Origin of the sequence: Chryseobacterium herbae, from assembly GCF_025154075.1 — a bacterium.
Taxonomy (GTDB): Bacteria; Bacteroidota; Bacteroidia; order Flavobacteriales; family Weeksellaceae; genus Chryseobacterium; species Chryseobacterium herbae.
In genome coordinates this window covers 230,685-273,612 of sequence record NZ_JAOAMU010000003.1, presented here as the reverse complement: position 1 = coordinate 273,612, position 42,928 = coordinate 230,685, and the positions used below count along the sequence as shown (strand labels likewise).

Annotated in this window: 37 protein-coding genes and 8 tRNA genes (1 of these 45 running past the window's edge); 2 read left to right on the top strand and 43 right to left on the bottom strand. The window is 38.8% G+C overall.

What is annotated here, in order from left to right:
* Positions 1-116: 116 nt before the first annotated feature.
* Entirely contained in the window at positions 117-479 is a 363-nt protein-coding gene (locus N0B48_RS11235; RefSeq protein ID WP_259838885.1) for a winged helix-turn-helix transcriptional regulator, read from the bottom strand.
* 82 nt (positions 480-561) lie between these two features.
* On the opposite strand from N0B48_RS11235, the gene N0B48_RS11230 reads away from it, so the two are divergent.
* Positions 562-1,446 carry an NAD(P)H-binding protein gene (locus N0B48_RS11230; RefSeq protein ID WP_259838884.1) on the top strand — a complete coding sequence of 295 codons (885 nt, stop codon included), beginning with the start codon at positions 562-564 and terminating at the stop codon, positions 1,444-1,446.
* Positions 1,447-1,784: 338 nt separating this feature from the next.
* On the opposite strand, the gene N0B48_RS11225 is transcribed toward N0B48_RS11230, so the two are convergent.
* From N0B48_RS11225 to tuf, 26 genes are all read right to left on the bottom strand, one after another.
* A complete protein-coding gene (locus N0B48_RS11225; protein WP_259838883.1) occupies positions 1,785-3,068 on the bottom strand; it encodes an alkaline phosphatase family protein in 1,284 nt (427 codons plus the stop codon).
* A gap of 141 nt (positions 3,069-3,209) precedes the next feature.
* Positions 3,210-4,058: a GNAT family N-acetyltransferase gene (locus tag N0B48_RS11220; protein WP_259838882.1), complete on the bottom strand. Its 849-nt coding sequence runs from the start codon at positions 4,056-4,058 to the stop codon at positions 3,210-3,212.
* A 39-nt stretch (positions 4,059-4,097) separates the two neighbouring features.
* Positions 4,098-4,493 carry a cytidine deaminase family protein gene (locus tag N0B48_RS11215; RefSeq protein ID WP_259838881.1) on the bottom strand — a complete coding sequence of 132 codons (396 nt, stop codon included), beginning with the start codon at positions 4,491-4,493 and terminating at the stop codon, positions 4,098-4,100.
* A 123-nt stretch (positions 4,494-4,616) separates the two neighbouring features.
* On the bottom strand, positions 4,617-5,402 hold the full coding sequence (locus N0B48_RS11210) for a T9SS type A sorting domain-containing protein (RefSeq protein ID WP_259838880.1): 786 nt from the start codon (positions 5,400-5,402) through the stop codon (positions 4,617-4,619).
* A 3-nt stretch (positions 5,403-5,405) separates the two neighbouring features.
* A complete protein-coding gene (locus N0B48_RS11205; RefSeq protein ID WP_259838879.1) occupies positions 5,406-5,933 on the bottom strand; it encodes an ankyrin repeat domain-containing protein in 528 nt (175 codons plus the stop codon).
* On the bottom strand, positions 5,930-6,475 hold the full coding sequence (locus N0B48_RS11200) for a YceI family protein (RefSeq protein ID WP_259838878.1): 546 nt from the start codon (positions 6,473-6,475) through the stop codon (positions 5,930-5,932). The genes N0B48_RS11205 and N0B48_RS11200 overlap by 4 nt, the downstream gene beginning before the upstream one ends.
* Positions 6,476-6,487: 12 nt before the next feature.
* Complete coding sequence (locus tag N0B48_RS11195) at positions 6,488-6,829, bottom strand: c-type cytochrome (RefSeq protein WP_259838877.1); 342 nt, start codon at positions 6,827-6,829, stop codon at positions 6,488-6,490.
* 1 nt (position 6,830) lies between these two features.
* On the bottom strand, positions 6,831-7,673 hold the full coding sequence (locus N0B48_RS11190) for a DUF5777 family beta-barrel protein (protein ID WP_259838876.1): 843 nt from the start codon (positions 7,671-7,673) through the stop codon (positions 6,831-6,833).
* Positions 7,674-7,799: 126 nt separating this feature from the next.
* On the bottom strand, positions 7,800-8,450 hold the full coding sequence (locus tag N0B48_RS11185; RefSeq protein ID WP_259838875.1) for a Crp/Fnr family transcriptional regulator: 651 nt from the start codon (positions 8,448-8,450) through the stop codon (positions 7,800-7,802).
* A gap of 265 nt (positions 8,451-8,715) precedes the next feature.
* The gene (locus N0B48_RS11180) at positions 8,716-9,021 is read right to left on the bottom strand and encodes a DUF3467 domain-containing protein (RefSeq protein ID WP_034723398.1); all 306 of its coding nucleotides are present in this window, start codon (positions 9,019-9,021) and stop codon (positions 8,716-8,718) included.
* A gap of 87 nt (positions 9,022-9,108) precedes the next feature.
* On the bottom strand, positions 9,109-13,374 hold the full coding sequence (rpoC, locus tag N0B48_RS11175; RefSeq protein WP_259838874.1) for a DNA-directed RNA polymerase subunit beta': 4,266 nt from the start codon (positions 13,372-13,374) through the stop codon (positions 9,109-9,111).
* 88 nt (positions 13,375-13,462) lie between these two features.
* On the bottom strand, positions 13,463-17,284 hold the full coding sequence (gene rpoB, locus N0B48_RS11170; protein ID WP_259838873.1) for a DNA-directed RNA polymerase subunit beta: 3,822 nt from the start codon (positions 17,282-17,284) through the stop codon (positions 13,463-13,465).
* 450 nt (positions 17,285-17,734) lie between these two features.
* Positions 17,735-20,332: a T9SS type A sorting domain-containing protein gene (locus tag N0B48_RS11165; protein ID WP_259838872.1), complete on the bottom strand. Its 2,598-nt coding sequence runs from the start codon at positions 20,330-20,332 to the stop codon at positions 17,735-17,737.
* Between the two features lie 40 nt (positions 20,333-20,372).
* Positions 20,373-21,545, bottom strand: a complete 1,173-nt coding sequence (locus N0B48_RS11160; RefSeq protein ID WP_259838871.1) for a phage tail-like protein — start codon at positions 21,543-21,545, stop codon at positions 20,373-20,375.
* Between the two features lie 138 nt (positions 21,546-21,683).
* Complete coding sequence (locus N0B48_RS11155; RefSeq protein WP_259838870.1) at positions 21,684-22,217, bottom strand: hypothetical protein; 534 nt, start codon at positions 22,215-22,217, stop codon at positions 21,684-21,686.
* A gap of 275 nt (positions 22,218-22,492) precedes the next feature.
* Positions 22,493-22,861, bottom strand: a complete 369-nt coding sequence (gene rplL / locus N0B48_RS11150) for a 50S ribosomal protein L7/L12 (protein ID WP_034723387.1) — start codon at positions 22,859-22,861, stop codon at positions 22,493-22,495.
* 45 nt (positions 22,862-22,906) lie between these two features.
* Complete coding sequence (rplJ, locus tag N0B48_RS11145; protein WP_047452852.1) at positions 22,907-23,503, bottom strand: 50S ribosomal protein L10; 597 nt, start codon at positions 23,501-23,503, stop codon at positions 22,907-22,909.
* 17 nt (positions 23,504-23,520) lie between these two features.
* Complete coding sequence (rplA, locus tag N0B48_RS11140) at positions 23,521-24,213, bottom strand: 50S ribosomal protein L1 (protein WP_034723382.1); 693 nt, start codon at positions 24,211-24,213, stop codon at positions 23,521-23,523.
* A gap of 11 nt (positions 24,214-24,224) precedes the next feature.
* Positions 24,225-24,671 (bottom strand): 50S ribosomal protein L11, encoded by a 447-nt coding sequence (gene rplK, locus N0B48_RS11135; RefSeq protein WP_034723381.1) that lies wholly within the window; start codon positions 24,669-24,671, stop codon positions 24,225-24,227.
* A 400-nt stretch (positions 24,672-25,071) separates the two neighbouring features.
* Positions 25,072-25,740: a hypothetical protein gene (locus N0B48_RS11130; protein WP_259838868.1), complete on the bottom strand. Its 669-nt coding sequence runs from the start codon at positions 25,738-25,740 to the stop codon at positions 25,072-25,074.
* A gap of 8 nt (positions 25,741-25,748) precedes the next feature.
* A complete protein-coding gene (locus tag N0B48_RS11125) occupies positions 25,749-26,396 on the bottom strand; it encodes a hypothetical protein (RefSeq protein WP_259838867.1) in 648 nt (215 codons plus the stop codon).
* A 13-nt stretch (positions 26,397-26,409) separates the two neighbouring features.
* Entirely contained in the window at positions 26,410-27,027 is a 618-nt protein-coding gene (locus N0B48_RS11120) for a hypothetical protein (RefSeq protein ID WP_259838866.1), read from the bottom strand.
* Positions 27,028-27,620: 593 nt separating this feature from the next.
* Positions 27,621-28,163, bottom strand: coding sequence for a transcription termination/antitermination protein NusG (nusG, locus tag N0B48_RS11115; RefSeq protein ID WP_259838865.1), 543 nt, complete (start codon positions 28,161-28,163; stop codon positions 27,621-27,623).
* Between the two features lie 17 nt (positions 28,164-28,180).
* Complete coding sequence (gene secE, locus N0B48_RS11110; RefSeq protein ID WP_034702507.1) at positions 28,181-28,387, bottom strand: preprotein translocase subunit SecE; 207 nt, start codon at positions 28,385-28,387, stop codon at positions 28,181-28,183.
* Positions 28,388-28,399: 12 nt separating this feature from the next.
* Positions 28,400-28,470: transfer RNA gene (locus N0B48_RS11105), tRNA-Trp, on the bottom strand.
* A 54-nt stretch (positions 28,471-28,524) separates the two neighbouring features.
* Positions 28,525-29,739, bottom strand: coding sequence for an elongation factor Tu (gene tuf / locus N0B48_RS11100; protein ID WP_259838864.1), 1,215 nt, complete (start codon positions 29,737-29,739; stop codon positions 28,525-28,527).
* Positions 29,740-30,071: 332 nt separating this feature from the next.
* On the opposite strand from tuf, the gene N0B48_RS11095 reads away from it, so the two are divergent.
* On the top strand, positions 30,072-31,574 hold the full coding sequence (locus N0B48_RS11095) for a DUF4394 domain-containing protein (RefSeq protein ID WP_259838863.1): 1,503 nt from the start codon (positions 30,072-30,074) through the stop codon (positions 31,572-31,574).
* Between the two features lie 84 nt (positions 31,575-31,658).
* Here N0B48_RS11095 and N0B48_RS11090 read toward each other — a convergent pair whose 3' ends face one another.
* The 16 genes from N0B48_RS11090 to N0B48_RS11015 all read right to left on the bottom strand — a co-directional run.
* Complete coding sequence (locus N0B48_RS11090) at positions 31,659-34,757, bottom strand: efflux RND transporter permease subunit (protein WP_259838862.1); 3,099 nt, start codon at positions 34,755-34,757, stop codon at positions 31,659-31,661.
* A 242-nt stretch (positions 34,758-34,999) separates the two neighbouring features.
* Positions 35,000-36,085 (bottom strand): efflux RND transporter periplasmic adaptor subunit, encoded by a 1,086-nt coding sequence (locus tag N0B48_RS11085; protein WP_259838860.1) that lies wholly within the window; start codon positions 36,083-36,085, stop codon positions 35,000-35,002.
* Between the two features lie 3 nt (positions 36,086-36,088).
* A complete protein-coding gene (locus N0B48_RS11080; RefSeq protein ID WP_259838859.1) occupies positions 36,089-37,330 on the bottom strand; it encodes a TolC family protein in 1,242 nt (413 codons plus the stop codon).
* Between the two features lie 183 nt (positions 37,331-37,513).
* Positions 37,514-38,884, bottom strand: a complete 1,371-nt coding sequence (locus N0B48_RS11075) for an ATP-binding protein (RefSeq protein ID WP_259838858.1) — start codon at positions 38,882-38,884, stop codon at positions 37,514-37,516.
* Positions 38,885-39,565: a response regulator transcription factor gene (locus N0B48_RS11070; RefSeq protein WP_099768828.1), complete on the bottom strand. Its 681-nt coding sequence runs from the start codon at positions 39,563-39,565 to the stop codon at positions 38,885-38,887.
* Positions 39,566-39,674: 109 nt separating this feature from the next.
* Positions 39,675-40,487: a GLPGLI family protein gene (locus N0B48_RS11065; RefSeq protein WP_259838855.1), complete on the bottom strand. Its 813-nt coding sequence runs from the start codon at positions 40,485-40,487 to the stop codon at positions 39,675-39,677.
* Positions 40,488-40,530: 43 nt separating this feature from the next.
* Entirely contained in the window at positions 40,531-40,749 is a 219-nt protein-coding gene (locus N0B48_RS11060) for a bacteriocin-like protein (protein WP_259838854.1), read from the bottom strand.
* A gap of 321 nt (positions 40,750-41,070) precedes the next feature.
* A tRNA-Thr gene (locus N0B48_RS11055) sits at positions 41,071-41,142 on the bottom strand.
* 42 nt (positions 41,143-41,184) lie between these two features.
* Positions 41,185-41,257, bottom strand: a tRNA-Gly gene (locus N0B48_RS11050).
* A gap of 87 nt (positions 41,258-41,344) precedes the next feature.
* Positions 41,345-41,425 (bottom strand) — tRNA-Tyr (locus tag N0B48_RS11045).
* A gap of 20 nt (positions 41,426-41,445) precedes the next feature.
* Positions 41,446-41,519 (bottom strand) — tRNA-Thr (locus N0B48_RS11040).
* A gap of 92 nt (positions 41,520-41,611) precedes the next feature.
* Positions 41,612-41,684: transfer RNA gene (locus N0B48_RS11035), tRNA-Gly, on the bottom strand.
* Between the two features lie 90 nt (positions 41,685-41,774).
* Positions 41,775-41,855 (bottom strand) — tRNA-Tyr (locus N0B48_RS11030).
* 18 nt (positions 41,856-41,873) lie between these two features.
* Positions 41,874-41,947, bottom strand: a tRNA-Thr gene (locus N0B48_RS11025).
* 108 nt (positions 41,948-42,055) lie between these two features.
* Entirely contained in the window at positions 42,056-42,346 is a 291-nt protein-coding gene (locus N0B48_RS11020) for an HPF/RaiA family ribosome-associated protein (RefSeq protein WP_223606560.1), read from the bottom strand.
* Positions 42,343-42,928, bottom strand: partial view of a tyrosine-type recombinase/integrase gene (locus N0B48_RS11015; protein WP_259839235.1) — the 3' portion only. Its footprint extends 302 nt past the window's final position; 586 of the gene's 888 nt are visible here — the last part of the coding sequence; the start codon falls outside the window, past its right edge — the gene reads right to left on this strand; the stop codon is at positions 42,343-42,345. Before N0B48_RS11015 ends, N0B48_RS11020 begins: the two co-directional genes overlap by 4 nt.

Here is a 42,928-nt window from a genome sequence, read left to right as displayed (position 1 = left end):
ATACATTATACATTATACATTATACATTATACATTATACATTATACATTATACATTATACATTATACATTATACATTTTACATTTTACATTTTACATTAATACATTATACAAAAAATCACGTATACTCCCCTTTCATATCAAGAAATGCCCAATCAGCCAAAGCCGCGATCACGGGAATCAGACCGGTTCCTGCTTTGCTTAATTTGTAAGTAACATGAGGCGGAACTACGGGTTTTGCAGTTCTGATGACTAATCCGTCGGCTTCCAGCTGTTTCAGATGCTGAATAAGTACTTTTTCTGTCATGGCGGGAATAGCACGTTTTAATTCGCTGTATCTTTTATCACCGTTGGAGAGCTGGTATAAAATAATCGGTTTCCAGTAGCCTCCGATCTTTTCCATCACGTAGGTGACCGGGCATTTGTCCAGTGCATATCTTTTGTTTTGCTGAATGGTCGAACTTTCTTTAATGGCAGTCATAATATTACATACTTCAGGGTAAGTACTTGTATAAAAGTAAGTACAAATATACCTTTGTTATCAGAATAAAAAAATATTTATTATGAAAATTATCATCACAGGTTCAGTAGGAAATGTAGCCAAACCATTAACACAGCAACTCGTTGCAGAAGGACACGATATTACGGTCATCAGCAGCAATGAATCTAAAATCAGTGAAATTGAATCCATCGGGGCTAAAGCGGCTATCGGTTCTATTGCAAATCTGGATTTTTTAGTAAAAACATTTGAAGGCGCTGATGCTATTTTTGCGATGACACCTCCTAATATGGGTGCTGTCAATATTGTTGAAAACACGGTGAATGCAGGAAAAAACTATGCTGAAGCTGTTAAAAGAAACAATATCAAAAGATTGGTGATGCTGAGCAGTATCGGAGCTGAATCGCCTGTTGAAAACGGTCCTATAAAAAGTCTTTACCACATTGAAAAATTTTATAATGACCTTGAAAATACATCGGTTACTTTGTTAAGAGCAGGATATTTTTATTTCAATTTCTTTAATGACATTCCATTGATTAAAGGTGCCGGAATTATGGGTGGAAATTATTCAGGAGATACCAGTATTCCACTTGTTCACCCGAATGATATTGCCGGAGCTGCAGCTGAAGAATTAGTAAAAAATACAGATGGTAAAAATATAAGGTATATTATAAGTGACGTTCGTAAAGCTTCTGATTTTGCAAGCGTTTTCGGTGCTGCGATAGGAAAACCGGAACTTCCATGGGTAGAATTTTCAGATGAAGATTCTTTAAACGGAATGCTGCAGGCTGGTCTTCCACAAGAAATGGCCGAGATGTACACTGAAATGGGAAGAGGGGTGAGAACAGGAGTTGTGCAGAAGGATTTTATTGAGCACAAAGCTTCTGTTGATGGGAAGATTAAATTGGAAGAGTTTGCGAAAGAGTTTTCTGCAAAATTTAATTCTTAAGATTTTTAAATTCTTTTGTCTTGAAACAAAAGAATCAAAAGTTCAAGACTGGAATCAAAAGCTAAAAATAAATTTTGTTCTCTAAAAATTCTAAACTCGCGCGAATTAAATCTGAGTTCTTCAACTCTAAGCTTGTGTTGCGCTTCAAACAAAAGAATTTTCTTAACGTTCACAAAATTTATTTTCTAAACGCTTTTAATTCCTAAGTCGTTTCATGACAACTTCAATTTAAATTTCTACAAAAAACAGTTTCGGCGCACCTGCGGTGCGCCGAAACTTTATCTTTAACTCAATCTTTCAGTTAAGTTTGTAATCTGAATCTTAAACTCAACCTCAACCTATTTCTTCTCCTTCAAAATTTTCTTTAAAACCTTAAGCTTTCCATCAATTTTCTGGTCATTTTTCAAACCTAAAATCTCAGTAACCAAAGGATAAACGTTGACATTTGCAAATTCATCGATAACCAGATTGTTTTTAAATTCAGGTCCCCAGGCAAAGAAAGTAGCTTTCATTTCAGGGACTATTTTTGGATCGTAGCCATGTTTTCCTACGGATGTTTTTTTCCCTTTTTCCAGGAATATTTTCGGAGCTTTTGGAATCAGAAGGATTTGCCCTATTCTGTCGTATTTATCGTCTCTCGTCGCGAAATGTAAATATTTTGGAAGCTTTTTATCGAGATACACTTCGTAATCTGATGTTTTGTTGGCTTTCAGTTCTTTGTAAACTTTTTTAACCTCAACAGGATTTTTAACATAAACTCTCAGTAAAGTCTGGGAATTGTAAAAATCAAATCGGGTACTATCCAAAAGCATAGCGGGGATTTCCAATGGAGCTCCACCATCTACTTTGATCATTCCGTGGTCGGAAACGAAAATAAAGTTGACATTTTTCAATCCAAGATTATTGACTTTCTGAACCAGGTCTCCAATGGCCTGATCAACCAGATGAACTGCAGTTTCTGTTTCCTGAGCATCGGGGCCGTAATGATGTCCGCTTCCGTCTACTTCAGGGAAATATAGTGTGATAAAATGAGGTCTTGTTTCTGCCGGCAGCTTCAACCAATTAACTACTTTGTCTACTTTTTCAGAAGGTTTAAATTTTTCATGATAAGGATAATAATACGAAGGTCGCATTCCTCCTGCATCGCTTGCCGAGCCTACCCACATTAAAGTAGCAGAAACCATCCCCTGCTTTTCGGCCAGTGCCCAAAGCGGAGTTCCGCCATACCAGCTTCCGTCTTCAGCATTTTTCTTACTGTTCATCGCGTAGGGTTCTTTCCGTTTGTAATCATAGAAAAAATTATCGATCAATCCATGATGGGACGGATAAAGTCCAGTGATCAGACTCCAGTGATTGGGAAAAGTAATACTGGGATAACTAGGGATCATGGCTTCAGCCTGTACGCCTCCGGATGATAATTTCAAAAGATTTTCTGCCTGGTATTTTTTAGCATAATCATAACGGAAACCGTCTGTAGAGATCATGATCACATAAGGCTTAGTCTGCGCCTCAGCACTGTTGGTACGGCCGGAAACAACTACCTGAGCCGTATCCACTTTTACCTGCTGGGCGTAGATTGCCAGAGAAAAAAACAGCAGAACAATTTGTATTCCTCGCTTCATTGTCAAAATTTTCGGCAAAGTTACGGCCTATGACGCTCCTGAAAAAGTTTATCAGATTAAAAGTATATTAAAACATTGAAGTTGGGAAGTCTGAAGCGGGAAGAGGCAACTTCCATCCTCGCTCTTCCTGCTTCCTACTCATTACTCAAGCTCTTTCTTCATTTCAAACTGTGAAACCCAGTTTTTAAGGCCAATTGTTTTACCTAGAAAAGCCGATGTATTTTCTGAAGTATCATCTACATTGTTAGCAGATATAGCCTGTCCATTTGCCATTTGCCCTATCACTCTGAAAAGCTGTGTTCCGATTCCACGATTTCTGTAATTTTTATCAACAGCGATCTGATAAACTTTTCTCACTGCCGGATTGTAAATGGCGTATCCAGCAAACTGTCCTTCTTTATAGGCTCCAAGAATCCTGCAATCCTTAAGAACACCTTCTAATACGGGTATTGAGCTCTGCCATGAAGGTTCTACATCCCAGAAAGACCATAGTACTTCCCATTGAAAGGTTTCCAAATCCTTTATGACGATTTCAGAATCTTTTTCTTTACTATCAACAATTCCGTTAAAGCAAAGGAGTTTCCGAATGATTTTAAAACCTAAATTTTCGTAAGCTCTGATGGCGGGATTATTTCCTTCGATCACTTCAAGGATCTGCACATCCGTTTTTCTTTCTTTGAATAGAGGAAACCTGTAATCATACATTTTTCTTACGAGCCCCTGTCCTCTGTATTCCTGGATGACTCCTGTTCCGGCATTATATACAATACGCTTTCCATTTTTCTCTTTTTCAGCAAAGAGAATAAATCCGGCCAGTTTTTCTGATTCGAATGCACCTACAGACAATTTTGTATCTATTTTATCTGCCGTAATTTTTAATTCAAGCTGTTCTAATGACAGGTGAAACGGAACGATATAGTCTGAAAAAGATGTATTAAATACAGATAAAAGTTCTTCTGTACTGGTATTTTCTAAGCTTCTGATTTCCATGTTTTCATTTTTAAACTATTCATAAATAAAGAATGGGAATTACCATTTTCTTTCAAGATCGTCTTTCCAATCGTAAGGTAAAAGTTCTTTTAAGGTTAAAAAGATTCCGTTTTTAACCTCGACTATGGCATTCAGATTTTCTTTGGACAGCTGACTCATCAGTTCTCTGCATCGTCCACATGGAGGGACTGCATTACCGTCATTTCCTACCGCAACCACAGCTTTAATCTGTGATTCACCATGTTTCAACATTTCTGCCACCGCGCCATGTTCGGCACAGAATCCCATAGAGCAGGCCGTATCTATACTGACTCCTGTAAACACACTCCCAGCTACTGTTTCAATAGCCGCAGCTACTCCTCCATATTCTATAAAATCATTGAGAACAGTGGCTTTCGCAAACTGATGGGCTATTTCTTTCAGGTCTTTCCTCATTGTGATCACGTTTTAAAAATTTATCGCGGAAATTTAGGGATAATTTTAATGGGAAACTATTTAACAACAAAAAATGCCTCCGGATATCAGAGGCATTTATATACATATTTATACTGAGTGTATTTATTCTTTGATCAGTTTTTCATAAGATAGGCTTCCGTCTTTTAATGTGATCTCAAAATAATAGATTCCAGACTTCAGATCTCTCACGTCTACGGTTTCTCCGTCCAACTTTACAGATCTTACTTTTCTACCGCCCGTTTCATAAATATCCAAAGATTTTATTTGATCCGCATTTTTAAAGCTTACGGTTTCTTTGGCAGGGTTTGGATAAAGAACAACCTTTTTACTTACTCTATCAGTATCATTCACTCCTAATACGGTGCTAAAAGATGCTGTTGCATACCCTACATTAGCTGTTCCCCCATGTGGAGCAACGGTTGTAGTTGCGGTAGCTGGTCTTGGTCCAGCAAAGCTTATAGAATTTGTCGTCGCATAAGGCATTTGATAGTCATTAGGATCTGAATTTGTCAATGCTCTTGTTAAAGTCAGCGTTCTTACCGAACCAGAAACAACATCACTCACTATCGTCCAGTCCTGAGAACTATCTAATGGTGGCTGCATGGTTCCTGTAAAATTTCTATCGGTAAGTTTTGGAGTGGTAACCGCAGAATAAACCACAGCATCTCCTGCTGACATGCTAAATCCTGCATTAACGCCTATCCCCAAACCAAACCATCTGTCAGATGGACCTTTTAAAACCAAAGTTACTTTAGATGTTGTATTATCAAGAGTAAAATTTGCAGTGATCCCGTTATTAGGGGATAGAGGCACATCACCTGTAGTTTTTTGCTGCGCAATGCCCAAAAAACTTGTTAATAAGAAAGAAAAGAGTACGATGTTTTTCATATTTTAATTTTTCAATTGGTTTATAAGCTCTGGATTTTTTGATAAAACAGCATATTCAAAAGCTGTATTTCCCTGTTTATCTTTTATATTTTTATTTGCTTTATTTTTTACAAGAAGTTTTAACATTTCTACATTCCCCAATTTTGAAGCAAAAATAAGGGGTGTCGTTCCCTGCGCATCTATTGTATTGATATCTGATTTGTTATCTAATAATTTCTGAGTCAATTTTAAATCACCTTTATATACAACTGCCATGAGCGCAGTTCCCATGGAAGAATTATAATTAATATCTTTTACTTTATCCATTAAAAAGTCAGCGACTTCTATATTCCCTCTGTAGCAGGCAAGGATAAGGGGAGAAAAACCGTTTTCATTGGTTTTGTTGATAATATCCGGATCCTGTTTCATAAGATCTTTCACTTCAGCTACGGTTCCGCTTCTGGCAATATCGAATATTGATTTTGCTTTTTCCTGGGCAGATATGGTAGAAAAACTCAGGAAAATACTGATGATAAAGAGGATGTTTTTCATTGTTTTGCCATTACATAATTATACTCCACTTTTACATTTTCCGCAACTTTCTTGGTCACCATTTTCGGAATGGTCACATTGTGGTCTACAGGTCTTGCCATAAAGCTTCCCTGCATATATATTTTCCCGTCTTTGGCATAAATCGTAGCTGCAGAAGTAACCGCTTTATCTACCCCATGAAAATTCAGGGTTCCCTGAACGGTATATTTCTGTGGTGAAGTACTCAATTTCGTTTTATCAAAATTCGCGATCTTTCCTTTGAAGGTTGATTTAGGATATTTTGCTGTTTCTGCATAGCTTTCATTGAAGTGTTCTTCCATTAATTTGGTTTTAAAATGAAAGTTTTTCACCACTGAAACGGAAGCCATTTCTCCATTGTCGGCATTGAGGATCACCACATTATTATCATCCTTGGCGTACACATCTTCGAACAGCGGAACGGATGCCTCAAAGGTCACATTCCCTGTTTTCGTACTGTATTTCTGGCCTGAAGCAAATCCAGCAAAAAATAATACGGCACTCATTAGTACTAATCTTTTCATATCAAATATTTTTTAATTTTCGGTGAGCCCGTCGGCTTTCCATTTTATGAAGGTATTGATCTGGGTCTGTGATAAGGATCCGCCCTGTGGCATTTTTCCGGGATCTCCGTTGGGTCTTTGTATCCTGTCGAGAATACCGTCTATATTATTCTTTACATCGTTGTACGTAACGAAAGGTTTAAAACTTCCTGCTCCGTGGCAGCCGATACAGTTGTTATCCACAATGGTTTTCACCTCAGCATTGTACTTTACAGGTATTGTAATGGGTGTATTATCCGAAATCTCTTCATAGGTCCTGCTGTCACAAGCAATGAACAAAGCAGCTGATGACAATATGTATAGTATCTTTTTCATATTAAAAAACTCTATAAAGGTTAAACCCAAAAAATATCTGCCCCTTTCCCCATTTGCCTGCTGCATTGGAAAGATAGCCGATGTCTGAATTGATCTGGGAGTTCGAGAATAAAAGCTGGAACACGTGTCCCCCGGTTTCTATATCCATGCCTAATGACAGCGGATTTTTATAGAAACTGTGATTGTCGAAATTCACAAAATATTCTGCGTTGATAGAAATTCTTTTGGAAATTTTATAACGGCCTCCCAATCCGGCAAGAAACTGATTTTTATCTTCAAGGGCTGGATCATAAAGGTTTTTATGTATGTATGATGGGCTCAGCTGCAGCGAAAACTTTTCGTTGAATCTTCTTGAAATCAGAGCCTGGGTAAGATAAGCAAGCCGGTCTCCAAATTTGAGGTAAGGATAGTTGTCTTTGTCCAGATCGGTATTGACTGCCATCACATTGTAACCTACGATGTCCACGGGGCTTTTTTCAGTCTGTTTTACCAGCTTATATTTCACAGCGCCTTCGAATGTTTTCATATTCGTTTCTCTGGAAAGGCTGACTGAAATTCCGTCTGTAACACCATAAATCACACCTAATTTGGTGGAGGCATCATCCAGGCCGAAAAAGTTTTTGAATCCTGTACTTATGTCCCCGAAACGGTGGGCCACCACAATGTACCATTCATTTTTAGCGGAAAGTTTGGTGGATTGTCCGGTGACGATCTGTAAGGCTTTAAAAGCCGGCTGGGATACTTCTGCATTGGTTTTGAGTGTGTCAATATCTTTCAGCAAGTCTTCCTGCGCGGAGGCAAGACCTGATGCTAATACCGACAAAAATAAGAGAGTTTTTGTCATATACTATTTGAATTAAATTATGATATAACAAACTTATCGAGTTATAAAGTCAAAAGTATGTGATAAAAGTCACCAGAGAAATTGTTTTTATCAATGATAAAGATAAAATCATTAAAACATCACATATTAGACTGGTCTAACATTTTCATTTACAGGAATTTTGATGCCTTCTTTGGTCTGAATAATTTCACCTTCATTTTCAATCTTTTTTAAAACTCTGCTCACGACTTCCCTCGATGTCCCCAAATTACTGGCTATTTCCCGGTGTGTAATCTTCAGAGGATTGTTTCCGGTGGCTGAAATCTGCTGACGGATGTAGTTCAGGACTCTTTTGTCAAGCCTGTGAAATACGGCATCATTCACCATATTCATGACATCTGAAAAACGTTTGTCATATTCATGGTAAAACACTCTGTTGATCTCCGGAAACCGGATGAGCCATTCATGGATCACTGAAACGGGAACCAGAATCACTTCCGATTCTTCTTCGGCAACGGCATATACTCTGCTGGTGCAATCTGTAAAAATAGATGAGAAGGTCATCAGACAGCTGTCATTCGGTTTTATGTAATAATAGATGAGTTCCCTGCCATCATTAAGGGTAAAAACTTTTATAGAACCTTTGATCAGAAATGGAACATATTTATTTTTCTGTCCTTCCCTGATAATTTCAGTTTTTGCTTTGATGTCCGTTACCACGGCATTTGCATGCAGTTCATTTAAAAAATTTTCGCCTAAAAACCCGAATTTATTAAGAATAAATTGATTATTAATCATATCCGCTATATCATTTTCATAGCAAATATATAAAATTGAGCTATTGATATAGTAGAAAAATAACATTCTTTAATTATCTCTATCAAAAACTTAACAATCTCTTAATTAATAAGTAGATTTTTAATCAAAATTTAGATTCTAATTAAAACATACCATCTAAAAAGCAAATAATCTTTGTTATTGTGTTATCTCATTTCAGAATAGATTTACAACAAAAAATGCCCCGGTAAAAACCGGGGCATCCTTATGTATTGTAAGAAAAATCTTATGCTTGTACGTTGTTACCTCCTAATACGAAAGGTTCAACTTCTTTGATTTCTCCGAACTGCTGCTCGTAGTTAGCAATGTTCTGTTGAAGAGCAGATAATACTCTTTTAGCGTGAAGTGGAGCAAGAATGATTCTTGATCTTACTTTAGCCTGTTGAACACCCGGCATTAACTGGATGAAATCTACTACGAACTCAGATGGAGAGTGGTTTACCAATGCTAAATTAGCATAAACTCCAGCAGCTACCATTTCGTTCAATTCGATGTTGATGTTTCCGTCTTGTGGATTTTGATTGTTGTCCATTGTTATAAAATATGTTTTTAAAATTCGAAATTTGAGATTGTGAAAATATAAAAATAAATCCAAACCTCAAATTTCAAATCATTAATTTTAGTTAAGGTCTTCGAATTCTTTCTTAGAACCCACAATTACATTCTGATATTCTTTAAGACCTGTACCTGCAGGGATTCTGTGTCCTACAATTACATTTTCTTTAAGACCACTTAAGAAGTCAACTTTACCAGCTACTGCTGCTTCGTTAAGAACTTTCGTAGTTTCCTGGAATGATGCTGCAGACATGAATGACTTAGTCTGAAGAGCTGCTCTTGTAATCCCTTGCAATACAGGCGTTGCTGTAGCAGGAAGTGCTTCTCTTACTTCAACTAAGGCTTGATCTTCACGCTTCAGTTTAGAGTTTTCATCTCTTAATTCTCTAGCTGTAATCATCTGACCTGGCTTGAAATCTTTAGAATCACCAGCTTCCACTACAACCTTAAGACCGAATACTCTGTTGTTTTCTTCCAAGAAGTCAAACTTGTGTTCAAGAGCTCCTTCTAAGAATTGAGTATCACCTCCGTCTACGATAGATACTTTCGTCATCATCTGTCTTACGATGATCTCGAAGTGCTTATCGTCGATTTTTACCCCCTGAAGACGGTAAACTTCCTGGATCTCATTTACCAGATATTCCTGAACCGCCGTTGGACCTTTGATTCTTAAGATATCATCCGGTGTAATAGAACCGTCAGAAAGTGGCGCTCCTGCTCTTACGAAGTCATTCTCCTGAACAAGGATCTGGTTAGAAAGTTTTACCAGGTAAATTTTTCTTTCACCAGTTTTAGCTTCTACGATCAATTCTCGGTTACCTCTCTTAATTTTTCCGTAAGAAACTACCCCGTCGATTTCAGTAACAACCGCTGGGTTTGAAGGGTTTCTTGCTTCGAATAGTTCGGTAACTCTCGGAAGACCTCCGGTGATATCCCCTGCTTTTGCAGATTTTCTTGGGATCTTGATCAAGACTTTACCAGCCTTAATTTTTTCACCATCGTTTACCATTAAGTGGGCTCCTACCGGTAAGTTGTATGCTTTCTGCTCAACTCCTTTAGAATCTACCACCTTCAATGTAGGTACGGCTTTCTTATTTCTAGATTCAGAGATTACTTTCTCTTCGAATCCTGTTTGTTCATCAATTTCAAGCTGGAATGAGATACCTTGGATAATGTCTTCATATTCAACCTTACCTGCAGTTTCTGCAATGATTACCGCGTTATACGGATCCCACTTACAGATTATATCTCCTTTCTTCACTTTATCACCAGGCTTCACTGCTAATTCAGAACCGTAAGGTACGTTAGCAATCATCAATGGTGTTCTGGTTTCGTTATCTGCTACCAATCTGAATTCCGTTGAACGAGAAACCACTACCTCAGCAGTTTTACCGTTTTCATCTTCAGAAGTAATGGTTCTTACTTCGTCCATTTCAACGATACCGTCTCTTCTTGCAACGATAGATGGGTTTTCTGAAACGTTACCTGCAGTACCCCCTTGGTGGAAGGTTCTCAACGTAAGCTGAGTACCTGGTTCCCCAATTGACTGTGCACCGATAACCCCTACAGCTTCACCCATGTGGATCATCTTACCAGTAGCAAGGTTTCTACCATAACACTTCGCACAGATTCCTTTCTTGGTTTCACAAGTAAGTGGTGAACGAACTTCCACAGCTTCTAATCCTGCTGCTTCAATTCTCTTCGCTAATGCTTCATTAATTACCTGATCTGCTTCAGCGATTAACTCGTCTGATTCCGGATCATAGATGTTATGAAGAGAAACTCTACCTAAGATTCTTTCAGAGATCTTTTCAACGATCTCGTCATTTTTCTTAAGTGCAGTAACTTCAGTACCTCTAAGAGTACCACAGTCGTCCTCAGTAACGATAACGTCCTGAGCAACGTCTACCAATCTTCTTGTAAGGTAACCGGCATCGGCAGTTTTAAGTGCGGTATCCGCAAGACCCTTACGGGCACCGTGGGTAGAGATAAAGTACTCTAGAATCGAAAGACCTTCCTTAAAGTTCGCAAGGATCGGGTTTTCGATGATCTCCGCACCAGTAGAACCGGCTTTTTGCGGTTTCGCCATCAAACCTCTCATCCCTGATAACTGACGGATCTGTTCTTTAGAACCCCTCGCCCCAGAATCAAGCATCATATATACAGAGTTGAATCCACCTTGGTCAGATTTCATTCTGCTCATAATCATCTCAGTTAATCCGGCGTTGGTGTTTGTCCAAACGTCGATTACCTGGTTATAACGTTCTGTATCTGTAATTAGACCCATGTTATAGTTGGCTCTAATCTCATCAACAGTTTCAATAGATGTAGCAATCATCTTTTTCTTCTCAACAGGAACTACAATATCCCCAAGTGAGAATGAAAGACCTCCTTTGAATGCATTAGAATAACCTAAGTCCTTCATTGCATCCAAGAACTTCACTGTTGTAGGGAAATCCGTATCAGCTAAAACTCTACCAATGATATTTCTCAGTGATTTTTTCGTCAATAGTTCATTAACGTATCCTGATTGTTTTGGTACAATTTGGTTGAATAAGATTCTACCTAAAGAAGTTTCGATTAATTTTGTTGAAATCTCTCCGTTTTCTTTAACCGGTAGTCTACATCTTACTTTAGCATTTAAAGAAACTCTTCCTTCAGCATAAGCGATTTCCGCTTCTTCAGGAGAATAGAATGCAAGACCTTCACCTAAAACTTTCATATCTTCTGTAGAGCTCAATTCTTTGGTCATGAAATAAAGACCAAGAACCATGTCCTGAGAAGGTACCGTAATAGGAGAACCGTTTGCAGGGTTCAAGATGTTCTGAGAACCTAGCATCAATAACTGAGCTTCAAGGATTGCCTCAGGGCCTAATGGTAAGTGTACCGCCATCTGGTCACCATCGAAATCGGCGTTGAATGCTGTTGTTACCAACGGGTGAAGCTGAATCGCTTTACCTTCGATCATCTTAGGTTGGAATGCCTGAATACCCAGTCTGTGAAGGGTAGGTGCTCTGTTCAATAGAACCGGGTGACCTTTCATCACGTTTTCAAGGATATCATATACTACAGGCTCTTTTCTGTCGATGATTCTCTTTGCAGATTTCACAGTTTTTACAATTCCTCTCTCAATCAGTTTTCTGATGATGAACGGTTTGTAAAGTTCTGCTGCCATATCTTTAGGAATACCACATTCGTGAAGCTGTAAGTTTGGACCTACAACAATTACGGAACGCGCAGAGTAGTCAACCCTTTTCCCTAGTAAGTTCTGACGGAAACGACCTTGCTTACCTTTCAATGAATCTGAAAGTGATTTCAATGGTCTGTTTGATTCAGATTTTACGGCAGAAGATTTTCTTGTATTATCGAATAATGAATCTACTGATTCCTGAAGCATACGCTTCTCGTTTCTCAAGATTACTTCCGGAGCTTTGATCTCCAATAGTCTTTTCAGACGGTTGTTTCTGATAATAACTCTTCTGTAAAGGTCATTTAAGTCAGAAGTTGCGAAACGTCCTCCATCCAATGGAACCAATGGTCTTAGTTCTGGTGGTATAACTGGAAGCACACGCATAATCATCCACTCCGGTCTGTTGATCATTCTTGTATTGGCACCTCTTAGTGCTTCTACAACGTTCAATCTTTTAAGAGCTTCAGTTCTTCTTTGCTTAGAACCTTCGTTGTGAGCTTTGTGTCTCAAGTCGAAAGACAATGCATCAAGGTTGATTCTTTTTAAAAGATCTTCTACAGCTTCAGCACCCATTCTGGCGATGAATTTGTTTGGATCGGAATCATCAAGATACTGGTTTTCCACAGGAAGAGTTTCCATGATATCCAGGTACTCTTCTTCTGTAAGGAACTCCATGTTATCGAAGTCAGAACCGTCTAATTTTTTAGCAATACCCTGCTGAATCACTACATATCTTTCGTAGTAGATGATCATGTCTAATTTCTTAGAAGGAATTCCTAAAAGGTAACCGATTTTGTTTGGTAAAGAACGGAAATACCAGATGTGTGCAATAGGCACTACAAGGTTGATGTGTCCGATTCTCTCTCTTCTTACTTTTTTCTCAGTAACTTCTACCCCACAACGGTCACAAACGATTCCTTTGTAACGAATTCTCTTGTATTTACCACAAGCACATTCGTAATCCTTTACCGGACCAAAGATTTTTTCACAGAACAACCCGTCTCTTTCAGGTTTGTGCGTTCTGTAGTTAATAGTTTCCGGTTTTAAAACTTCCCCTCTTGATTCCTGAAGAATCGATTCCGGTGAAGCTAAACCGATGGTTATTTTATTAAATCTACTTGATTTATTTTTATTTGACATTGTTTTGTTTTTAGATTAAAAGATTAAGAGATTTGAGATTTGAGACTTTTTTAAGTCCCGTGTCTCGTGTCTTAAAGTCTCTCGTCAATTATTCTTCAAGTCTTACATCAAGTCCAAGACCTTGTAACTCGTGAAGTAATACATTGAATGATTCCGGAATACCTGGTTCAGGCATAGATTCACCTTTTGCAATTGCTTCATAAGTTTTCGCTCTACCAATCACGTCATCAGACTTCACTGTCAAGATTTCTCTCAAGATGTTAGATGCTCCAAATGCTTCAAGAGCCCAAACCTCCATCTCTCCAAATCTCTGACCTCCGAACTGAGCTTTACCTCCTAACGGCTGCTGAGTAATCAATGAGTAAGGACCGATAGAACGTGCGTGCATTTTATCATCAACCATGTGTCCCAGTTTCAGCATGTAGATAATACCTACTGTAGCCGGCTGCGTAAATCTTTCTCCAGTACCACCATCATAAAGGTGAGTGTTACCGAATTTAGGAAGACCTGCTTTCTCCGTGTATTCAGTAATCTGATCAAGAGTAGCTCCATCAAAGATTGGTGTAGCGAACGTCATTCCCAATTTCTGACCAGCCCATCCAAGAACTGTTTCATAAATCTGTCCGATGTTCATACGAGAAGGTACCCCAAGTGGATTCAATACGATATCTACTGGTGTTCCGTCTTCAAGGAATGGCATATCTTCTTCACGAACGATTCTGGAAACAATACCTTTGTTACCGTGACGTCCTGCCATTTTATCCCCTACATTCAACTTACGTTTCTTAGCGATATATACTTTAGCCAACTTCATAATACCAGCTGGAAGCTCATCTCCGATTGAAATAGCAAATTTCTCACGGTTTTTAACTCCCTGGATATCGTTGAACTTGATTTTATAATTGTGAATCAACTGTTTGATCAATTCATTCTTATCATTATCTACCGTCCAGTCTGCACCGCTTACGTTAACGTAATCTTCAACTGAAGTCAATAATTTGTGAGTGAATTTCATACCCTTACCGATGATTTCCTCATCAAGGTCATTGGTAACTCCCTGAGAAGTTTTACCGCTTACCAGTGTATTTAATTTTTCAATTAAAGTATTTCTCAACTCATCAAACTTAGCCTTGTAAGTGTTTTCAATCTCTTCAAGTTTAAGTTTTTCTTCAGTTCTCTTCTTTTTATCTTTAATGTTTCTGGAGAACAATTTTTTGTTGATCACAACTCCTCTTAGTGATGAATCTGCTTTCAATGAAGCATCTTTCACATCACCGGCTTTGTCACCGAAAATTGCTCTAAGAAGTTTTTCCTCAGGAGTCGGGTCAGATTCACCTTTTGGAGTGATCTTACCGATCATAATATCTCCAGGCTTCACTTCAGCACCAATTCTGATCATACCGTTCTCGTCAAGATCTTTGGTAGCTTCTTCAGAAACGTTTGGAATATCTGCTGTCAATTCTTCCATACCTAATTTGGTATCACGAACTTCAAGAGAATATTCATCTACGTGGATTGAAGTAAACCAGTCTTCACGTACAACTTTTTCGTTGATTACAATTGCATCCTCAAAGTTGTATCCTTTCCAAGGCATGAACGCTACTACTAAGTTTCTACCAAGCGCTAATTCTCCGTTTTCAGTAGCATAACCGTCGCAAAGTACTTGTCCTTTTTCCACTGTTTCACCTACTCTTACGTTTGGTCTAAGTGTAATTGTTGTACTCTGGTTGGTTTTTCTGAACTTAGTTAATTTATATGTTTTAGTAGCAGACTCGAATTGTACTAAATCTTCGTCATCGCTTCTTTCATATTTAATAGTGATCTGATCAGCATCTACATACTCAACAGTTCCTCTACCTTCAGCATTGATCAAGATTCTTGAATCTTTAGCAACCTGCTGTTCCAGACCAGTACCTACGATTGGAGCTTGTGGCTTCAACAATGGAACGGCCTGACGCATCATGTTAGATCCCATCAATGCACGGTTCGCATCATCATGCTCCAGGAATGGAATTAATGAAGCTGAAATACCAGAAATCTGGTTTGGTGCAACGTCGATAAGGTTAACCTGAGATGGCTCAACTACCGGGTAGTCACCATCAAGTCTTGCGATAATTCTGTCTGTTAAGAATTCACCGTTATCAGTCAATTCTACGTTCGCCTGAGCAATTACTTTATCTTCTTCATCTTCTGCATTCAGGTAAATAGGATCTGCAGTAAGATCGATCTTACTGTTTTCTACTTTTCTGTATGGCGTTTCGATGAAACCTAAGTTATTGATCTTAGCATAAATACCTAAAGATGAAATCAAACCGATGTTTGGTCCTTCCGGAGTTTCAATCGGACAAATTCTTCCGTAGTGGGTATGGTGAACGTCACGAACCTCGAAACCTGCTCTTTCTCTTGATAAACCACCAGGCCCTAGTGCAGAAAGTCTACGCTTGTGCGTGATCTCTGATAGTGGGTTGGTCTGGTCCATGAACTGAGAAAGCTGGTTGGTACCGAAGAACGAGTTAATTACTGACGTTAATGTCTTAGCATTTACAAGATCAAGTGGAGTAAATATTTCGTTATCTCTAACGTTCATTCTTTCCTTGATTGTTCTTGCAATTCTTGAAAGACCTACACCGAACTGTCCTGCTAACTGCTCTCCAACGGTCTTGATTCTTCTGTTTGATAAGTGGTCAATATCATCCACATCAGTTTTTGAGTTTACTAACTCAATTAAGTGTCTTACAATAGCAATGATATCTTCTTTTGTAAGAACTTCAGTTGTAGTTGGGATGTTTAGGCTTAACTTTTTGTTTAGTCTGTAACGTCCTACTTCACCTAATGAATATCTCTGTTCAGAGAAGAATAATTTTTCAATGATTCCTCTTGCTGTTTCCTCATCTGGTGGATCTGCATTTCTTAACTGACGGTAGATGTACTCTACTGCTTCTTTTTCAGAGTTCGTAGGGTCTTTCTGTAATGTATTTTGGATGATAGAGAATTCATTGCTGTTTTCTTTGTGAATCAGGATAGATTTCACACCAGCATCAAGAATAAGATCTAAATGTTCTTTTTCAAGAATAGTTTCTCTGTCCAGGATGATCTCGTTTCTTTCGATAGAAACTACTTCACCTGTATCTTCGTCTACGAAATCCTCGAACCAAGTGTTCAATACTCTCGCAGCCAATGTTCTTCCTTCCACTTTTTTAAGGGCAGCTTTAGAAACTTTCACTTCTTCAGCAAGGTCGAAGATCTGAAGGATATCCTTATCAGATTCATAACCGATGGCTCTTAACAGGGTAGTTAATGGTAACTTTTTCTTACGGTCGATATACGCGTACATTACGCTGTTGATATCTGTCGTAAATTCCATCCAAGATCCTTTGAAAGGGATAATTCTTGAATAGTACAGTTTAGTTCCGTTAGCGTGGTAAGTTTGTCCGAAGAATACACCAGGTGAACGGTGAAGCTGCGTAACAATAACTCTCTCAGCACCGTTGATGATGAAAGATCCACTAGGCGTCATATAAGGAACCGGGCCTAAATACACATCCTGAACCACAGTTTGGAAATCCTCGTGCTCAGGGTCTGTACAATACAATTTAAGTCTTGCTTTAAGAGGAACGGAATACGTCAATCCTCTTTCCACACACTCGTTAATTGAATAACGTGGAGAATCTACCAGATAATCAAGGAATTCCAATACAAACTGATTTCTAGAATCGGTAATTGGGAAGTTTTCCTGGAAGGTTCTGTATAAACCTTCGTCTGTTCTGTCTTCTGGAAGGGTATCAAGCTGGAAAAAATCTCTGAAAGACTCTAACTGGATGTCCAGGAAGTCAGGAGTGATAATTTTTCCTTTAGCTGATGAGAAGTTAATTCTCTGATTCCCCCTTGTTGTTGCTGTTGTTTTACTCATAAAACTTTTAAGAAAGGGTTAAAAAATATTTTGATTCATTCAAAAATATCAGGAGTAGAAGAAAGAAAAGAGAGAAAAGATAAAAGACTTCAAATGTTTGGCGCTATTAGAAATAGTCTTTATTCTTTTTTCTTTATTCTTAGAGTCTTATTCCTAACTGCAACGCTGGTATATCTTTTCACAGCGTAATGCAAAATATTTTTATTACTTTTGAGGCGGAATGAGCCGCAGTATCTATATACGAGAAATCCCTTTCATTATTTTCATGAAAGAGCTGATTTCCAGTATTTTATAGATTTTCGTACAATGATTCGCGCCAAAAGAGGGACAAAAGTACAAAAATTTATCCACATAGACAAATAAAACCACTTCATTTTGAGACCGTTAAACGTATTTACATAAGAAAGGCCGCCCCACAGGGACGGCCTTTCGTTTATAGAATATGAGAAATTACTTCACAATGATCTTATAAGATTTCACTGTGGACTTGGTTTCTATTTTTACCATATAGATTCCTGCCGGAAGTGAAGCTGTGCTGATTTCAGCGTTACCAGAGAATTTATCTGTTCTGATCAACTGTCCCTGAGCAGAGAACAGGGTATAAACACCTGCTTCTTCAGATCTTACATTAAGGTTTTCACCCGCTTTTACAGGATTTGGATATACTTTAATGTCATTAGCCTTTTCTGTAATATCAGAATCGATTCCTTTTCCTGATCTCATTTGAGCGTTTTTCAACAGAGTAGCATACGGTGAAAGTGGAGAATTTGGCGCTCCTCTCTTCACAAGATCCGTGTCTACAACCGCCTGAATACCATCTTTGTCAAGATCTACGATTCTGGAAATAAATCCTGCTCCGAAATCATCCAGATTATCCTTACCAATAGCATAAAGATCGAACACCATTCCATTTGAATTTAAGTCAACAAAATCAGGTTTATCATCATTATCAGTATTTTTCAGAGGGTATTTTAATATTCCGGAATCCGGAGACGTTTCTAAGATATCCGCAATACCGTTGGTTCCCACTGCAACACCTTTGTCGATAATACCATTAAGGTCTGTATCGATCTGGCTGATCACTGATGTTGGAATACCGGATTCGAATAAATCTAAGATACCATCATTATCAGAATCAAGATCCAGATAAGCTGAAATTCCGTCTCCCAGTACCTGAACCGGTCCGAATACACCTTCCGTATCATCATCTTCAAATTTACCATTCTTATCAAGGTCTTCCAAGGCGTCAGGAATTCCATCATTATCAGAGTCAAGATCACAAGCATCCATGATACCGTCTCCATCTGTATCCAGTGTAGGCGATTTATCGTTTACTGCGGTACATCCTTCTGCACAATCAGGAATACCGTTTCCATTTAAGTCAATACTGTCATTACCGTTTGGACACTGGTCAAAGCAATTAGGCACCCCATCATTATCATCATCTCTGCTTGCAAAAGCATTGTAGATATTATAGTTTTGTGGAATACGTACCCCTGTACCGCTGTAGAAAGTTACCTTAATACGGTTGAAGGGCTTTGTAGATTTTCCTCCCACATAGAATTTATTGGAATCTGTCGTGAAGAAATTCCCACTGATCAAACTTCCTGTACTCGTGAAACTATCCGTCTGTGTGTTATTATTGTAAAGTGTTACCGTAATATTTTCAAGAACACTTACCCCAATCAGGTTAGCTGCTTTTTCCAATGTAAATCCTGCATATGTATTGGCAGGAAGTAAAGTATTAGTCCCTACTGTAGCATAAGCTGAGAAGATACTCAGAAATGAAGCTGCAGGAAGAGTAGCAGTCGCATAATTGGAAGTATTGGTATCTACAATAGCTGACGTGTTTGTCATTTTCGCTAAAATAAGACCTAGAAATCCAGGACCTGAAGTCCAGTTAGATCCAGTTACAATATTCCCGGGAATAGCGGAACCACTGGTCTGAATTTTATCATTACAGTCACAAGAAGCAGGCTCTTCAAATGCATAGTATACTTTCAGAGCTCCTAAATTAACCCCTAAAGTCTGCGTAATTTTTAAACGTACTTCATTGAAAGGCTTGGAAGAAGTCAAGGTCACTTTTTGTTTTCCTGAACCAAAACCTAAAACTTTGATATTGATCAATCCACCACCATCAAATAGTGTTTTGGAATCCTGAAGCTGACCGTATAAATAGGTTTCTACCGTAATATTTTTAAGGAATTCTGCACTTAAAAGCTTTCCTTCATCATCAGGAGAAATTACAAAACCGGTTTTGTTTCCAGCCGGATACACCTGATTTTTATCTAATACGCCTACTGAATAAGATCCAAGAAGACCCACAGGCAATACAACAGATCCATAAGAATTTTTATCTCCATCCCCTATTCTTTCTTTATTCTGGATAAATGAAAGTGGTGCCAGGAAACTGCTGCTTCCGGATACATTACCATCTACACCGCTTCCCGCAATAATATCGTCACAGATACCATTCTGGTCCACCGGCACTTTGGTAGGATCGAATGCAAATGCATAATACACATTCATTGAACTGAATATAGACAATGCATTCGTTTGATATAATCTTACTTCATTAAATTCCTTTGTTGTTTTTAAATGAAGAAAAATTCTGTTCTTACTTCCACCGAATGCAGGAACAGACAATAAAGTACTGCTGGTAGTCGTTTCTTGAAGCACCCCATTTTTATAGGTACTGATTCTCAGTGAACTTAATAGGTCTACCGTGATGAAGCTTGTTCCCAGATCTACATTAAATCCGGTGACATATCCAGCCGGATAAGTTGTGTTTGTATTCTTTACAGAAATACCGTTTCCACTTAAAAGGGAAGCGAAATTCCCCATGCTTACGCTGTTATCAAGGTTTGCATCCACTACCGGATTCATACTTCCGCTATAACATGCCAGACAGATACCTGAATTGTTAACAGGCTTTGCTTCTACCCCCATCCCACGGATAGGCTCGTACCCTTTTTGAGCAGATATTGCCGCAGACATCATGAATACCATGAGTATTGCTGCCAATCTATCGAATAATTTTTTTGCCATTGTTTTGTTTTTATTGTATGTTAAAAGTTTGTGTTTCTTATTATAAAGTCTGCCACCCGTAAGTGGTCGTATTGGTTTGTTTGCACCCTACGAAATTACCCGATGTCACGCCCAGCACAGTGGCCACCTCATAAATGATTGATCCGGCGTTACCGGCATCACATGTAGGCCTTGTAGCCGTAGATTTGATCTGAACAGCTTTGCTTACTTCCAGATCTGCATAGTTTGTAGAATTCGGGGTCATATTGATTCCCACATCAGTCAGCACGGTACCTACAGCGCCCTGTCCGGAAAATACCTGTGTGGTATTGGCATATGTAGACTGGCTACCTGTAGAAGTTCCTCCAATTCCTATCGCGATAGAACCTGTTCCGGCCACTGTATTATTACTTCCAAAAGCAAAATTATTCAGAGTGACCGTGTTATTGGCTCCAAAAGCAAAACCTCCTCCTGAAGCATCATTAGAGTACCCAACGGCAACCGCTACAGAGTTTCCTGTTCTGTTAAATCCTCCGAAAGCGAAATTATTTGCCAATACCGCTGTATTTCCGGCACCAAAAACTTTACCCCCGTTACTCACTACATTTGCTGATCCGATGGCTACTCCCGGAAAATTGGCAGCTGAAGCAGTCGCCGTATTGCCTCTTCCCAGAGCGATGTTATTTGAAGTAGCATTGATCACATTTGTACTTCCCCATGAAAGACTTGAAGCATTTTCACCTCCTCCTGACAAGCCTCCTGCTGCGTCAAGAACCGCATGAACTTTATTAGCCGTAATCACTACAAGATCCGCAGTTCCTTTAGTTCCCAGATAATTCGCGGAAGCCGGCGCAGCGCCTAAAACTTCTGCCGATGTAGAAATTTCACCGCTAGCATTTCCTTTCACTTGCCATTCCGTTCCTGTCTGCTTTTGCCATTGCGTTCCGTCAAAATAATAATATCCAGGACTAGTAATATTTACAGTTTGTCCCGCAGGCGCGATGTCTGCTAATGTCACATAGACCAACGCTCCTATCTGAGGTGTCCCATATGTTTTTTTATTCAACTCTGTCTCGGTCAGTCTGGGAGCAATAATCCCATCCATTTTTGTGGTGACTGAAGGAGATCCTACCACATCAAGGGTTGCCTGTCCTTGGTTTGTATTAATTCCTACTTGTGCGTTTATTCCAATATAGAAGGACAAAGCCGCGAGCGTTAATAATCTGTTTTTCATTTTTAGTGATATTTGTCTTTTTTTTGTGTGTTTTATTTTTTAGAAGAGGCATACCTTATCTTTTTACACTCTGGTCGGGAGCGGAAATGTCTATTTTTCGTTAAAGTATATGGATGGTAGTGTCTGTCTGCGGTTGGGCTAAGATAATTTATCCGGAAATTCAATAATAGAATCAAAACCTCCCAGACTTTTAGAATCTTCGACGGAATAGCTGACTGATGTTCCGTATTGTACTGCTTTCATATCAGCAGATGCAAGATCTGAATGATGACTTGTACACAGTTTATCGGAGGTCATAAAAGAAAGGATTTTCTTTAAGGAATCATGATGAACTAAAGCAGGACGGATAGATTCCGTACTTCCGGTTTTCACATGATATACGTTTCTGGAACTCATCTTATTCTTCTGCTGTTCTCTATCAGCAGACATTTCTGGGGAGATGGTACTGACAGCAGGAATATATGGTTCAATAGCAGAGCTTACCACTTTATCTTTTTCTGAGCATTCTGTAGGGCTTTCAAAACAGTCTGTTTTATGAGAATAGCACGAAGAGGCAGTAGATTTATGTACTGTTGAAGATGTGGTGCTTAGACTTCCTATCTGCAGTGCGGCCAGCATACTAATACAATATGCTACAGCAGAGCCATAGAAGATAAAGTAACTTCTTTTCAAATGTGTATGTGTTTTTTTTCGGTACAAATATAGTAATTTTTCAATCAAAACAATATTTTAATATTAAATTTTGATATAAAATATACAATTTCATGAATAATAATTATTTAATTATGTTAATTTTAATTAAATCAATAATCATATTCAAATATACAACAACACCCGGTAAACATATTCAAATACCGTTGGGAAATATGTACGGTTTTGAAATATCATAAAAACAAAAAAAAGCCCGGACATTGCTGTCCGGGCTTCCTATTTTATAGTAAATTGAATTATTTCAATTCTACTTCAGCACCAGCTTCTTCTAATTGCTTCTTAAGAGCTTCAGCTTCGTCTTTAGAGATTCCTTGCTTGATAGCAGCAGGAGCTCCGTCTACGATATCTTTAGCTTCTTTAAGACCAGCACCAGTTAAATCTTTTACCAATTTAACGATAGCCAATTTAGATGCACCTGCAGACTTAAGAATTACGTCGAATTCAGTCTTTTCTTCAGCAGCTTCACCTGCACCACCTGCAGCAACAACTACAGCAGCAGCAGCTGGCTCAATTCCGTACTCATCCTTAAGGATAGTAGCTAATTCGTTTACGTCTTTTACAGTTAGGTTTACTAGCGTTTCAGCTAAATTTTTTAAATCTGACATTGTTGTAATGTTTTTGTTGATTATTTATTTAATTTTTTGAGAGTATTATTCAGCAGCTGGCGTTTCGTCAGTGCTTTCTGCAGCAGGAGCTTCTGTAGCCTCAGCAGCAGGAGTTTCTTCTACAGCAGGTGCAGCAGCTTCTTCAGCTGTAGCTTCTACTGTTTCAGATTTGTTTTGAAGAGCAGAAACAACTCTTTGAATTGGAGACTGAAGTAATCCGATGATTTCACCGATCATTTCTTCTCTAGACTTAATGCTTACTAGCGCATCAAGGTTGTTGTCACCAACATAGAAAGTTTCCTGAACGAAAGCAGACTTCAAAGCCGGCTTCTCTTCTTTTTTTCTAAAGTCTTTGATTAATTTTGCAGGAGCATTAGCTGTATCAGCAATCATCAAAGCAGAGTTACCTTTGAAAGTTTCAAACATTTCAGAGAAATCTACTCCGTCAATTTGCTCCATTGCTTTTTGTAAAAGTGTATTTTTCACCACTTTCACTTTGATATTCTGCTTGAAAGCCTGTCTTCTGAAATCAGAAGATTTAGCAGCGTTCAAACCGTCTAGATCTGCTACGTAAACTACTTTCGCATCCTGAAGCAAGTCTTTGATCTCTTGTATTGCTACAACTTTTTGGTCTTTTGTCATTGTCTTAAGGATTATTATTAGTTAACAGATTTACTATCAATTGCAATACCTGGGCTCATTGTAGAAGAAAGATAAACACTCTTCACATAAGTACCTTTAGCAGCAGTTGGTTTCATTTTGATCAATGTCGAAATTAATTCCTGAGCATTTTCTTTGATCTTGGCAGCATCGAAAGATACTTTACCAATACCAGCATGGATGATACCATACTTGTCTACTTTGAAATCAATTTTACCTGCTTTTACTTCAGCTACTGCTTTACCAATTTCCATGGTTACAGTTCCTGACTTAGGGTTTGGCATTAAACCTCTTGGACCTAATACTCTACCTAATGGACCTAATTTACCCATAACAGCTGGCATCGTAACGATAACGTCAACGTCTGTCCAACCTTCTTTTATTTTCTGTAAATATTCGTCAAGACCTACATAGTCAGCTCCAGCTTCTTTAGCTTCAGCTTCTTTATCTGGTGTAACAAGAGCTAAAACTTTAACATCTTTACCAGTTCCGTGAGGAAGAGATACTACACCTCTTACCATTTGGTTTGCTTTTCTTGGATCTACACCCAATCTTACAGCGATATCTACAGAAGCATCAAACTTCGTAGTGTTTACTTCTTTTACAAGAGCAGAACCTTCTTCAAGGCTATAGATTCTTCCTTTTTCTACTTTGCTTAAAGCTTCCTTTTGCTTTTTAGTCAATTTTGCCATTTCTATTAGTTTTAAGCGTTAAAAGTTGGTTTAGTTCCTGTTACTCTTAATCCCATAGATCTAGCAGTACCTGCAACCATAGAAACTGCAGAATCGATTGTAAAGCAGTTAAGGTCAGTCATTTTATCCTCAGCGATTTTCTTCACCTGATCCCAAGACACAGAACCTACTTTGTTTCTGTTTGGTTCACCGGAACCTCCCTTGATCTTAGCTGCATCCATTAACTGGATCGCTGCAGGTGGAGTTTTAATAACGAATTCAAAAGATTTGTCTTCGTATACTGTAATTACTACAGGTAAAACTTGCCCTGGCTTATCTTGGGTTCTCCCGTTAAATTGCTTACAAAACTCCATGATGTTCACACCTGCAGAACCCAATGCTGGACCTACTGGTGGAGAAGGGTTAGCTGCGCCACCTTTCACCTGAAGTTTTACCATTTTAAAGACTTTCTTAGCCATTTTTAATTTTTTTAGTTTGAATAATTAATGAGTTTGGAAGCATTTATTATTCAGCAGATTACCGACTCACATACAGTAAATCTACTTTTCGGACTGCAAAATTATGAAATATTTTTGAATTAGCAAATGGAATGTGTTGATTTTTAGAAAGAATTACAAATAATTATTTTTTTTCTACATTTACTAAAAACGAAATCCATAAAACTGTACCATTTACTTTTATGTGTGTTTTTTAATATTTTGTTGGAGTATCAAAGCAAAATGACTCAATCACCATATGAAATCCACTAATACAGAACCAATACCTACTCAGAATACATCTTCTCAAATGTTATTACGCAAATAAAAGCCACATCATCAGATATGGCTTAGAGTATATGTTAAGATGTTTCTTTCCTGATTAAAACCCTGAAGGTTTGTTCACTGTACGTGCAGAACCATTGGTTCCTCCGAGATCAGTATTGATATCGGTGATATTCTGCTTTGTGATCAGTCTTTTATAGGCCATAAGATAAAGATCTACTGTAAAATTATTATATGTTCTTCCAGGATTTGCAGAGGTAAGGGCAATAAGCTTGCTATCTGTAAACCTTGCTCTGACATGCCATGTCCCTTTACTTTTAAATGCAGTCACATCCGGAGATCCCTGTCTGTTGTCATTTGTCCCGTTATCGCCATAGTCAAGCGCCACGTTGGTGGTTCCGTCATTCATTTTAAATGAATAATTATGAACAACGACAAGGAACTTATCAGCATCAATCTTAGTGTCATAATCTGAAATTCCAGCTCCTGAAATTCCGGTAAGTGAAAGTTTGAGATAATTAAACAGTCCGCTGCTTTCCAAAGTCGGATCATAAAGCTGAAGTGAATTTTCGGAAGTAGCCAGAAAGCTTCCTCCGGTCATAGTAGGTTCTCCAGGATTTCTAAGATACAGAGAGTTTGTATACGTTTGGCCGTTTACATCCAGTGTTTCTTGCGGATTGGTGGTTTTGATTCCTACTCTTCCGGACTGGGCATTCATCATAATTCCCAGAAATACTATCATTATAATATAAATTCTTTTTTCCATGATCATCATTATTGAAGCCCTAAAGGCGTGTTAGTTGAAACTCCTGAATAAATCGGTGAAGCCGAAGCCGAAACAGATCCCGTGAATGTTCCCCATTCTTTTACCAGAGATTTTTCAAAGACATTAAGGGTAAGCGTCCATGTTCCATTTGTAGAAGACACCGTGCCTGCTCCTTTAAAGCTTAAATTAATAGCATGATAAGTCTTTCCTCCGCTCGTCACCTGAGTCACTTCCGTAGAATAAGCTCCGAAAGATTTAGGACTTGTGGAAGTATTCGCTGCTGAAACGGCGTTAGAGAAAACTGCTCCGGTAATCGCTACCACATATTTACTGGTTTCTAAGCCTGTATTCAGATTAATAACCTCGTCCTGGCTTACATTTTTCAGAATGACATTATAGGTATTCACCGGTGCTACATTACGCAGCGAAATGTCAAGCATTTTAATTTTTCCTACAGGAGAAGTATCTTTTGAACGGGTCAAAAGAAAATAGTTTCCTCTTGCCGGTGAGTTTACGGTATCTACAAGGTAAGATTCTACCAAAGTTTCTCCGGCTACATCTAAAGTTCCCTGAGGATTTGCGGTATTAATTCCAACCTGAGCTCTTGCGGCAAAAAAAGTACCCGCCACAAGAAAGAATGTGATTAATTTTTTCATTATGTTATGTTTTTTATTGAAGTAATGGAGTTGCAGCTGCACCGGTGGTAGAAGCTCCGAGATCTTGTGTAGTATTCAGTTCTTTTGCGTAGGCTTTGTCAAAAACCAGTAGATTCAACGTCCATTCACCTGTTGGAAAAGAATTATCCGGAGCAAATCCCTGGTAGTCTGCTTTCAGTTTCCATGTTCCACCGGAAGAATAAGCAAAGATCTGCGGTACCGGAGTCAGCCAGTCTGCAGAATAAGTTCTTACCGCCTGCGTAAATCCGAAAGAAGAGATCACCACAAGAAATTTGTTTGAATTGATCTTGGTATCAAACTGATTCACCCAGTCTTTATCTGAAGGGTCACAGGTGATTTTAAACTGAATAAGATTGATGGGTGCTGGAGAGTTGGGTACAAAAGTATCATTGTAAGCCGTAATTTTGTTTTCCGGAGCGGGAGACTTGATCACGAAAGTATAATTTTCATCAGCTCCTAATTTTTCCAAAGGATTTTTGAAGACTATTCCTGAGGTCTTCATGGTTCCATTTACGGTCAGATCTTTTTCAGGTTTAGAGGTATTTATACCAACCTGAGCGTTCATGAGTGTAGTGCATGCAAGAAGCACCATCGAAATAATTTTAGTCATTGGACTTGTGTATTGTGTTTGTTTTTTTTTACTAATCTTCTATTATTTTATCTCTTTTTCTGTTTTGAAAAACATAACAATTGCCCATACTCTGCAATGTGCAGGTATAACCATTTAAAAGGATAAAACTTTATGGATTAACTGGATACAACTTTACAAGAAGCATGCCACATGAAAATAAATCAAAAAATAAATCTTTATCTCGATAAAAATCTACTACTTTTTCACAAATCAGTGATAACTAAATAAAAACAAACTCCCTTTTATACGAACTTCACAATGAACATTTTTTACCACACCGCATTTTAATAAATTAGCCTCTCCACCGATTCATTTTTATGAAAATACTTATTAAAAAAAAATTAGCTGGGATAAATAGAGAACGATTAACTAAACCGATGCATACTACCTCTTCCTAGAATCATCTAATCTGATATTTCCTTTTTGTATTTCTTACCGTAAATAATTCCCAGAATCAAGTTACTTGTTAGGTGATAAGCATATATTCTCTCAAAATCTTGCAACAGATTCTACATTTTGGACACAAAAAAAGACCGCTTTTCAGCGGTCTTTGTATATTTTAAAAGTATGAATTATACTTTTTCTACCTGCATATAGCTCAACTCCATTGGAGTTTTTCTACCGAAGATCAATACAGAAACTTCAATTTTCTTCTTATCCTCAAGAATCTTCTCAACAGTACCGTTGAATCCATTGAAAGGCCCGTCAATTACTTTAACGTTTTCACCTACAATGTATGGGATTTCAATATCGCTTGCAAACTCTGAAAGCTCATCCATTCTTCCCAACATTCTGTTTACTTCAGACTTTCTCATTGGAACAGGATCACCTCCTTTCGTTAAGCTAAGGAAAGATATCACTCCCGGAATATTCTTAATCGCGTGAGGAATTTCACCCATCAGATCAGCTTCGATCATCAGGTATCCAGGATAGTAAGGTTTCTCTTTAGGAACTTTTTTACCGTTTCTAATCTGTATAACCTTTTCCATAGGAATAACCACTTGAGTAACGTACTGCTCAAACCCTAGACGTTTGATTTCTGTCTCAATATAGTTTTTCACTTTATTTTCCTGTCCGCTGATTGCTTTCAGCACATACCATTTCAATTCGCTCATTATGGGAAAATACTTTTTTAGTTGAATACGTTAATTAGCATTCCGATTATGTTGCTGATTGCTTTTGAAAACAATTCATCAACTCCAAAGGTAAACAATGCCAAAATCACCGTAGCGATAGTTACTACAATAGTCGAAGACTGAAGATCAGCCCATTTTGGCCATTCAACTTTATGTCTGAATTCGTTATAAGAACCTTTTAAAAAATCAACAAATGAACTCATAATTAATATTTGCACGGGCACAAGGATTCGAACCCTGATCAACGGTTTTGGAGACCGGTATCCTACCATTGGACGATGCCCGTAGATAAAAAGCTTCCGAGAGTTTCCCTTCGGAAGCTTTATTTATTTTAAGATGATTAGTCTAAGATTTCAGTTACCTGACCTGAACCAACTGTTCTACCTCCTTCTCTGATCGCAAATCTAAGACCTACGTTAAGAGCGATTGGCTGTAACAATTCTACAGTGATCTCTAAGTTATCACCAGGCATTACCATTTCTACACCTTCTGGTAAGAAGATCTCACCTGTAACGTCAGTAGTTCTTACGTAGAACTGAGGACGGTACTTGTTGTGGAATGGAGTGTGACGTCCACCTTCTTCCTTAGAAAGGATATAAACAGAAGCTTTGAATTTTTTGTGTGGCTTAACAGAATCTTTCTTAGCGATTACCATACCTCTCTTGATGTCAGTTTTTTCAATACCTCTCAACAATAGACCTACGTTATCTCCAGCTTCACCTCTGTCAAGGATTTTTCTGAACATCTCAACTCCTGTAATAGTAGAAGTTAATTTTTCTTCACCCATACCGATGATATCAACAGGATCACCAGTGTTGATGATACCAGCTTCAATTCTACCAGTTGCAACAGTACCTCTACCTGTAATAGAGAATACGTCTTCAATTGGCATCAAGAATGGCTTATCAGTATCTCTTGGTGGTTGCTCGATCCAAGTATCAACAGCATCCATTAATTCCTCAACGCTCTTGAACCATTGGTCATCAGTCTTAGCACCTCCTTCTGCAGTAGCAGCTGTAAGAGCACCAAGTGCAGAACCTTGAATTACTGGAGAGTTATCACCGTCGAAATCGTAAGTAGACAATAAGTCTCTAAGTTCCATTTCAACAAGCTCTAATAACTCAGCATCATCTACCATGTCAACTTTGTTCATGAAAACAACGATTCTAGGTACGTTTACCTGACGACAAAGTAGGATATGTTCTCTAGTCTGAGGCATTGGACCGTCAGTTGCAGCACATACTACAATAGCTCCGTCCATTTGAGCAGCACCAGTTACCATGTTCTTTACGTAATCCGCGTGACCTGGACAGTCAACGTGAGCATAGTGTCTTTTTTCAGTTTCGTATTCGATGTGAGCAGTATTGATAGTAATACCTCTTTCTTTTTCTTCTGGAGCAGAGTCAATTGCAGAGAAGTCTTTTTTCTCAGCAAGACCTTTGCTAGCTAATACAGCAGAAATTGCAGCTGTAAGAGTAGTTTTACCATGGTCAACGTGACCAATAGTACCAATGTTCAAGTGTGGTTTGTTACGATTAAACGTTTCCTTTGCCATGATTTAAAATTATTTATTTTATTATTTTTCAATTTTTCGGTGTGCAAATATAATGATTTTTTTAAATACCAAAACCTTTTTCATTAAAAAAATTTCAATATTCAAATCAAAGAAGCACAAACCTTATATTTCAATGTATTGAGACTGCAAATTTACACAAATTTCCGGATTGAAAAAAATCATCTCAAACGTTTTTATTCCAAATTGTAAACTATCTGATTCGTTCTGAATAATATAGAACCCAAAAATATTTTTTTATCCATTAAATTCATGATAAAAAAACCGCTTTAAATGTTTTCTCGTACATACTATAAACCACTAAAAATAATATTATGAGAACATTATTACACTTCTTTCTGGTCCTGATGACCGTGACAACTTTTTTTTCGTGCGACAATTCCGATGATCCGATGATGATACCGGACAGCAATGTAACCGGGCCGGATCTTATGGCTTACGGACTTACAGGAATGAATGAACTGGTTTCTTTCAATGCCAATAATCCTAAAACATTTGCCGCTAAAACAGCCATTACAGGAATTACAACCGGCGAAAAACTAATGAGCATCGATTTCAGACCGGCTACCGGAGAATTATATGCTCTGTCGAATGCCAGCAAATTATACATCATCAATACAGCCAGTGCTTCTGCAAGAATGGTAAGCGCTACAGCTTTCACGCCTGCCGTTTCCGGAACGATAGCTTCCATTGATTTTAATCCAACGGTAGACAGAATCCGGTTGGTGAGTAATACCGGACAAAATTTAAGACTTCACCCTGAAACCGGAGCAGTAGCAGCAACGGATACCAATATCTCAGGTGCCGGAACGCCAAGTATCAACGGTGTAGCCTATACGAACAGCAAAGCAGGTGCTTCCTCCACTGTTTTATACGATATTGATCCCGTTTCCGGAAAGTTATTTAAGCAGGATCCTCCGAATAACGGAACTTTAGTGGAAGTAGGAAGTCTTGGAGCTACCTTCTCAGGACAGGCCGCTTTTGATATTAAATTTGATAACAGTACAGCTTTACTGGCTTTAAACGAAAAATTACATGTGCTGGACCTGAATAATGGTAAAGCGACTTTTATAGGATCATTTCCGCAAGCGATTATCGATCTTGCGATTCCTACAGAAGCGGTAGCCTATGCTATTGACAATTCAAACAATCTGCAGATTTTCAATCCGAACAGCCCGATGCCGGTTTCAAAAACTGTGGCAGGACTTCAGACCGGAGAAAATATTCTGGGGATCGATTTCCGTCCTTTGAACGGGCAGCTGTATGCTTTGGGAAGTTCAAGCAGAATTTACACTATTAATTTAGGAACCGGTGCTGCCACAGCTGTGGGAAGTTCACCTTTCGCCACTTTACTGGCAGGCACGGATTTCGGATTTGATTTCAATCCAATGGTTGATAAAATACGGGTAGTGAGTAACACCGGACAAAATCTTCGTTTAGATCCTGTTACCGGAGGCATCACAGCGGTAGATACAGCCATCAGTCCGGTTACAGCAATGATTGGTGCAGCCGCTTATACGAATAATTTTGTCGGAACTACGGCTACTACTCTATTCGTGATCGATCATAATACAGATAAATTATACCAACAAACGCCTCCCAATAACGGAACTCTGGTAGAAACCGGTTCTTTAGGCATCAATATTACGAATGCTAACGGTTTTGATATCGGCAGTGTAAGCCAGAAAGCCTACCTGATGGCTACGGTGGGAACCTCAACGAAATTATATACCGTCAATACGACATCGGGAGCTGCTACAGCCGTTTCTGATTACCCTAATGCTGTAAAAGCTTTTGCCGTAGGCTTAGGATTTTAAAAAGACTCATAATAATTATTTCGATACCAAGAAGCGCGGAAAACTATGTTTTCCGCGCTTCACTTAATATAGATAGAAGAAATTTTAAATCTGTTGGGACTTCTTTGTCCTGTTGAAGATCCAGAAGATAATCGGGAAGATCAACAGAGTTAATACGGTCGCTGTAATCAAACCTCCGATAATTACGATGGCTAAAGGTTTCTGAGATTCCGAACCGATACCTGTGGACAATGCAGCCGGCATCAATCCTATCGAAGCCATCAGCGCCGTCATGATAACAGGACGTGTTCTAGATTTTACGCCGTTTAATATGGCATTATCCAAACTCAATCCGTCCTTGACATTCTGGTGAAACTCTGTGATCAGGATGACCCCGTTCTGGATACAGATTCCGAGGAGGGCAATCATTCCTACTCCTGCGGAAATTCCGAAATTCATTCTGGTCAGGTGAAGGGCAATAATTCCCCCAATCAATGCGAAAGGTACATTCGCCAATACCAGTAATGAGTCTTTCATATTTCCAAACAGGATAAACAATAAGAAGAAAATTCCCAGAATACTGATCGGAACCACCTGCGCCAGTCTGTGTGAAGCTCTCTGCTGGTTTTCAAACTGACCGGTCCAGCCAATGGAATAGCCATCCGGAAGATCGATATTGGCTACTTTTTTCTGTGCATCGGCAATGGTGCTTCCTAAGTCACGGTCACGGATCGAGAATTTAACCCCGATGTATCGTTTAATATCATCTCTGTAAATAAATGCTGCTCCGTTATCTTTTACAATGGTACTGATCTCTTTCAGCGGAATTTTTGCTCCGCCCTGTGTAGGAACCATCAATGAAGCGATATCATTTTCATCTTTTCTGTATTCCTGAGAGTAACGGAGACGGATTGGGAATTTTCTTTCGCCGTCGAACATTTCTGAAGCGGTTTTCCCTCCGAATGCCATTTCCAGTACAGACTGTGCATCATCCGGCATCACACCGTAAGCCGCCATTTTATCTCTGTCCAGCACCACGCTTACCTCCGGTTGTCCGATATTTTTAATGATTCCCGGATCTTTTACCCCTTCTACATCTTTGATCTGTTTTAAAACCTGATCAGCTAACTTATCTAAGGTTTCCAGATTATCCCCATAAATCTTGATCCCGTTTTCTGCTTTGAAACCGGCTACCGCTTCTGCCACGTTATCTGAGATCGGCTGGGAATAATTAAAAGTAATTCCCTGGTAACTTCTGAGTTTTTTATCAATCTCTTCAATCAGTTCTTCATAGCTGATCTTCCGTTTCCATTCATCCTTAGGCTTAAGATTGACCGCAAACTGCACAAATCCAAATCCGTTCGGGTCTGTTCCGTCATTACTGCGTCCTGTCTGAGCCAAAACATCGGTGACCTCGGAAAAGCTCATAATGTCTTTCTTTAAAAGATCTGCTGTTTTCAATGATTCTTTTAATGATGAGCTCATCGGCATTTCTGCTGTGATCCAAAGTGAGCCTTCATTCAGCTGCGGCAGGAATTCTGTTCCTAGGAATTTTCCGGAGAACAAGGTTACGACCATGAAGGATATGGCAACAATTAAACTCATTTTTTTATGTTTAAAAGTATAGTTGAATCCTTTCAGTACAATTCTGTCCCAAAAATTCACAAACGGGTTGTTTTTTTCTCTTACATTCTTGTTTAATAAGATGTGGGAAAGAACCGGAACCAGCGTTAGGGTAAATATCAATGCTCCTATCAACGCAAATCCTAATGTAAATGCCAGCGGTGAGAACATTTTTCCTTCCACTTTCTGGAATGAGAAAATTGGGATCAGAGAGGTGATGATAATTAATTTTGAAAAGAAAATCGCCTTTCCTAAGCCGGTTCCCGTCTGCTTGATCCAGCCTCCTTTTGAGAGTTTATTAAATTTTTCTGTCCCATATTTGAGGGCTTTGTGGTCGAGCATCACAAAGAGCCCTTCCACCATGACGACGGCTCCGTCAATGATGATCCCAAAGTCTACTGCTCCCAATGAAAGCAGGTTCGCACTCATTCCCGCCAGTTTTAAGCATAAAAATGCAAATAATAAGGACAACGGAATGATAATGGAAACGATAAAAGTAGTTCTCCAGTCGGCCATAAAGATCAGGACGATCACGGTAACCAGGATGATTCCCTCGATCAGGTTGTGCATCACGGTGTGTGTGGTGAAGTCCATCAGGTTGTCACGGTCGTAGAATGTTACCATTTTGACGTCTTTCGGAAGAACCTTCTCGTTAAGTTCTTTGATCTTCGCTTTTACTCCAACCAGCACTTCCCTCGGGTTCTCCCCTTTTCTCATCACCACGATTCCTTCTACCGTGTCTTCATGTTTATTAAGACCGGCCTGCCCTACTCTCGGCATAGAACTTTCGTGAACGTCTGCTACATATCTTACCAATACCGGGTTTCCGCTGTCATTCTGAATAGTAATATTTCCAATGTCTGCGACAGATTTTACAAGACCGATTCCTCTTACCACATAGGCCTGTCCGTTTTTCTCAATCACATCACCTCCGACATTTAAATTGCTTTTGGTAACGGCATCATACACCTGAAGCGGCGTCAGATTGTATTTATCTAAAGCTCTCGGATCAATACTTAATTCGAAAACTTTATCCTGACCTCCGAAAACATTGATGTCAGCCACTCCCGGAACCCCTCTCAGTGCACGGTCGATCACCCAGTTCTGAAGGGTAAGCAGCTCTCTGGAATCTTTCGTTTTACTTTCCAGGGTATATCTGAAAATTTCCCCGGTAGGCCCGTAGGGTGGCTGAACTTCCGGATCTACCTCATCAGGAAGGCTTACGGTTCTTAATTGGTTATTCACCTGATTTCTGGCGAAAGTATCATCCACCCCATCGTCGAAAAGAATTTTAACGATAGAGAGCCCAAACATGGTGGTACTTCTCACACTCGTTTTCTTCTGAACCGGGCTCATAGCCAATTCGATGGGCGTAGTGACAAAACGTTCCACTTCCTCTGCGCTACGTCCATTCCATTGGGTTATAATGACGATCTGGGTATTGGTAACATCGGGGAAAGCTTCAATGGGCATATTTTTGAAACTTATAAAACCCGCAATGGCCAAAATAGCTACCCAGATAAAGGTAAATGCTTTGTTTTTTAACGAGAAAGCAATTATATTTTTAATGAATTTATTCATGATAGATTAAATTGGTGACCTAAAAAAGCCGTTGAAAAATTTTCGATTCTTCCTGTTTTTTCAATATGTTTTCTGAACCATTAAGGAAATGAAGAGGTGAAGAATAGTTAAGCAATTCGCAAGCGAATTTGGGTAAGCGGAGTGCTTAAAAATATCTTCAGATGTTTTTCTTAATTCAACTTAACTTCTTACTTCAACATTTCAATAATTCTTAATGTTTTAAATTACATTCAACTAAAAATTTAACTGTTCAGGGAACGGTAGATCAGCAGCTGATTATTGGTGATCACTTCTTCCCCTTCAGACAGACCTCCGGCTATGTAGGTGATATCTCCCACCTGCTTTAATATCTTTATTTCTTTCACTTTTATATCGGTTCTGGATTTGAAAACGACTACAAAACTTCTGTTGTCATCGAAGATTACGCCTTTTGAAGGTATGGTAAGCGCTGTACTATTCTCTGAACTGGACACTTTGATGGTTGCTTTACTTTCCGGAATCAGCAGGCCGTTGGCATTATCCAGCACGACTCTTGCCTGCATGGAATTGGTTTCCGGATCAATGATCTTGAATATTTTATCAATTCTTCCGTCAAAAACTTTATCCGGGTAAGACAGTGTGGAAACTTGTGCTTTCATTCCCAGGCTTATTTTATCAATATCAGCTTCATTCACATTCATGATGGCCCATACATTTGTCGTATTGGCAACGTCAAAAATATTTTCACTTCTGTCGCTTCTCAGCTGCATATCTTTATTGATGTTCTTCTGAACGACGTATCCGCTGATAGGCGCAAGAACGCTATAGATATTTCCTTTTTTCACATTGTACACCGTGCTTACGGCTGTGGCTCTCTGCATCTGATCCTGGGCTTTCTGTACGACACTTCTGGCTTCAAGAACTTCTCTTTCCGTATTCAGCTTTCCTTCGTACATTTCTTTGGCGACACGCAGGTTATTTTGGGCCACGACCAAATCTGTCTTTGCATCACTCACATCTTTCTGAACTTCGGCCAGTTCCGTACTTCTGATGGTAGCCAGTACCTGCCCTTTTCTCACATAATCTCCAAGTTCAGCATTCACACTTAAGACATTTCCACCCACTAAAGGATATACATCGATATAACTGTTTTTATCGGCAGAAATCTTTCCGTAAAAACTGTATTGGTCTTCTATATTTTTCGTTTCCACTTTAGCCAGAGCGATGGAATTAAGCATGGTGTTGCTCAGTTCAAAACCTTTCTTTGCCTGTGGTGCTTTTTCTTCCTCTTTTTTTGCACATGACAGTAATGAAAGTGCTATCAGTACAGGGATTATATATTTTTTCATAGCTTAATAGAAGATTTTCGTTTGTATTAGTTGATTAAGTTGTTCTGCCGACTGCATGATTTCATTCTTCATATCATAGATCTGGAGCGCTGTTTGTCTGTAGCTATCCATGAAATCTGTAAATTCTATAAGGTTGACGTTTCCTTTTCTGAAATTTTTCAGCATTCCGTCATACACCAGTTCCATATTGCTAAGGTCTGTGGATTTGATCTCGGCAAGCTGATCGTACTGGCTTTTCCAGGTTTTGTAGGCAGACTGCACTTTGGTTTCAAGGTTCAGTTTCTGATAATCTGCATTTTTCTCGTTCTGCTGAATCGCGAAATTCGCTTTTACCATATTTCCCTGATTGGATTTCCATAAGGGCAACGGAATACCGACCATCAGATTGACCTCGTTTTTAAAGGTTCCTCCATTCTGGTCCCATCCGGCTCCTACGTTAAGATCCGGAACATTCAGAGATTTCTGCCATTGTGCGTATAGTTTACTGTTGTCTATTAATTTTAAGAAATACTGGTAGTCGGAATTGTTTTCCAGGGCTTTTTTCTTTAATTCATTTTCATCTCCGAAAGGCTGAGTCGCAAGAATTTCTTTGGCATCTACATCGGAAAGCTGGGGTTCTATATCATCTGATATTCCAGTCAGGACTTTTAAACTCTGTTCAAATTCAAGGATATTTTTATTGATTCCCAGTTTATCATTATTAAGCTGGATCACGAGACTCTGCAGTCTTACTTCGTCTTTAAGGGAAACGTTACCTTTGGCAGATTGTGCACGGTAAGCACTCAAAAGATCATTCATGTATCCCAACTGCTTATTGGTGTTATCCAGTTTCAGTTTTTCGTAATACAGATTGAAATACGCTGCGTGAAGCTGGGTTCTAAGATCCACCAGAAGCTGCGAAAACTGAAGCTGTGCCAGTTCTTTGTTTGATTTTGCAAAAGCAATTTCGTTTTTCTTTTTTCCGCCCATGTAAATCAGCTGGGTGATCTCTGCTCCTTTGGCATGTCCTATATCAAAGGCTTTCTTACCTTCAGGATTGTAGGCATTGATCTGTCCGCTCAGCTGTGGAAGTTGCCATATCTTAGCCTGCAGGATATCTGCATCGGCCATGTTGATGTTGTACTGTTCTGCGAGAAGCTGAAGATTGTTTTTCTGAAAAGCCTCTTCACAGTCCAAAAGTGACATCTGTTGCTGCCCTGCCATGAATGAGGAGATGGCAATAAACAGCCCTGCAATTTTGTTCATTCTATCTTTATTTATGGTACAAAATTGCCGCTATACGATTAAAACGACCTTAAAGGAGCCTTAAAAAAAAATTAAATTTGACTTATGAACATCGATAAATGCTGTATTTGTTGGGAAAATCACAGGATGGAGGATAGAAGACAGGAAGCCTATGTACTACAGAAGTACAAAGCGAGGACGTAATTATATTTGCTTATTAAAGATGATACTGAACGTATTGGTCTGTTCAGCAGGAGATGAATATATGATCTCTGCGCCGTGGTATTCAAGAATTCTTTTTACAATTCGAAGTCCAAGACCGGAGCCGGAAATATTTTGAGAATTATTTCCGCGCATAAAGGCTTCAAATAATTTAGCCTGTTCTTCTTCAGGAATCGTATTGCCGCGGGAAATAACATCTACCGTAAGCTGATCGTTGGTTTCCGTAATCAGAACATCCACTTCTTCATCATCGGAATAAACCGCTGCGTTTTTAAAAAGATTAATAAAGACGATGACCAGCAGAGACTGGATACCGCTTATCGTCAGAAGACCATTTTCAGAAGTATCTTCAGAGATCAGGAAATCCAGTTTAAGTGACGGGTAGCTTTTTTCTACGGCTTCGAAGGCTTCAAAAATAACTTCGTCAATTCTTACTTCTTCATAAATACTCTGAATATTTTCCTTATCAAATTTGGTGAGGAGTAAAAGAGAATTGGTAAGATCCGACAATTGATAAACATCTTTTTGAATCTGTTTTAAGGAAGTTAAAGTCTCTGGTGAATGTTCCTCAAATTTAATCAGGTTTTCCAGCTGAAATGCCATTCTGGTAATAGGAGTCCTGATTTCATGGGAAGCACTTGCCGTAAAATCTTTCTGCGACTGAAAGACATCATCCAGCCTTGCAATCATGGTATTAAATGATTTAGCCAGAACATTGATTTCATCGTCCGACTCCTGAACGGGAATCTGCGTGGTGAGTTTATGAGCTGTGACTTCCGAAATTTCGGTATTCAGATCTTCCAGAGGGCGTAGAAACTGTCCCATAAAGTAATAACTGAAAAACCCGATCAGAAGAGTACTCATTACATAAGCTGTGATCAAAAGGTATTTCAGGTATTCCAGTTTCGATTTTCCGTTGGTATCTAGTGCGCTGGTGAGGATGTAATAATTTTCACCATTGATATTCCGGAGCGCCGCATAGATTTCGGGAACTGTTTTTTCCGTGTATATGATTTTCTTTTCATCCAGCTCCTTGAGAAGGGCACTGTCCCAGGTTACATTACGGTCTTTAATCGTGCTGTAGATTAACTCTTTCTCGCTGTTGAAAATTAAGATGGTTTCGTTGAGAAGGATGTTATCTGAGTTTTCGTTAAAAAAGATCGGGGCTTCTTCTTCGAAATCTTTAGACTTTGAAATGAAGTGGGAGGTAAATTCAAGACGCTGTCTGAACCTTTCCTTGAATTCATCTCTTCTGAAATCATTAAAAGACAGATAGATAACCGCCATCACCATTGCAAAAAGCAGGGAAAAAGCGATACTGATCGTTAATGCTATCTTTCTTTTTAAAGACATCTACAATGGGCTTAGGTAATATCCGAAACCGGAACGGGTGTGTATCAGTTTCAGTTTAAAATCTTTATCGATCTTTTTTCGCAGAAAGTTGATGTAGACTTCTACCGTATTGGTATTCGTATTGAAGTTATGCTCCCATACGTGTTCGGTGATCTGCTGTTTGGAAACAGTCCTTCCCTGCGCTTCGGCAAGATACACCAGCAACTGGAATTCTTTTAGTGTAAGTGCAATCTCATTGCCTGCTCTGTACACCTTCTGTTCTGTTTTATTGATGATAAGGTCGTCTACTCTGATGATATCCTGATCCGCCGCATCAGATGGTGCTTTTCGTCTCAATAGGGAATTGATTCTTAACAAGAGCTCCTCAAACTGAAAAGGTTTTACCAGATAATCGTCTGCCAGTCTTGTGAAGGCATCTTTTTTATCGGAAATATCTCCGTAAGCCGAAATAATGATGATGGGTGTATTTTTATCGAAAGAACGGATGGTCTGGCAGACATCCAGCCCGTTTATTTTGGGAACATTAATATCCAGCAAATACAGGTCGTAAGTATTGTTTTTGATCTGACGGAGAAAGGTTTCACCATCATAGATTTTGTCACAGGTAAAGCTGTTCGATTCCAAAAACCTGCAGAGTTCTGCCGAGAGAATAAGGTCATCTTCCAATAAAAGAATATTCATCAAAAATTTATTTGATACGAATTTAACGAAAATTTATGAGTATTCAAGTTAATTGGCGATGCTGTATCCAATCGTTTTCTTCCGGGAGTATTAAAATTAAAGATTAGATTTAACGCTGATTCAGTTCAATGGGATTATTATTCTTTTTCCTGTCTTCCAAAGCTTTCTTTTCGATTCCTCTGATGATCTCCTTCGGATCTCTGTCTTTCAGAACAATCTTTCCGTTGTATACATCTGCTTTAAAACCTCTCGCCGGATCGTCTATTTCAATTTTTCTCAATTTCAGATATTCCTTCTTTGAAATTTTTTGCTGCTTTTCTATAAAGAGGGAACTTTTTAAACCTAGGACATCGAAATCTGTTTTGTACAGTTTTATTAATGAAAACCTATGATGATTCCTGGTATCAGAAATTTCAAATATTATCCCCGGCAGACCACTAAACTTGAAAGGTCCGTCACTGATGGGTATTTTAGGACAGTACCAGGCTTCCCAGATTCTCCCTCTAAAACGGGTTTTCGCTTTATAGAGCATATATCCGAAAGATTCTTTTGTCTCGTCAATTAATTCCCAGTTCAATTTTACTTCATCCGGAAATAAATACATGACGGGATAGGAATACTGAGTTTCGGTAATTTCTCGGGAACTAAGGTTTTTATTGATCTTCCAGAAAATTTTCCCATTGGTAAAATCGGTCTTCTTGTCCTGCAGATAGAGTGAATCTGTTTTCAGTCTTTCATAGCTGGCAAATGTAGACTGCTTATTGTTGATCCACAAAAACATAGGTTCTTTTTCTGAGTTCTCCGATAAGCTGTCTGGTTTGTACGTGTAGTCATATACCAACATTAAGTTTTGAGAATAAGCCTTAGCGCTCAGAAAAAAAATAACAACAAAAGAAATAAGTCTTGGAAGAAATTTTTTCATGATATATAAAATAAGCTCCCTGTTCGGGAGCCTGATTTTTTAATTAACAGTATTGAGCATAATATCCCTTACCACATGTTGTTCCGCAAGAATCTCCACACTGAGGAGGATTTGCGAACTCTTTACAGCATCTGACGTATCTTACTTCACCCCCATCATCACCAGTACCACCCATACATTCTCCACCACGGCATGTCATACCGCCTCCGTTACCAATAATTTCTTTCAAATCTGTTCTTGAAATCTTCTTTAAGTTTTTCATTGTTATACTTTGGTTTAAAGTTTAGATAACAAATATATGTTTCATCTCAAATATCACACATGAGGGAAATCAGCTTTTAACATTAATTATTATTCGGTTCATAATATATTCGTCAGGCAGGTCTTAAAATCGGGAGAGAAGCTGCATCCTGTTTCTTTCACAGATATCAAATACTATAAGGAATGGCGGGGAAAGTATTGTTACATTGATACGAACCAGGAGATCGTTTTATCTGTAGGTTTATTATTTGGCTTCGTTAAATTTTAAGTTTGGAAATTTTTGGGCAAAAAAAATCCCGAAAGAAATTCGGGAAATCTGGAGAGCCAACTACGGGACTTGAACCCGTGACCTCTTCCTTACCAAGGAAGCACTCTACCGCTGAGCTAAGTCGGCACTAACTAAAAAAAATCACACTAATCAGCGTGATTTTCTTTGAGCGGAAGACGAGGGTCGAACTCGCGACATTCAGCTTGGAAGGCTGACGCTCTACCAACTGAGCTACTTCCGCAATTTTGTTTCCAAAACTATTGGTAAACGCTTTGCAAATCTAGGAAAATCCTTTTAAATCTGCAAGATTTTTTTTAATATAAAATAGTGGGAAGAGCAGGATTCGAACCTGCGAAGCCGAAGCAACTGAGTTACAGTCAGTCCCATTTAGCCACTCTGGAATCTTCCCAAAAGTTTATATTAAAATTGAGCCTCCAGAGGGACTCGAACCCACGACCTGCTGATTACAAATCAGCTGCTCTAGCCAACTGAGCTATGGAGGCAATTTTAATGTTTTGACTGAAAGCTTTTGAGAAAATTCTACTCTAAGCTTTTCAGTAGTTAAAAAAATCATTCTTTTCAGTCTGACTTTTTGAGCGAAAGACGAGGGTCGAACTCGCGACATTCAGCTTGGAAGGCTGACGCTCTACCAACTGAGCTACTTTCGCAATTTTGTTTCCAAAACTATTGGTTTAACGGTTTGCAAATCTAAGAAAATTTCTTGAAATCTGCAAGACTTTTTTTTAAAATATAAACTGTGGGAAGAGCAGGATTCGAACCTGCGAAGCCGAAGCAACTGAGTTACAGTCAGTCCCATTTAGCCACTCTGGAATCTTCCCGAATGTTTATATTAAAAGAGCCTCCAGAGGGACTCGAACCCACGACCTGCTGATTACAAATCAGCTGCTCTAGCCAACTGAGCTATGGAGGCATAAACAAAAAGAATTCAAAAGAACGCTGTTCCCTTTTTGCGAGTGCAAATATAGAACGGTTTTTTTGAATTCTCAAACTTTTTTATGACTTTTTTTATCTTTTTTTCTTACGCCATCTCTTTTTTCTTGATTAGTAGCTTTTTAGCAGTATCAACGCAAAGGTCTAAACTTTCTTCAAAAGTTTCAGATGTCTTTTTTACAACGATATCGTCACCCGGAACGGCCAGGATAAGCTCGGTAGTTTTATTGTTTCTATCCGAAGCGTTTTCAACTTTTAGGAACACCTTACACTCATGAATTTTATCATAGAAGGTTTCCAACTTGCTTACTTTTTTGTCAATGTGTGATTCTAATGGTTCGTGTGGAGTTAAACCAATTGAGTGAACTGTAATCTTCATAATTCTTCTTTTTTAGATGCTCGAGGGTGAGCCTGATTAAACACTTTTTTCAATTGTTCAATATTGGCATTCGTATAGACTTGAGTACTTGCAAGACTGGAATGCCCTAATATTTTTTTTACTTTGGAGATCTCCGCCCCATTATCCAAAACATGCGTAGCAAAGCTATGCCGAAGGATGTGAGGACTTCTTTTTTCTTTCGTTGTTACAAGACTAAGGTACTTATTAACTACCACATAAACAAATTTTTCAGCGAGTTTTTTACCCTTTTTGTTAACGAAAAAATATGATTTATATGGGTCTTCCGGTTTCCTTATTTTCAGGTAACTTTCCAGCAGATGAGACAGATCGTCGGAGATGGGAATAAAGCGTTCTTTATTTCCCTTTCCTATTACCCTAAGCTCGTTTCCGCTTAAATTAACATACTCAAACATCAGGCCACAAAGCTCAGCTTTACGCATTCCGGTCTGATATAGTACTTCAATAATGCATTGATCAAGGAGATCATGATGCTCCGGGAGAACACGATCGCTAAGGGCCTGCATTTCTTCCTGTGAGATAGGAATCTGTTTTTCAGCGTAA

What these genes read in the sequence shown, in the direction of transcription:
- N0B48_RS11215 (WP_259838881.1), bottom strand. Translation starts at nt 4,493, where the DNA reads ATGAGGAAAGACCTGAAAGAAATAGCCCATCAGTTTGCGAAAGCCACT.
- N0B48_RS11195 (WP_259838877.1), bottom strand. Translation starts at nt 6,829, where the DNA reads ATGAAAAAGATACTATACATATTGTCATCAGCTGCTTTGTTCATTGCT.
- rpoB (WP_259838873.1), bottom strand. Translation starts at nt 17,284, where the DNA reads ATGAGTAAAACAACAGCAACAACAAGGGGGAATCAGAGAATTAACTTC.
- N0B48_RS11080 (WP_259838859.1), bottom strand. Translation starts at nt 37,330, where the DNA reads ATGAACAAAATTGCAGGGCTGTTTATTGCCATCTCCTCATTCATGGCA.
- N0B48_RS11180 (WP_034723398.1), bottom strand. Translation starts at nt 9,021, where the DNA reads ATGGACAACAATCAAAATCCACAAGACGGAAACATCAACATCGAATTG.
- rplA (WP_034723382.1), bottom strand. Translation starts at nt 24,213, where the DNA reads ATGGCAAAATTGACTAAAAAGCAAAAGGAAGCTTTAAGCAAAGTAGAA.
- N0B48_RS11020 (WP_223606560.1), bottom strand. Translation starts at nt 42,346, where the DNA reads ATGAAGATTACAGTTCACTCAATTGGTTTAACTCCACACGAACCATTA.
- N0B48_RS11200 (WP_259838878.1), bottom strand. Translation starts at nt 6,475, where the DNA reads ATGAAAAGATTAGTACTAATGAGTGCCGTATTATTTTTTGCTGGATTT.
- N0B48_RS11090 (WP_259838862.1), bottom strand. Translation starts at nt 34,757, where the DNA reads ATGAATAAATTCATTAAAAATATAATTGCTTTCTCGTTAAAAAACAAA.
- N0B48_RS11075 (WP_259838858.1), bottom strand. Translation starts at nt 38,884, where the DNA reads ATGTCTTTAAAAAGAAAGATAGCATTAACGATCAGTATCGCTTTTTCC.
- N0B48_RS11235 (WP_259838885.1), bottom strand. Translation starts at nt 479, where the DNA reads ATGACTGCCATTAAAGAAAGTTCGACCATTCAGCAAAACAAAAGATAT.
- N0B48_RS11205 (WP_259838879.1), bottom strand. Translation starts at nt 5,933, where the DNA reads ATGAAAAACATCCTCTTTATCATCAGTATTTTCCTGAGTTTTTCTACC.
- rplL (WP_034723387.1), bottom strand. Translation starts at nt 22,861, where the DNA reads ATGTCAGATTTAAAAAATTTAGCTGAAACGCTAGTAAACCTAACTGTA.
- N0B48_RS11070 (WP_099768828.1), bottom strand. Translation starts at nt 39,565, where the DNA reads ATGAATATTCTTTTATTGGAAGATGACCTTATTCTCTCGGCAGAACTC.
- N0B48_RS11185 (WP_259838875.1), bottom strand. Translation starts at nt 8,450, where the DNA reads ATGATTAATAATCAATTTATTCTTAATAAATTCGGGTTTTTAGGCGAA.
- N0B48_RS11120 (WP_259838866.1), bottom strand. Translation starts at nt 27,027, where the DNA reads ATGACTAAAATTATTTCGATGGTGCTTCTTGCATGCACTACACTCATG.
- nusG (WP_259838865.1), bottom strand. Translation starts at nt 28,163, where the DNA reads ATGAGCGAATTGAAATGGTATGTGCTGAAAGCAATCAGCGGACAGGAA.
- N0B48_RS11085 (WP_259838860.1), bottom strand. Translation starts at nt 36,085, where the DNA reads ATGAAAAAATATATAATCCCTGTACTGATAGCACTTTCATTACTGTCA.
- N0B48_RS11225 (WP_259838883.1), bottom strand. Translation starts at nt 3,068, where the DNA reads ATGAAGCGAGGAATACAAATTGTTCTGCTGTTTTTTTCTCTGGCAATC.
- N0B48_RS11160 (WP_259838871.1), bottom strand. Translation starts at nt 21,545, where the DNA reads ATGAAAAACAGATTATTAACGCTCGCGGCTTTGTCCTTCTATATTGGA.
- rplK (WP_034723381.1), bottom strand. Translation starts at nt 24,671, where the DNA reads ATGGCTAAGAAAGTCTTTAAAATGGTAAAACTTCAGGTGAAAGGTGGC.
- N0B48_RS11060 (WP_259838854.1), bottom strand. Translation starts at nt 40,749, where the DNA reads ATGAAAAACTTAAAGAAGATTTCAAGAACAGATTTGAAAGAAATTATT.
- N0B48_RS11220 (WP_259838882.1), bottom strand. Translation starts at nt 4,058, where the DNA reads ATGGAAATCAGAAGCTTAGAAAATACCAGTACAGAAGAACTTTTATCT.
- N0B48_RS11165 (WP_259838872.1), bottom strand. Translation starts at nt 20,332, where the DNA reads ATGGCAAAAAAATTATTCGATAGATTGGCAGCAATACTCATGGTATTC.
- N0B48_RS11190 (WP_259838876.1), bottom strand. Translation starts at nt 7,673, where the DNA reads ATGACAAAAACTCTCTTATTTTTGTCGGTATTAGCATCAGGTCTTGCC.
- N0B48_RS11065 (WP_259838855.1), bottom strand. Translation starts at nt 40,487, where the DNA reads ATGAAAAAATTTCTTCCAAGACTTATTTCTTTTGTTGTTATTTTTTTT.
- tuf (WP_259838864.1), bottom strand. Translation starts at nt 29,739, where the DNA reads ATGGCAAAGGAAACGTTTAATCGTAACAAACCACACTTGAACATTGGT.
- N0B48_RS11210 (WP_259838880.1), bottom strand. Translation starts at nt 5,402, where the DNA reads ATGAAAAACATCGTACTCTTTTCTTTCTTATTAACAAGTTTTTTGGGC.
- N0B48_RS11125 (WP_259838867.1), bottom strand. Translation starts at nt 26,396, where the DNA reads ATGAAAAAATTAATCACATTCTTTCTTGTGGCGGGTACTTTTTTTGCC.
- rpoC (WP_259838874.1), bottom strand. Translation starts at nt 13,374, where the DNA reads ATGTCAAATAAAAATAAATCAAGTAGATTTAATAAAATAACCATCGGT.
- N0B48_RS11095 (WP_259838863.1), top strand. Translation starts at nt 30,072, where the DNA reads ATGAGAACATTATTACACTTCTTTCTGGTCCTGATGACCGTGACAACT.
- rplJ (WP_047452852.1), bottom strand. Translation starts at nt 23,503, where the DNA reads ATGACAAAAGACCAAAAAGTTGTAGCAATACAAGAGATCAAAGACTTG.
- secE (WP_034702507.1), bottom strand. Translation starts at nt 28,387, where the DNA reads ATGAGTTCATTTGTTGATTTTTTAAAAGGTTCTTATAACGAATTCAGA.
- N0B48_RS11130 (WP_259838868.1), bottom strand. Translation starts at nt 25,740, where the DNA reads ATGGAAAAAAGAATTTATATTATAATGATAGTATTTCTGGGAATTATG.
- N0B48_RS11230 (WP_259838884.1), top strand. Translation starts at nt 562, where the DNA reads ATGAAAATTATCATCACAGGTTCAGTAGGAAATGTAGCCAAACCATTA.